Below are 42040 nucleotides of genomic sequence, written 5' to 3' on the forward strand. Positions count from 1 at the left end.
ATCTAATTATCGCTGTCTTATTTTAAGGGAAGCGGACAATAGCAAACTGCTCCACTTGATATTGCCCCTATGTTTCATATGGAAACTTTATGGTAACTATTTTCAATATTTGCGAAGTAGCTCTAAAAAATGACGCAAGTCACAGTTTTTATGTAAACTAGGTAACAGATATTATTGTTAAACCATTTAGAATAACTCGTTACTTGATGTGATGACGTCTTTACGCCATTCAAAAAAAGCAATCGATTAACTAAACGTAAGGAAGACGTTGTGGAACAGAAACAACACAGTGGTACTGCAACCATGAAAGATGTTGCTAATGCAGCGGGCGTATCAACGGCAACGGTCTCTAGAACATTAATGACACCTGAAAAAGTCTCTTTACAGACACGTCAGAAAGTAGAGCAAGCTGTGATGGATGTGGGCTACTATCCACATAACTTAGCAAGGAGCTACAAACGTAACGAATCAAAAACGATCTTGGCGATCGTTCCCGATATTAGTGATCCCTTTTTCAGTGATGTGATTTGTGGACTGGAAAAAGTTGCCGCGCAAGAAGGTTATTTTGTCTTAATTGGCGACTGCAAACATCAACAAAAACAAGAAAACGCCTTCATTAATCTGATTATTACGAAACAAATCGACGGGATGGTACTGTTAGGCTCGAATTTACCTTTCGATGTCTCTGCTGAAGAACAAAAAAATCTCCCCCCTATCGTGATGGCTAACGAGTTCTCTCCTGAACTTAAACTACCAACCGTACATATCGATAACCTAACATCTGCGTTTAATGCTACGCACTATTTACAGAAATTAGGTCATAAACGTATCGCTTGTATCGCGGGGCCTGAACATATGCCACACAGCCAGTATCGTTTAGAAGGGTATAAAAAAGCCATGCTGCGTACGGGTGAAAAATTACGCGAGCAATATATCGTTCGTGGTGATTTTACGCATGAAAGCGGTGCTGAGGCTGTCAAAACTTTACTTGCCCTACCTGAACCACCCACTGCGGTTTTTTGTCATAGTGATATCATGGCAATCGGTGCAATGTGGCAAGCAAAAAAATCAGGACTCATCCTTCCCGATGACCTATCTATTGTTGGGTTCGATAATCTAGAGCAGGCTCAGTATACATTGCCAGCCTTAACAACGATAAATCACCCTCGCGATGAAATTGGTCGCCATGCCATGTTATTACTGCTGGAACAACTACAAGGTAATAGTGTCACCCCTGGCTCTCGTCTCCTAGATTCTGATTTAATCATTAGAGAGAGTACAAAAGCGCCTAAAAGCTAGGCAAAGTCGTTCAGGTTAAGTAACATGTACCACCTAAATCATTCAAGCTGCAGTTTGTTGCTAAAACATCACCAACAATACTGCAACTTGAAATACGACGAGTATAAAACTGAATAATCACAGACACTCAATAACCTAGTGAATTAACAGCGTGGCACAAAAAGATTATGTAGCTCGCGGGCGGTCATCTGCCCGCCGTAAAACCAGTAAAGGCAAAGCCAAGAAAGCGCAAGGCCTACCGATGACAACATTAGTTGTTGCTGTCGGAATTGTTGTCTTGTTTGTGGGCGGCCTTTTCTATATCACTCAAAATAAGAAGGAATCCCCCCAAAGTACGGGAAGCCATTCATCATCAGCACCTGTCGATACTTTACCGCCTAAACCTGAAGAACGCTGGCGCTATATTAAAGAGCTAGAGCGTCGGGGTGTTGATACGCCAAACATTGAGCAGACGCAAAAGAGTACGGGTAGCAACATTATGCGCCCATCGGAGCTAACCCCTGAGCAGCGTCAACTACTAGAACAGATTGATTCGGATAGACGTGGCCCTGTGACGAATTTACCGGAAGTGCCTTATAATGGGCAACCGGTTCCTCGTTCACAAGTGATCATTAAAGAACCAACTCAACCCGTCAATCCACCAGTACAACGTAAACCTGTCACCTCGACCGAGGCAAAAACAGAAAATCGCCCTGTACAATCAACGCAGCCTGCACCCGTTGAAAGCAAACCCGCGAATAATTTACAAAATATGCTGGTTCAATGTGGTTCTTTCCGTACCGCGGAACAAGCAGAGTCCGTTCGTGCTACACTCGCTTTTGCAGGCATAGAAAGCCGAGTCACTGTTGGCGGCGGCTGGCATCGTATCGTACTTGGCCCTTATTCCAAGTCAACGGCAGAAAAAATGCGCGATCGTGCAAGCGGTGTTGGTGTCTCAGGTTGTATTCTTCGTGCCTCTGGGGGTTGAAAAATACAATCCCCTCCCCCATGTACTGTTTTAACGTACTATCAAGAGCGGCTATTACAGCATTTTGCTTGCTTCAAGTTACCCGTTTAAGAAGGCTGGTAACTTGAAAAATTGATACCCGCATTTTTTTCGTCATAAAACCAGGGGCTAACTCATGACAACAATCGTAAGTGTTCGCCGTAATGGCCAGGTCGTAATTGGTGGAGATGGGCAGGCGACGATGGGTAACACCGTCATGAAAGGCAATGTCCGCAAAGTTCGTCGCTTATATAACGACAAAGTTATTGCCGGATTTGCCGGTGGCACTGCCGACGCATTTACTCTTTTTGAACTGTTTGAGCGCAAGCTTGAACTACACCAAGGCCATTTAACGAAGGCCGCTGTTGAGCTAGCAAAAGATTGGCGTACTGACCGTATGTTACGCAAACTTGAAGCTCTGCTAGCCGTAGCCGACGAACACACCTCTCTTATCATCACAGGTAACGGTGATGTCGTTCAGCCAGAAAATGATTTAATTGCTATAGGTTCAGGTGGCCCATATGCGCAAGCTGCGGCACGCGCACTACTTGAAAACACAGAATTAAGTGCTCGTGAAATCGCTGAAAAAGCACTTTCTATTGCCGGCGATATCTGTATCTATACCAACCACAATGTCAACTTTGAAGAAATTTCTTCAAAATCATAAGGATTACAGTATGTCCGAAATGACTCCACGCGAAATAGTTAGCGAACTCGATAATTATATTATTGGTCAAAACAAAGCTAAACGCTCTGTTGCAATTGCCCTACGTAACCGCTGGCGCCGTATGCAGCTGAATGAAACGTTACGTCACGAAGTCACACCAAAAAATATTTTAATGATTGGTCCAACGGGTGTCGGTAAGACTGAAATTGCTCGCCGCCTTGCAAAACTCGCTAACGCGCCATTCATCAAAGTTGAAGCGACAAAATTTACAGAAGTGGGTTATGTCGGTAAAGAAGTTGACTCTATCATTCGCGACTTAGCTGATTCTGCTGTCAAAATGGTCCGTCAACAATCCATTGAGAAAAACCGTTACCGTGCTGAAGAACTGGCTGAAGAACGTATTCTTGATGTTCTGATCCCACCTGCAAAAAATAATTGGGGTCAATCCGAGCCTGTTGATGAACAATCACCTGCTCGCCAATCTTTCCGTAAGAAATTACGTGAAGGTCAATTAGACGACAAAGAAATCGAAATTGAAGTCGCTGCGGCACCAATGGGTGTTGAGATCATGGCTCCTCCTGGCATGGAAGAGATGACTAATCAGCTACAATCTATGTTCCAAAATCTTGCGGGCCAAAAACAAAAAGCACGTAAGATGAAGATCAAAGAAGCGTTTAAACTGCTAGTGGAAGAAGAAGCCGCTAAGCTGGTCAACCCTGAAGAGCTGAAAGAGCAAGCTATCGAAGCGGTTGAACAGCACGGTATCGTCTTTATCGACGAATTCGACAAAATTTGTAAGCGCGGTGGTCAAACCTCTGGCCCTGACGTTTCTCGTGAAGGCGTACAGCGTGACCTGCTGCCACTGATCGAAGGTTGTACCGTTTCGACTAAGCATGGCATGGTCAAAACCGACCATATCCTCTTTATCGCATCGGGTGCATTCCAAGTTTCTAGCCCATCAGACTTGATCCCTGAATTACAAGGCCGTTTGCCAATTCGTGTTGAGCTACAAGCGCTGACAACAGAAGACTTTGTGCGTATCCTCACTGAGCCAAGTGCCTCTTTAACTGAGCAGTACAAAGCTTTGATGGCAACAGAAGGTGTGACGATTGAGTTTACTGACGATGGCATTCGCCGTATTGCGGAAGCGGCATGGCAAGTCAATGAATCAACTGAAAACATCGGTGCACGCCGCTTACATACCGTGTTAGAACGCTTGATGGAAGATATTTCCTATGATGCTAGCGAACGTAACGGCCAAACCATTCAAATCGATGCCGAGTATGTCAGACAGCACCTTGATGAACTGGTTGCAGATGAAGATCTAAGCAGATTTATTTTATAAGCTTATTAATTATCAGGTTTTCATGTATCCTTAAGATACGTCTAATAAAGTACAACGGTGACCCATCGTTGTACTTTATAATTTTACGTTAGACGGTAAATATTTAGCCTGTCGCGCAGCCATTACATCGCTTTCCATATGCACGTTTTCATGGACAAGCCGTATACGGTTTTTCACGCGAGGGCTTTTAATGTATTGTACACAACAAACCTGTGAAATTATTGAATGAGCTCATCTACTTCTATTAGCCGTAAGCAGGCTTGGCTAGAAAGTTTACGTCCTAAGACCTTACCATTAGGAGTCATAGCCATTATTACTGGCTCCGCACTGACCTATTTAACGGGTAATTTTAAATGGCCTGTTGCCCTATTAGCCATTATTACCGCAGGCTTACTGCAAATACTCTCTAATCTTGCAAATGACTATGGTGATGCCGTAAAAGGCTCAGATACCGCTGAACGTATTGGCCCTTTGCGTGGTATGCAAAAAGGGGTGATTACCCAAGCAGACATGAAAAAAGCATTAAAAATTAATATTATTGCTGCCTGTATTTCAGGCTTGCTGCTGGTTGTTGTCGCTTGTGAAAAACCTGAAGATGCCATTGGCTTTTTAGTGTTAGGCTTAATCGCGATTGTCGCCGCTATCACCTATACCGTCGGGAAAAAACCTTACGGCTACTTAGGGTTAGGTGATATATCCGTCCTAATTTTCTTTGGCTGGCTGAGTGTGATGGGGACTTATTACCTACAAGCCAATACACTGAACATGATCACCTTTTTACCGGCTACAGCCTGTGGTTTACTCTCCGTTGCCGTACTGAATATTAATAATATGCGCGATATCGAAAATGACGTAAAAGCAGGTAAGAATACCCTTGCTGTGCGTTTAGGCCCATCAGGCGCGCGAATCTATCATGCTATTATTATTATTGTTGCTATACTCTGCTTAGCTTTCTTTAACTTACTTTATCTTCGTGGCTGGACGGGGTGGTTGTTCTTGCTTGCCGTTCCCATGTTAATGAACCATGTGCGTCGCGTACTCAGTGATCCAACCCCTGAAGGGATGCGCCCAATGTTAGAAAACATGGTAAAAGCTGCACTATTCACTAACGTTCTCTTTTCTATCGGTGTAATATTGAGTAAGTAATTGCTTATTTTTTGACTTAGCCCCCTTGTTTTTGGGAGGTGGATTTTGCCAATCACCTCTCAAAAGGGATATACTTTATCTCTCTTGCAGCAAATAAAGACCTATACACTATGAAATATGATACTTCCGAACTCTGTGATATCTACCAAGAAAGCGTCAATGTGGTAGAGCCTCTCTTTTCCAACTTTGGTGGACGTACTTCATTTGGCGGTCAAATCATTACGGTCAAGTGCTTTGAAGACAATGGCCTACTATATGATTTGCTGGAAGAAGACGGTCATGGTCGTATTCTCCTTGTCGATGGTGGCGGCTCTGTACGCAAAGCCCTCATTGATGCGGAACTTGCTCGCTTAGCCGTTGATAACCACTGGGAAGGTATTGTGGTTTATGGCGCTGTACGCCAAGTAGACGCATTGATGGAGTTAGATCTGGGTATTCAAGCAATTGCCGCCATACCGGCAGGCTGCCCAGATGAAGGTATTGGCGAAAGCGATATTCGCGTCAATTTTGGCGGCGTTACCTTCTTCTCGGGTGACTATCTCTATGCAGATAACACAGGCATCATCTTATCAGAAGAACCACTTTCAACTCAGGATGGTAGCGAGTTTGAAGTACTAGACGACGACCTCTAATCATCAATCGCATGATCATACGGTTTCAAAAAAGAAGGGCTGATAATGATATCAGCCCTTCTTTTTATGGTTCTGTGGTACAAAGTACAATTTGACTATTCCCCTATCACCAGGGATAGCAACGTAAAAATCCTAACGACTCATGCCAAGCTATTTCAACTTTTGATATCAATAGATAACCTACAATCATCAGCAACAGCTATAACTTATTGACCCTATGTACCCCTAGATAATTCGTGTTGCTGCTCGTCAGCGGTCATAGGTTATCGCGATGAGCATACATAAGTATGCCATTCAGGTAACCAAAAGAAGCCAACAACGCTGCTGCGCGAAATATAACCGGTATTTTAGACTTCTTCCATTTTACCCAGCAAACCACGCAGACGCTCTTGCCACGATTGTTGCTCTTGTTTCAGTTGTTCGTTTTCACGTACCAGTGATTCGGTGCCCGATTTCGCATTATCCAGTTCTTGAACAAGCGCACTATTTTTATCTTTTAGCTCATCGATTTCCATTTGTAACAGTGTGATGGTATCAATCGCTTGTTGGACTTTTGCTTCTAGTTTCTCAAATACTTCAAATGACATTCTTCTGACCTCCCATGTAAGCTTTAATATCGATTGTAAGTAGCATGATCCTCTGTGTCTAGTGGCTTGACTCTGATTCCCCAAATCCCTTATTTTAAAACACTGGTCTGATCACATCGTAAAGGTCGATTGCGTCACTATTTTTGGTCGTTTTCTTTCGTTTTGGTGATGTAACACACATATTTCAATTTCGATATTTCTCGTTTGCGCTCATTAACGATAAATTTACACTATAGGTTTTCACTTTGAAGATCTTAACCTGAAAAACATTACAATAATTTTAATTTTCGTAGGATAGAAGATATGAGCCAAACGACCACGACTACACTTACCGGTCAGTGCATCTCAGAATTTTTAGGTACTGCACTCATCGTATTCTTTGGTTTAGGCTGTGTTGCAGCAGTCCGAATCGCCGGAGCACAACTTGGCCTCTGGGAAATCAGTATCATATGGGGCTTTGGTGTTGCACTCGCTGTATACTTAACCGCTGGCATCTCTGGGGCTCACCTTAACCCTGCCGTAACCATTGCACTTTGGTTATTTGCTAGCTTCGAAAGACATAAAGTCGCACCTTACATCGTTGCACAAATGTTAGGAGGTTTCTTCGCTGCCGCCTTAGTTTATGCGATGTACTCACCTGTATTCATTGATTACGACCAAGTTCACCACATTATTCGTGGCACACAAGAAAGCCTCTTTACTGCTGGTGTATTCTCTACTTACCCAGCCCCACAAATTAGCGAAATGCACGCCTTCTTTATTGAGGTGGTTATCGCTGCCATCCTCCTGTGCCTAATTTTGGCTTTAACCGATGATGGTAACGGTATTCCACGTGGGCCTCTAGCACCGCTATTAATTGGTATTCTGATTGCCGTTATTGGTGGTTCATTCGGCCCACTAACAGGTTTCGCCTTAAACCCTGCTCGTGATTTCGGACCAAAAGTTGTTGCTTATCTCGCAGGCTGGGGGGATATTGCCCTGACAGGTGGACGTGAAATTCCTTATTTCTTAGTACCATTGATTGCTCCTATCGTTGGCGCTCTGATTGGTGCATTCGGTTACCGCATGCTGATCACTCGTCACTTACCAGGTTTCGTGCATACGAAAAAAGACGAGCCATCAAAAACATCTAGTAAAAACGCTTAATCATCACCGGAACAGGTTTAAATTATGACAACAGAAACAAATATCGAGAAAAAATATATTGTCGCTCTTGATCAGGGAACAACCAGTTCGCGGGCCGTTGTACTCGATCACGACGCCAATATCATCAGTATTTCACAGCGTGAGTTCACTCAAATCTATCCTAAGCCAGGCTGGGTAGAACATGATCCAATGGAAATTTGGGCAACACAAAGCTCAACGCTTATCGAAGTATTGGCAAAAGCAGATATTCGTACCGATGAAGTTGCAGGTATCGGGATCACTAACCAACGTGAAACCACCATTGTTTGGGAAAAAGCAACAGGTAAGCCAATTTATAATGCGATTGTTTGGCAGTGCCGTCGTACTGCGGATTTCTGTACTCATCTCAAGCAGAATGATAAAGAGCTAGAAGAGTATATTCGCCAAAATACTGGCCTCGTTGTTGACCCCTATTTCTCTGGTACTAAAGTGAAATGGATTTTAGACCATGTTGAAGGTGCTCGCGAACGCGCTGAAAAAGGGGAATTACTATTCGGTACAGTAGATACATGGCTCGTATGGAAAATGACCCAAGGCCGTGTTCATGTAACCGACTACACGAACGCTTCTCGTACCATGATGTTTAATATCCGCAATCTGGAATGGGATGATAAGATCCTTAAAGCGTTGAATATTCCGCGTGCAATGCTGCCAGAAGTTCGCCCATCGTCTGAAGTTTATGGCCAAACTAACATTGGTGGTAAAGGCGGTACTCGTATTCCTATCTCTGGTATTGCAGGTGACCAACAAGCCGCGCTCTATGGCCAGTTATGTGTGAAAGAAGGCATGGCAAAAAATACCTATGGTACAGGTTGCTTCTTGCTAATGAACACAGGTGAAACAGCGGTTCGTTCAAACCATGGCCTGCTGACAACTATTGCGTGTGGCCCAAGAGGCGAAGTGAACTATGCCCTTGAAGGTGCGGTATTCGTTGGCGGTGCATCTATTCAATGGCTACGTGATGAGCTGAAACTGATTGATGAATCCACCGACTCTGAATATTTCGCAACAAAAGTGAAAGACAGCAATGGCGTCTATGTGGTGCCAGCCTTCACCGGTTTAGGCGCACCATACTGGGATCCGTATGCGCGTGGTGCTATTTTCGGCCTAACACGTGGTGCTAACCGTAACCATATTATCCGTGCAACACTGGAATCTATTGCTTATCAAACTCGCGATGTGCTAGATGCGATGCAAGCCGATGCGGAAACGCGCCTTGCAGCACTCCGTGTAGATGGTGGTGCGGTTGCGAACAACTTCTTAATGCAGTTCCAAGCAGATATTTTAGGAACGTCTGTGGAACGCCCTGAAGTTCGCGAAAGCACAGCTTTAGGTGCAGCTTACCTTGCAGGCCTTGCGGTTGGTTTCTGGAAAAGCCTCGACGAGCTACAAAGCAAAGCAACAATTGAGCGTGTGTTCAAGCCAGGTATTGAAACAACCGAACGTAACTATAAATACGGTGGCTGGAAAAAAGCCGTGGCTCGCGCACAAGAGTGGGAAGACCGCGCGTAATCCCTCTTCACTCCTGATATAGATCCATAAGGCAGCACCTTACCGTGTTGCCTTATTTATTTCATATCATAGCTAATTAATTATTTATTAAATAGTTAGCTCATTAGTGTACAAATAATAAATTAGACATTCTCTATGCCTCATTGAAAAATGCAGAAATCCTAAATGGGATTAATGATATTTTTTAAGATGATGGAGAACGGCGATGGATAGCCAGAACAAATATCTAACGGATCTTAGTGATTTTTTACGCCATGAAATACACCAAGAACATATTAAATTCGGGTATTACCAATCTCGGGGCAGAGTGGCGGTGATCGCCCAAAGTACAGCACTACTTAACGCCCTAAAGCAGGATCCAGACCAATCACCCGACAGCCAAACCCTGTTTTTAGTGATGAGTTGGTTGATGGGTAAACCACGACAACCCGCCAGCCGCACAACTCACTATCTCTTAAGCAGTATCAGCCCCGATAAATTTTCAGGCAGTACCATCCACCCTAACCACAATCTGTTTGTTGATACTTTTGATTCACCTTATCAATGGCAGGAAGGTGAAACGCGGGCCGCTGAGCAACTGGCCGATGCCCTACTCCCAAGCGGGCAATGGCACCGCCACTACGATATCGTTGTACTGTCATCAAAGGCGACAGAGCAGCAAGTGTCTCTGATTTAACATTGGATGTTACTGACAGGGGGGAGCGTGTTAATCTATCAAGAGGAAGAAACCTCCTCCGCAATAAAAAAATTACTTGATACAATCATCCCTCCACATGACCGACATATCCGCCCATCGTCTACACAGATAGCATCAAACCAGCCCACACAAACAGGAATTGCCGTTTATAGCCAAAAGAAAACAGAGCCACAAGCAAATAGGCAGCCCACTCATATAATGACTCTTCCCCATTTGCAAAACTTAACATCGCCTCTCCCCCACCAGCAAATAGATACCGTCTGGATTTATGATGCTAAGATCATTATCCCAAAAGCAGGGAAATACACCTTTGCGCTTGATACATCAAGGATAGAGCAGGATATACAGCTAGAAATAGGAACTCAAAAAATAACAGTGACAAAAGGGGAGCAAACCCCAACACTCACTTTCAACCATTTAAAGGAAGGTGAGCGATGCACTATGCGGATCACCACCACAACCGATGGGCGACCTCCTGAGTTTCGTCTTGGTTGGGCACCACCAAATACCGACACATTAGCGTTGATCCCTCAAGATGCCTTTGTGCATGAGCCCATTTTGCAAAACTCAGCCCCCATAAAAAAAGCACCGCGATACCGTGACGAAATGCCACTTGCAGATGTGATGCGAATGGCGCCTTCTATTCATGGCGTCCAGCAGGTTATCTCACTCCCTTCAACAGCAATAAACCAACTGGCTTTAACCGACGAGCGACTGCGTGAAATTGAATATTTTTCTGTCACCTTAAAAAAAGGGAGCCAGCAACAAATCCTAAAATTAGATGATATTGCGCTCGCCTCACATGCATCATGGCAAACACTCGCTAAAGACATTGAACACAAAATTAATCAGCGATTAGCGCCATTAGCGGCTCCTATTACTGTTGATTACCGTGATCACACCTTAACCTTAAAAGGAAACGGATTAACTTTCACACAATTTCAACTGAAAAAAAGCCAGCAGATCCCTTATGTTGAGATCTTAAAGAACGTCACAACCGTTCAAGCGCCACAATCCGTCACTCACTCTATTCATTTTACGTTAGAGCAGCTCAATAGCCTGACACATATCACCCTATCGTTAACAGGCAAACATGGTCGTCAAATCAACTTGATACGTCGCGCCTTCAAATCTGCTAACGTGCAATTTGCCTCACCAGAAGAATTTGCAGGCTACTTACAGCGTGTCCTTCGCCACTATAGTCAAGATACTTCACTACAGGTTGTTTGGGATGATAAAGATGAGCGCTTAAAGGTGATTGACCACGTTAATCGAGTGCTTAAAGCGCTTAGCTTTGGTTACCAAGAGCAAAAACACCCCTTAATCATTGCTGAAAACACAACTGAGTTGCCTAACCACCTCACCGTCGGGGCCATCACAGGAAAGTTGCCTCAACATGCTAATATTAGCCACTATCAACAACTCGAAGGGGCTAAGTCAGGCTCAATCAGGCTAAATAGCCATACTGGGGAATGGTTCTATCTGCCTAATCGCCGTTCGCCTTTTACTGGTCATGACCAATTTGATTTTGTGGCGATATTCAAGGATGGTCGGCGATCGGCTCCTCTATCCATCCAAATACAAACAGAAAAAGCACCTATCCTATCGCGCCCAGGAATAAGGACCTTCAGTGTCCCCGACCCTATTTACAATCCACCAGCCGCACGTAACTACGCTGTACCTGAAGATATGCAAGTGCATGGCATTACCCTCACACAAACCCACCAACAGCATCCAGACTCCCCCTATTTAAGCTTAATCGCTCACCGCTGGGCGCTGGTTAAAGTCGATATTACAAGCCGAACCGCAGCGAATGCCCCCGATATTGTCGCTATTGTTAGCGATCAGCAAGGAAACGAACTAGGAAGGGTAAGATTGATGGGGCCGCGGCAACTTCCACAACAATTAGCCGATATGCCTGTCGCCCCGTCAGTCAGTCACAAAATTGCCGACCAGCTAAGCTACAGTGCCCCCTTAAAAGGAGCATGGATAAAACCCGATATTCGTATTCGTCTAATTGCGGATAATCAACCTATCACACTGCCTTACACCGATAGTGATGGCTACTTTTCCCCTAAGGTCACTGAGGTGCCCCCGCTGACCGCGCGAGTAGCAAGCCATCATCTCTATCAAACAGGAGAAGGGCTTTATGCATACTCTCCACTGAGTTGGGGAAAAGAGGCGGTTGCTAAGTTACCGGTCTCACAGCTTACGCTCCATAGTAGCCCGTCACATACACTTGCTCCTGTACTTTCGGGTTATATTCACCCTAATTTTTATGCCTCTACATTGACCATGCCGCAATACGATAAAAGAAACCCGTTCTTTGATCCTGCTAACTTGCAAATTGCATGGGCCTACCAACAAAGTGATTGGATAAAAAAGGCTAATGGTACGCACCATGAGTTATATTATACGGCGATACAGCCATCGATTTACGGTTCATTGCTGGGAATGGCGTCACCACTTTTTGGTGGCGGGATCGCCCAATCAGATGTGTTATGGCATGAAATATTTGGGCATGGCTTAGGATTATCGCATACGAATCACCCATATTATCCATTTTCCAAACAGAGTAATGGCCCTGAAATTGCTTATGACCAAGCACGTAGCGCCTATATTACCTATCGTTATACTCACCCCGAAAATAGAAGCACTCAAGAGATCCGGCCTGCCATGTACCCAACGGCGGGGGAAAACAATAAGGCACCCTATGATGCATTTATTCCCCATTCATCTCACTACAACCAGAAAATTCAGCGGTTTTTATCACGACCAATACCAACATCGAACAGACAGCAAAACCACCCTGTTTATTGGGTCAGTGGTTCGATAGTTACCTTACCCGATGGTAATAACCATCCTTATAGCCACCTTAATATTCAGCGTACTCTTGGGGATCTCCCTATCGTGGCACAACGAGACAAATTGCGTGATATACCCCATGTGTACTTATTAGTTGCCACTTATGCAACCCAAAATGGACTCATGACGACAGATAGCTGCCCGATTGAAGATATTAAATCCATTAGCTTAAATATGGCTGATCATGGCGAATTAGTGAAAATTCAAATAATGAAAGCCGATAATCAACAGCCGATTTACACCTATGCCAATCCGGACGCTTTAGCCAATCGGCTCTTTCACCAATATCAGGCCAATCAGCCATTACAATATGTCACTCTCGATAATTACTGGTGTGGTAGCCCGCTGTTCTGGTCTGCTACCGACCCCCATTTAATCGACTTTTCAACGGGTCGGGTCAACAATCAAAGGATAACCCCAAATAGCGCTCTGTGTGCTACTTGGATTAGCGATGGACAACGCCACCAACAATATTTCTCTTTGAGTGACCCTTGGGGTAAGAATGGGCAAATCAATACAAAGCAACCTTTTCTCCCCATCAACCACTTAACGTTGCAGGCTGACAGGCGAACAACACCCTTGGCGCATTACAATATCGAAGCGAATGCCCCACTGCTTGCCGATGTTTACATTAATCAAACTGTTGATATCACAACGCTACAACTCCCTAAAGAGCAACAGCATTATTGGGTAACCTTATTGGTCGAAGATCCATCAGGTGATATTCGTGAACAAACCCCATTAGCGCCGTGGCAGATCACTCGCCAAGGGGAGCTATTGTCGATTATTGGTACCACCGACAGCACACCAAACCTGAAAATAACGGCAATCCGAATTTATCTCGACAAACACCTGCAAGATGACACGCCCCCAAGTACGGTGACATTGACGCAAAACCACACCGCCACCATCACCGAAAATACACGCTTTTTGGATTATAACCAGCCAGTGATATTCAATCACATAGAGCAGCAACCGGAGCTAATCGCCATGATGGAGAAAACAGCAAATCAAACGATGACAATAAATGAAGGGAGATTACCGATCACGCCAAGGGTCATTTCAGCGCCCCTTACCGTATAAAACTAAGCAGGCGATGAGTGATCGCCTGCTATCACTGATTAAATCGTATGCTCTGTTCGATTCAAACGATGAGCCAACGGTAGCCAGCACAATAGCACTAACATAGACATCAGCAGCATCAATAAGCCCAAACTAAACTGCCCATTTTGCGGCAACAGTGCGGAAACCCATGTTGCCACCCCTGAACCCACATTCTGCATACCGCCGACTAATGCCCCAGCTGCTCCGGCCAAATAAGGGAAAGGCTCCATTGCCCCTGTTGTTGCTAAAGGGAATAGCATGCCCGCGCCGAAGAAAAACACCGAGGCGGGCACCAATAGCGTCCAGATATTCATCACCCCAAACCAGCCGGGGATCCACATTAGCAACCCTGCAATCAAGCAGCAGATCACGGACTGCCACATTAAATGGTAAAAACTTTTACCTTCTCGCCCTGCATACCAAGCGCCAAAAAATGCGGCAGGAATAGGAATAATAAATAAGATACTGACAGTAATACTATTCAAACCAAGTACACCGCCCATCAAAACACCGCTACTGGCTTCGAAAACCGCAATACCCGCCAGCGCACCGATCAACATAATTAAATAAGAAACAAAGGAGCCACTCGACAGTAACTGGTGATAAGAACTCAACATTCTGCGTTTTTCTGAAGACTCAGGGCGTGTTTCAGGTAGCCAGCGATACATGCTCACCAGCACAAAAGCGCCAAGAATAAACAAAAAGATATAACAGGCATGCCAACCCCAAAAATGAGCAAGCAATCCACCAAACATAGGCGCGAGCAGTGGGCTAACTAATACGCCCATGTTTAATAAGCTATTTGCATAGCGTAATGAGGTTCCTTTGTAGAGATCACGAGGCATCGTACGCACCATGACCCCAGCCACCCCTGTACCCAGCCCTTGCAAGCCACTGGCGAGCACTAAAATATCCAGCGTTGGGGCAAAAAGTGCCAGCGTTGTCGCGAGTAAAAAGATGCTCATCCCAACTAAAATAACCGGACGGCGGCCAACTTGGTCAGATAACGGTCCATATATCAGTTGAGAGAAACCATAAGTAAACAAGTAAGCCGCCATGACTCGCTGCACTGAGCCAGACGGTTCACCAAAGTACACAGCGATGTCTGCAATAACAGGTACATAGACAGTCTGTGTCATTTGCCCTACCGCTGCTAGGGCGATCAGCAAGATCAGTAAATTAAAATGTTCCAGTTTTCTCATTTTCTTCTCAAAACCAATTTATCAACCTGAATGCACAGCCTAGCCATGTTATTCAATACAAATAACATGAAGGTTTAATTTCAGAGTGAAACCACAAAGAGTTATTGATTGTTTTCTTTGATAAAACGGTTAATCGGCAGTACATCATGCCCATGTCACCGTTGCGTGACTAAGATAACAAAACTAATTTTTTTTTCGAGGTAGGACAGCATTTTAATTAATGGTGCAATGTCAGCGATATTCGCCGGATATGGCAATAAAACTGTACATTAAATTTGTTTGTGATCTCTTAAAAAGAATAATTCACTAGAACACATTATCGATAAGCGCAAATAGTAAACTGATTTAGTATGAAACTCTGATAAGCAGCAAAGTTAGAAAAAAATCCAGAGGTGAATATTTATGGCTAATTGGGTTACCGGAACCGTTATTGAAGCAAAATTTTGGACAGATTCTTTATTCAGCCTAGTAATCAACGCCCCTATCAAACCTTTTATCGCCGGCCAATTTGCAAAACTTGCTCTCGAAATTGAAGGTGAACGAGTGCAACGTGCTTACTCTTACGTTAACGCCCCGAGTGACGATCGCCTTGAATTCTACTTTGTGGTTGTACCAAATGGTAAACTTAGCCCTAAACTGGCTCAATTACGCCCTGGAGATACCTTACAAGTTACGGATGAAGCGTCAGGCTTCTTTGTATTAGACGAAATTCCCGACTGCCAAAACCTTTGGATGCTATCCACTGGCACCGCGATAGGCCCTTTTCTATCGATATTACAAGAAGGCAAAGACCTTGAACGATTTGAAAAAATCGTACTTTTGCACGCGGTTCGCTACCAGAAAGATCTCAGCTATCTCCCCTTAATGGAGCAATTAGCCAAACGCTACCCAGAAAAGCTGCATTTAGTTACCGTTGTTAGCCGTGAACATTGCGGCGATGCGTTATATGGACGTGTGCCAGCATTGATTGAAAACAATACGCTCGAAGAAGCCACTGGCGTTTCGCTTGATGCCACCAGCAGCCATGTGATGTTATGTGGTAACCCTGAAATGGTCAGAGATACTCGCGAGCTATTGGTAAAAACCCGAGGAATGAGCAAACACCTACGCCGTAAACCGGGTCATATCAGCAGTGAACAATATTGGTAACCATTTTAATCCCCCCTCTTTCACCCGTAGAGAGGGGGTCAAGACAGGTAATCAACAGATTGTGTTTTTTCACCATACTGATTTTCAGAATCCATCCCTACAAAAACACCACAGTCTAGTAACATAATCATAGCGATTAACAGCGGTAAAAAGCGCCCAATTCCCCACTGCCAAACAGGGGCTAATTGGCTAACATCCATTGAAAATAGGGCGAAAGCGAGGATCACCAGTGCAAACCAGCCACCGGGTTTCCCTCTGTCATGCAAACGCTTAGTAAATATTGCAGCTAGCGGATAAAGCAATAAAACCAGTAATACAATCACAACCGTTTCAGATAATGCAAATGCATTTTGCAGTAACACAATGATTGTCATTAAAATAAAATACGATGCGATACCTACCCAAAATGGTCGACGACCAATACGACCTTTGAAGGAGAAAGCCCATTGTTGTAATGTCATTACACCGGATCCTGATACAATATTAAAAACCATAAAATGAGTGGCAAAAACAAATGAAACAACACGCACTCCATTCAATTCACGTCATGATAACCGTTTTTGTACTTGGTTTGCCACAAATGACATTTGCGCAAAAAGTACCCACGCTACCGAATAGTGATTTTGAAGTCGCTTATTTAGCGCCGGATGCGCCTTCGTTTGACCTTACCATCCCACAGTTTCGTAACCAATTTAATCAAACAAACCCCAATTTACCACTACATGAATATAAAGTGATTGCAAGCCAAGACATTTCAGCTCCCTATATACGAGCGGCTTCTCGGATCAATGCCTATATCTATTCATCCGCCGTATTGGAGCGTGGAAGCGAGAAAATTAAAAGCTTACAGATCACGCTACTGCCAACCCGCGATAACAATGAGGCTCAAGCCAATCGACAATTGATGGAACGCTATGCGGTGGCTGTTATTCAACAATTTGATCCAACCGTTGCAATAGATAAAACCCCTGAATTGACAAAAGCACTAAAGGCATTCATCGCGAATAAAGAGCCAACCTATGCAGACGAAGTACGTTTAGGTGCGCTGCGCTACATTTTAGTAAAAAGTGAAAATAATGTGCTTACTTTTGCTGTTGAACCGATTAAGCTAAAGACAGAAGCACCTTAACCGGATAATGATCACAGCAATCGTCATCAGCGTGATAAAAAGCAAAGCTATTGTTATGTATTCTCTTTATACTTAACACCTAAATTTTTAAGGTCCATAACAGAAAAATTTTTCTCGTTGCACCCCGTGTTACACAGCAGCGAGTCACTTATTGATAAATCAAACTCTCTGGTTGGAGGAAACAACATGCGACATCCATTGGTAATGGGTAACTGGAAACTGAACGGCAGCACTCACATGGTTAATGACCTGATTGCTGGCCTACGCAACGAGCTGAGCAGTGTTGATGGCTGTGACGTAGCAATTGCGCCACCGGCTATTTATCTGACTCAAGCAAAACATGCGCTTGCAGGTAGCCGTATCGCCCTAGGTGCACAGAACGTTGACGTCAATCTTTCCGGCGCATTTACTGGTGAAACATCTGCCGAAATGCTCAAAGATATCGGCGCAAAATACATTATTATCGGTCACTCAGAGCGTCGCACCTACCACAAAGAAAGCGATGAGTTTATTGCTAAAAAATTTGCTGTACTGAAAGAGCAAGGCTTGGTTCCTGTTCTTTGTATCGGTGAAAGCGAAGCAGAAAATGAAGCAGGTAAAACAGAAGAAGTGTGCGCTCGCCAAATCGACGCTGTACTCAATACACTAGGCGCCCAAGCATTCCAAGATGCGGTCATCGCTTATGAACCAATTTGGGCTATCGGTACAGGTAAATCAGCGACGCCAGCTCAGGCTCAAGCTGTTCATAAATTTATCCGTGACCATATTGCGAAAAAAGATGCTGCGGTTGCTGCGCAAGTCATCATCCAATACGGTGGTTCAGTCAATGCAGGCAATGCAGCAGAGCTATTCACTCAACCGGATATCGATGGTGCACTTGTTGGTGGCGCATCACTTAAAGCAGATGCGTTTGCTGTTATCGTTAAAGCAGCCGCTGAAGCTAAAAAAGCCAAATAATTTATATTTCATTGATAATAACCGCCAATATTTATTGGCGGTTTTTTTATTTAATGCCATAATTAAAAACATAATCCCCCTATTAAGGAATAATAAATAATTATATTTGAAACGATTATATTAACTTAATGCGATCACAAAAACATAAATTCCTTAATGCAAATTATTCTTTCAATATTTTATTTATTCCCAATAGAAAAAAACTTCAAATCATCAATATAAAAAACCACACATCTCACTAATAAACTTGATTATTCCTGTTATACCTCCGTTTGAGAATACTGGACACCTCTTATCTCCCAACATTATATTGACCTCGTTTGTGATTATTATTTTATCTATTTATCTTTATGAGAAAGATATTTAAATAAATAGATTAATCATCTCATTAATATCAACAAACAATGGTCGCCACCTATTTAAGAAATATTGTCATCGGCGTTTATAAAATAAAACATTCGCTATAAGGATGATTATGGAATATTTAAAAGGTTTAATTCTAAGCACTGCAATAATACTACCTGCAACTGCGGTATCTCAAACAAATAATGATTATTGGCATGTTGATACTGATGTTTATATGGAACTTGAAGAGTACCGCGGTCAACGGGATAGTTTTGATAACAAAGTTTTCGATAAAACCAGTATGGTCGGTAAACTTAGCCTCACTAACCCATCTTCACTTTGGAGCTTCCATTTAGAACATCGAGAATCCTTACGCAACTATGGGCGTAATTTTTCAACGTCTCGTGATTCCTATATTCGCAATCAAACTCAAATTGGGGCCACACGCCAACTTTATCGTAGTACAGACGCCGTATTGAGCCTAAACGGCACCTACCGTAAAGAATCCAATGATTCTGCACCCAACACCCTATCACGCTCATCCAACAGCTTATATTGGTTAATGCCAGCAGGTAGCTTTGCTTTTAATAAGAAATGGTCATTCGATTTCTGGGATGCTTTTTACTATTACAGTAACTTTTTAAAGTCAAACAACTATGAATGGGAAGCTGAACATGGTGTCACCTATAAATACTCTGACACGATTACGGCAAAACTGACGTTATACAGTGATAGAGTTTGGGATAAAGATTTCAAGAACATTTTCTCGCAAGATCAGATCAGGGTGTACCTACCCATTAAGCTGAGTGATCAATGGGAAATTTCCCCCTATTTCCGCTACTTCCTGAATGAAAGCAGTTATGATCAGCGCAAACACTTAACTCAGAAAGTAAAAAATGGTTATCGTATTGGTACGCAGGTAGCCTACAAGCTAACGCCAAAACTGACTTTATGGGGGGGTGCTGCTATTGAACCCACACAGTGGAAGTACCCAAAAGATGATGATATGACTTCTGGAACCAATAACAGGCAAACCTTTTATTTAGGACAGATTGGCTTCAAATATAGCTGGCAGTGATAAAACAGCGTACCACCTTCTTATTTTATAACTTTAAAAAAGTCGCCAGAAATTTTCTGCGACTTTTTTATTAAACCCTCTATTTCACGTTAATAAAAACAATAAAATTACACTTAACATATTAATCAGAATAAAATTAGAGCGTAAGATAACCATTTAGATGATTAATTTATTTCGTCGACTTTATCGTCAAGATCACATAAAGAAATAATTCCAAAACGGAATTATTCTACAATTTCGCTGATTATTCCAGATAATTTACCCATTTAAAATCAACAAGATAATTGCAGGCTTCTCAATTATTAAATAATCGACTATTCTTATTTAATAACGGATAAGAATAGTCTTAACTGTGATTAATCTCACTTTACAATTAATTTACGATACTTATTATTCATCGAAAAATAACCAAGGACTGATTCGATGAAAAATCTGACTCTACTTTCTCTGTGCTTACTCAGTGCAATGTCGTTAGCCGACCCCCTTTCGCAAACACAACTCAACGAATTGTGGAAAGATAAACAAAAATCGGCTGATGAAATTGTGAAAAACATGTCTGAAGCTGAAAAAATCGGCCAACTTTTTATGTTGGATTTCCGTTATTGGAATAAAGACAGCAAAGGCGAGCCTGCACCATTTCTAGCGATGAATGACGAAGTCGCTAAGGTCATTAATCAATACCATTTAGGCTCTGTCATTTTATTCCGTGAAAACCTTATTGATACCCCACAAACCGTTGAATTAATTAATCAACTACAAGCCTCACGGAGTAATTTGCCACTCTTTATTGGTACTGACCAAGAAGGCGGCTATGTGACTCGCCTCCGTGTCGGCACCGAAATGCCTGGCAATATGGCATTAGGGGCAACACGTAACCCAGCTCTAGCGGAATTGACGGGTATGATCCATGGCTATGAATTATCTAGCCTTGGCTTTAATATCAATTTTGGCCCCGTTGTTGATGTCAATAACAACCAAAACAACCCTGTCATTGGTGTCCGCTCTTACTCCGACAACAAAGAGCTTGTTGAAGCGCTATCAACCAATTACATCAAAGGGATCCACAAATATAATTTATTGACCTCACTGAAACACTTCCCCGGACACGGTAATGTTTCCTCTGACTCTCATGTCGACTTACCCGTAGTGAATTCCGATGCTAAAGCTTGGCGCTCCACAGAATTACCGCCGTTCCAATATGCGCTGAGTCATGGTGCTGATGCGGTAATGACAGCACACATTATTGTGCCTGCATTAGATAACAACAAAATCAAAACATTATCAGGAAAAGAGGTTGGCACTCCTGCCACGCTTTCCAAGCCGATCCTGCACGGTGTTTTACGTGATGAACTCAAATACAACGGTCTTATCATCACCGATGCTATGGATATGGGAGCAATCGCTGATAACTTTGATATGAACTGGGCTGTGGAAACGTCACTGTTAGCAGGCTCCGATATTATCCTTATGCCAATCAAAATGTGGGATAGCGAAGCGGTAACACGCTTAGACAATATGTATCGCCACCTTGAGAGCGAAGCCAAGAAAAATCCTGAGTTAAGGAAACGGATTGATGAGTCGGCAAAACGTGTCGTGCTGAAAAAGTTACAGCAGGAGATCACCGCACAGCCTGTTGATTTAAACAATGCTCAACTTGTTGTCGCCTCAAAGAGCCATAAAGACTTAGAAAATATGGTTTCCGAGCAAGCTATCACACTGATTAAAAACGATAATATTCTACCTTATGTTCTCAAACCACAAAATCGCATTCTGGTGATTTCTGATGAAAACCCACGTAACACATTAATTCAAAAGCACTTAAATGATATTGCTAATGAAACGGGTGTCGCGATTGAGAGCCAAACTGCAATGATCAAACTGGCTGAAAATACGCTTAGTGCAAAAGAGGTTCAATCGCTCTTAAAAGGCCAAGATCTCGTATTACTGACGACGTATAACCTAAAAGATAACCCTGCTAATGCACAATTGGTGATTGATGAAGCTAACAAAGCGAATATTCCGGTTGTCGTTATTTCATCACGTAACCCATATGACATCGCTTACCTAAAAGGCGTCAAAGCGAATATCGCTATCTACGGTATTACAGGGTTTGATATCACCAATAACAACCGTAATTCACTGGAAACCAACATTCGTAGTGGATTACGTACGCTATTTGCAAATCCACAGGCACAACCTCTAAATCCACCAAAAGGGCTATTACCCGTTAACATCAAAAATCCACAAGGTAACAAAATTCTGTTCCCTTATGGTCACGGTGAAACCTACAACACGACTCACTAATTTATTTTCTAAACAAGGTTCTTCCCAGCCTTGATATCCAAAGCGATATCAAGGGCTGGTTGCTACACCCTAAATAAACTGACACTGCTATTTCATAAACAATAATTAAAAATTAAAGGATCATCATGAAAACATCTTTGAATGGTTTACTCTTTCTCGCCACCACAACACTAACAACGTCTGCATTAGCTGTTGAGACGGTGAATAATGACTACTGGCGCATTACCTCCAATGTCTATATGGAGCTGGAGAAATTTGAAGGCCACCATAATACCAGCGGCGGTAAGGTCTACGACAAAACCACCATGATCGGCCAACTGTTTCTGTCAAACCCTGAATCTAAATGGAGCTTTTTTCTTGAGCACAAAGAGTCATTAAGAAGCTACAACCACAATTTTTCAACCTCAAAAGACTCATTTATTCGTAACCGTACTCAAATCGGTGCGACACGAAAAATGTATTCTAGCGATGTAGGCCAATTCAACTTAAACGTAACCTATCGTAAAGAGTCTAATGATTCCGCACCAGGTACTATGGCTCGCCCATCGAATACACTCTTTTGGTTGATGCCTAGTGGTACTTATCACTTTAACGACAAATGGGCATTTAATTTCTGGGATGCCTTTTATCATTATGACAATTTCCATGCGCCCAATAGTTATGAATGGGAATCTGAACACGGTATTGTTTATAAGATCAATGATTCCGCCACCGCCAAACTGTACATGTATACCGACTGGACGTGGGATAAAGACTTCAATAAAACATGGGAACAAAATCAGATCCGCGGCTACTTCCCAGTGACCTTGAATCAGGATTGGAGCATCATGCCGTACTTCCGCTATTACCTGAACGAGCACAACTATGATAGTAACCAGCGCACGACCCAGAAAGTGAAAGATGGCTATCGTGTCGGCACCCAAGTTTTCTATAATTTGACCCCAAAACTGACGCTATGGGGCGGATTTGCCGTTGAGCCAAGTACATGGGAAAACCCAAAAGGGGCGGGGATCACCTCTGGCAGCAACAACCGCCAGACATTCTACCTAGGCCAACTGGGTGTCAAATACGTATGGCAATAAGCTAAAAAAAGGTGACTGACTTCTCCCTCACAAGTCAGTCACTCTCACTATAAAAAGCTTTTTTGGGTATCCGCGACGAGTATTGTTCAACAGATATAAGTTTCGCTTAAAATCCTCAATGCTATGAATGCTCGTCAGGATATAGCGCTAAGAGTATGCGATTTTTTTATTTTGAAGAAAACGCCCCATAAATTAGAGCGATTATTTTTCTGAGTATACTCAGCACGCAATCTGTCATGATTGCAGGTACAGTCATGACAATCGACAGGCCTTGTATGTAACAAAAAAATATAATGTGCTCAACGAATGCAAGTGATAACTCTGGGGAGTTATATGATTTAGGCGATAGAGAGTACAAACGAAAATACCAAATAACAGAAGTTATAAAACACGGTAATATAAAATACAGTAACACGCGATAAAAAAAATGAATTCGCGTTTTAAGGTAATAGTAATATACCGGCGCCAGTATAATTACATAGGCGAGCAAGGCAAAATTCACGACTTTAAAAAACGCGTATGTGACTTCATAAAAGCCGTTCTGTTCAGTGTATAGCGTCCTAAAAACTTGAAGAATGACTGTCAGATAATAAAAAATCACCCCCACACAAAGAGAGATGTAAGAAATAAGCGCGGAATACTGATTATTTTTCAGAAATAATTGGCGTAGTAATGTCAGCATAGTTTTTCGACATGGGTAATATTTTGCCTAAGTAAGATCGAATATCCGGTTAGATAGACACAAATTCAGCAGTGCGATCTTTTTGATATTGATTATCTTGTGAATGATAAAATGGACAACAGGCGGAGATCAGCCCTTGTTTATTCCCATTTAGGGGAAGTCGATGATGCCCGCCGTGATGACACGTTCTTGGTTTTCCATTAATTTGCCTTAAGTTAATTAACGCATTTTATTTCACTTAAGGCAATGGATTTATTTACAATAACTCAGCTTAAAACCTAACCAACTAATCGCGACGGCTTATTTCATCAAATACGCCGCCGTTAGAGAAATGCGTTGTTTGAGCTTTTTCCCAACCGCCAAACAAATCGTCCACTGTAAATAATTTCAACTTCGGAAAGCGCTGCTGATATTTCTGAGCCACTTCCTCATTACGTGGTCGATAGTAATTTTTCGCGGCAATCTCTTGCCCTTCAGGCGAATATAAATATTCTAAATAGGCTTGAGCCACTTCCCTACGCCCGCGCTTATCAACGGTTTTATCAACGACGGCCACTGTTGGCTCTGCTAAAATTGAGATACTTGGCGTCACCATTTCAAATTGGCCATTTTCACCAAGCTCATTAATCGCTAATAACGCTTCGTTTTCCCATGCAATCAACACATCCCCAATTCCCCGCTCAACAAAGCTATTTGTCGCCCCGCGAGCACCTGAATCTAGTACCTCAACATTTTGATAAAGCTGTTTAACAAATTGCTTGGCTTTCTCTGGGTCATGATGATTTTTTTCTAATGCATACCCCCAAGCACCGAGGTAATTCCAGCGTGCACCACCTGACGTTTTAGGATTTGGCGTGACAATCGCAACATCTTTACGGATCAAATCATCCCAATCTTGGATATTTTTAGGGTTTCCTTTACGCACAAGAAAAACAATCGTTGAGGTATAAGGTGCGGAATTATCGGGTAAACGAGTGATCCAATTCTTATCAATACGTCCACTCTTCGCTATCGCATCCACATCGTAGGCTAAAGCCAGCGTCACAACATCCGCTTCTAAGCCATTAATAACAGAAGTGGCCTGCTTTCCTGACCCGCCATGAGACTGACGGATAGTTACCGTATCCCCGGTTTTTTCTTTCCAATACTGACTAAAGGCTTGGTTATATTGCTGATAGAATTCTCGAGTGGGATCATAAGAAACGTTTAATAATTGGATGTCTTTTGCCCATGCGCTTGCTGTGAGCGCTAATAATAATGTGGTTGTTACCTGCCATTTACTCGCCATTCTTCCATTCCTCATCAATCAATTGTTAAGGAAGGCTGACAGATCTCATCAATAACATGAAATAATTAAAAATGACAAATTATGCAACAAAAGAATATAAGGCAGAAAAATCAGGCAGAGAGATCAAACCTGCACGGCACTGAAACGGCACCGCACAGGTGAGATTTGCAATCGTAGAGGTAGAGATTAATACAGTTTTTTCGCTGTGTCGTACCACTCTTTCTTAAATACACGCTTCATATTCATTACAGCATCAATGATATCGTGGTGAACCAGTTTTTCATTTTGAATACCGACACAACGACCGCCGTAACCTTCTAATAATAGCTGAATAGAGTAGGCTCCCATGCGCGATGCGAGAATACGGTCATAAGCCACTGGCGAGCCACCACGCTGAATATGCCCCAATACCGTTGCGCGTGTTTCATGATGCGTTTCCGCTTCAATATATTTCGCTAGCTCATCAACATCGCAAACATGCTCAGTGATTGCCACAATGGCATGGCGTTTACCTTTCTCAATGCCTTGTTTTATCTCAGATAACAGCTCTTCACGGTCAAATGACATTTCATTTTCAGGCAGAACGATAAACTCACAACCCCCCGCAATCGCAGCCGAAAGCGTCAGATCGCCACAATAGCGCCCCATAACTTCAACAATCGAAATACGTTTATGAGACGTCGAGGTGTCACGCAGACGGTCAATCGCTTCCACTACCGTTTCAAGTGCGGTGAAATAACCAATGGTATAGTCCGTTCCCGCCACATCATTATCGATGGTTCCCGGCAAACCAATACAGGGGAAACCTGCCTCTGTCAGTGATTTCGCCCCTAGATAAGAGCCATCACCACCAATCACCACCAGCGCATCAATATGATTTTTTTTCAGATTATCAATGGCAACAGCACGAACTTTTTCATCGCGGAATTGAGGGAAACGAGCCGAGCCAAGGAAGGTGCCACCGCGGTTAATCATGTCAGAAACACTATAGCGATCTAGCTGTTTCATACGGTTTTCATATAAGCCTAGATACCCATCATAAATACCCATGACTTCTAAACCTTCGCTCAATGCAGCACGTACAACACCACGGATTGCAGCGTTCATACCCGGTGCATCACCACCACTTGTTAGTACCCCAATTCTTTTAATCTGTTTGACCATGATGACCTCTGATTAATGAATATAAATTGCAAATCGATGAAAAACACAATGATATCGTACTTTTCTAACGTACATTCTGTTATAAACAACTCATTCTGAATTGATTCACCTAGCGTTATAATAAGACAAAGGAACCTATCTATACCTGCTTTCTATCAAGCTTTGCTTGTTTATTGTGATCCAGCTTACACAATTTTAGTCTATAAAACGGATTGCCGCAGAAGCAGAGGCTCACTATAGCGGGTGTTGTCTTACTTCGAAACAAAAATTAAGTGCATATCATAGCATTTATGTAACATAGAAGCTTAACCTTGCGAGTTAAAAGTAAACAGAGGCGCCTACTACCCACACGATAAAAAATAAATGTTCACTGGCTTTCTCAAAACCAAAGCAAAACTACGCAGCTGAGCCGTTTTGGCTCAAGCGTTTATTGATTGATTGAGTGAGAAACAAAAAAGCCCCGTTAGCGGTTATGGGTTAACCAACGGGGCTCCATTTTCAAAGGCTAATACTTGGAGTCATCAGGCACAGGCCTCAGATTAAGTATAAAAATAGCGTGTTAGATGGAAGAAGATTGGCGCGGCAAAGCATAAAGAGTCGATACGATCTAGCATCCCGCCGTGCCCTTCGATTATGGCGCCAAAATCTTTGATGCCGCTATCGCGTTTGATAGCAGACATACATAATCCTCCCACAAAGCCCATTAGGGTAATCGCCAGTGACATTAGCCCTGCTGCCCACCAACTAAATGGGGTTACCCAATACAAGCAGATACCAATTAGCACGGAAGATAAAATGCCACCAACAAAGCCTTCAATGGTTTTGTTCGGGCTTAATTTTGGCACAATAGGATGTTTACCAAACAATTTTCCAAACACATATTGCAGCACATCAGAAAGTTGCGTAACCACAATCAAGAACAGCAGCAGTTTGACGTTTTCCCCCTCATAACCTTGAATATCCAACATCAACAAGGCTGGCACATGGCTTAAACAGAATACCGCGACTAACATCCCCCACTGAATTTTTGAGGTACGCTCGAGGAAATGATACGTATCTCCCGCTAAGGCAATGCGAGTAGGTAAGAAAAGGAACACAAACACCGGCACAAAGACTGAGAACATGCCATACCACTGAATGCCGACTAAAACATATTGCAGAGGGAGGAAAATAAAAAAGCACCAAAATAGGGCTTCATGGTCACTACGCCGAGTCGGTGTTAAGGTAATAAACTCCCGCAATGCAAAAAATGAGATCAGTGCAAATAAAATCACGACACCGATATTGCCAATCACAACGGCGAGTACACAGACAATACACATTAACCACCAAGCTCGGATCCGAGCATTCAAGTTATCAATGGTTGGATTGCTGTTATCCCCTGAATAACGGTAAGCGAGGATCCCGCCAATAATACTAGCAACCACAAGTATGCTAAAGACACCTGATAGCAATAACACGATTTCGCTATCCCAAATACTACTCATGGCATCAACTCCTCTAGTGCGAGTTTCGCACGCTCTAAGAATACGGCTTTTGGTTCATCCTCGCCTAATGGGGCTAATGGCTTACCCACAACCGCAGAGCAGATCACCGGCACAACCAACTTCGACCCCTTTGGTAGTACGCGATTTAAATTCTCAAGGTACACAGGCACCACTTCAACATGAGGGTGTTTTTTGGCTAAGTGATAGATACCGCTTTTAAAATGACTTAATTCTTCGCCATCCCCGCGCGTACCTTCTGGGAACAAAATCAATGATTCTTGTTTTTCCAATATCGCCTCAAGTGGCTCTAAGACATTCTCTTTCGCCGTTCCATCACCTTTACGGTCGATTAAAACAGCGCGAAAAACGTTATTGACTAGATAGCGTCGAAAGGGCGTTTTATCCCAATAATCTCTTGCGGCGACAGGGTGAACAGCATGGCGCATTAAAGGAGGTAATCCAGCCCAAATAACTAAACCATCAAGATGGCTGGAATGGTTAGCATAATAGATACGTGGTGTCATTGCCGGTTGGCAACCAACCCAACGGGTACGTACGCCCGTTAATAAACGACAAGTAAATGACAGCAACATTCCCATGCCTTTTGCTAGCAAAGAAATCCTCTGAGCTTTTTCCATTTTTATTCCTTGCGAATCGTTATTTTATTTTTGCTACCCAGCCACGACAAAAAATAGGGTAGCTATTTTTTAGCGAATACACCCAAAAAGAAATTCAAGCATCAAAATAGGCGGAGTTATTTTAGAGTGCAAGCAGCAAGGTCTGATTTCGTTTTTTTTGAGACAACATTCGCAGATAAACAGCAAAGAATAGATTATTAGCAAAAAGTTAATGGCATGATCACAAGATCAACACAAATGAAGATACAAAAAAAGCAGTAAAGGCGGCACCTCTACTGCTTTTCAATATTATTCTAACTGAATAAATAATTATTTTTTGTCAGCCGCGATACGGTCACGGATATGTTGTGCACGCTCTGCTGACGGTGGGTGAGAATCGAACATGCTGCTTTCTTTGCTACCCATTTGAGCTAATTTCTCAAAACCAGTGACTAAGCCGTCAGTTTTAACACCGCGTTTTTTCAGCAAGTCATAAGAGAAATCATCCGCTTGGCTCTCTTGATGTTGAGAGAACTGAGAGTTAATCAGTTTTTCACCCAGCGCAGCTAATTGTGAAGAGCTGAGTTGCTCAACAACGCCACCCGCTGAAGCTGCTGCGGTACGCGCGGCAACCGCGGCATAAGCAACTTGCATTGCTTTACGTGTATGGCCGAGTGCAACGTGGCCCATTTCATGACCTAATACACCTTCGACTTCGTTATCATTCATGATATCCATCAGGCCGCTATAGACACGAACGCAACCATTCGCCATTGCCCAAGCATTCACATCATCAGTCATATAAACTTTGTAGTTAACTGGTGTGCCATCAATTTCATTGCCTAATGATTTAGCAATTTTATCTAAGCGTTTAGAGTACTTGCTTGAAGCGGGTGCAATTTTATTTTGTGCGTCCATTTCTTTACAAGATTGGTCGCTTAATTGCTTAACGTCACCATCCGTTAAAGTAGCGGCTTGGAATAATTGCATACCAGAGTTAGTTAGCATGCCTTGGTCTAAGTTTTTACATCCCGTCAAAATGACAGCAGAGACAGCGACTGCAACAAGAGCCTTCATTTTCATAATATTATTTTCCTTTGCAATACACACAACAATTTTACGGCATAAAGACTATGAATTTTGAGCAAAATAACAATAGGAATAGAGTGAGATCATCTTCATAAAATGAATTTAACCCGTTTTTTGTCTTAATAGCAAAATCACTGGAATAATAATTCGCTTTATCCAAAATAATTAACTAAATAATCAGTTTCTGTAGAGTCGAGTCTGAACAATTCACCACAAAGCGGCGATCGACCAAACGCACAACACTAAGATAGGATAAAATTCGCAGGGCTTTGTCTACTTGATGATTAAAAATAGAAGCACTAAAGAGCGCCTTTGCCGTTGTTTCAGAACCTATATTATTTGCTCAGCATGTTTATATTATCGATAAAAACCTTCATCAACCGGGTGATCAAAAGGGAAGCATAGAGAGGGATCCATTTTTTATTTTAAAAGCTAAGCGCAAAAAAAAAGCCCCTAAAAGGGGCTGTAAAAGACAGGGATGGTGTCTATGGCAAGGAAAAAACTTCACTTATTGCTACTTCACTACTACGATCAAGAGAATTCGGTACTCAATAAATTTCATTCAATGAGTTATTGCAAAGCCTGATATTGAGACATTTTTTGTTGATGGATCTGCTCAAGTTGGGCTTTCTGCTCAGGTGTTAATAACTGATACAATTCATGATGAATTCGCGCCATTTCAACACGCTGAGTTAATTCTTTTTGCAAACTTTTTTCTAATTGGGCACGTACTGCCTGCTCATCAAAGTCGTCTGCGGTAATTAAACTGTGCAATGCTTCACGCTCTTGCACTGAAACTGGGTTATCAAATTGATAACGGCGTTGTGTTGCCATTAAATCACGTAATTGCTGGCGCTGTTTTTCATTTAACGTGATACCATTAAACATAAATGTACTCGTGCGTTCTTCACTACCAAACAGCTCATAATGCTGAAGTTTAGCCAACGCTGATGAGGTAGGCTCATTTTGCATTTGCAACATTAGGGGAGTCGAACCATCACCAGTTTGTGCCACATTTTCTGGTGTATCCCCAAAAGCCGTCACTGAGCCGAAAATGAATGCAGAGGCTAACGTCAACATTACTGTTGTTTGTGCTGTTCTTTGCATTTCTGACTCCTTGTTCTCGGACAGTGCTCGTGATTCAATGTGGACAACTATACGCCGGTGGCTGCAAACTAGCGTCAGAGCATGTAAAAGAACGTAAAGTCATGGAATCATGAAGATTGTTATCGTATTTTGGCAGTTGGAGGACTTAAACACATGCATAAAATCCTATTAGTTGATGACGACCGTGAACTCACGTCGCTCTTAAAAGAACTGCTCGAAATGGAAGGTTTCAACGTTGTCATCGCCTATGATGGTGAACAGGCTTTACAACAACTGGACTCGTCCATTGATCTGTTATTACTTGATGTCATGATGCCAAAGAAAAATGGTATTGAGACATTAAAAGAGTTGCGTCAAATCCACCAAACTCCTGTCATTATGTTAACCGCTCGCGGTAGTGAGCTAGACAAAGTGTTAGGCCTTGAGTTAGGTGCAGATGACTATCTTCCTAAACCTTTCAATGACCGCGAACTCGTTGCCCGTATCCGTGCACTATTGCGCCGTTCTAATTGGAGCGAACAGAATCAGGGCGACAATAGCAATACGCCTGTTCTGCAAGTTGATAAGCTACAATTAAACCCTGGTCGCCAAGAGGCCAGCTTTGATAACGAAATTCTAGACCTAACAGGTACTGAGTTCACGCTACTCTATTTATTAGCTCAGCACCTCGGTCAAGTCGTTTCAAGAGAGCATCTAAGCCAAGAAGTTCTTGGGAAACGCTTAACGCCATTTGACCGTGCTATTGATATGCACATTTCTAACTTACGCCGTAAATTGCCAGAGCGTACAGATGGTCAACCGTGGTTTAAAACTTTACGTGGTCGTGGATACTTGATGGTTTCAGCAACATGATAAATAGCTTAACCGCAAGAATATTTGCAATTTTCTGGTTTACCCTCGCACTAGTGTTAATGCTAGTGCTGATGGTACCCAAGCTAGACTCTCGGCAGCTCACTTCCCTTCTGGAAAGTGAGCAGCGCCAAGGGGAAATGCTTGAACAACACATCGAAGCCGAACTTGCACAGGCGCCGATGAATGACCTTCTTTGGTGGAGGCGGATTTCTAATTCCATCAAAAAATGGGCGCCTCCGGGGCAACGTCTGATCATTGTGACCAGTGAAGGACGTGTTATCGGGGCGATGCCCAGTGAAATGCAAGTGATCCGTAACTTTATCGGGCAATCCGACAATGCCGATCACCCGAAAAAGAAAAAATATGGTCGCGCGGAAATTCTTGGGCCTTTTTCCATTCGCGACGGTGAAGACCATTACCAACTCTATTTAGTTCGCCCAGCCAATAGCCCACAATCAGACTTTATTAACTTATTGTTTGACCGGCCATTCTTGTTATTAATTGCCACTATGCTGATTAGCGCCCCATTATTACTTTGGTTATCATGGAGCTTGGCACGCCCTGCCCGTAAATTAAAAATGGCAGCAGACGATGTCGCAAAAGGCAATTTACGACCACACCCTGAACTTGAATCGGGGCCGCAAGAGTTTCTTTCTGCCGGTAACAGTTTTAACCAGATGATTAGCGCGCTTGATGGCATGGTCACTGCCCAACAACGACTGATTTCTGATATCTCGCACGAACTACGGACGCCACTCACACGCTTACAACTGGCAACGGCACTCTTACGCCGCCGCCATGGTGAAAGTAAAGAGCTAGAACGTATCGAAACCGAAACGCATCGCCTAGATAGTATGATCAATGACTTACTCGTGCTATCACGTAGCCAGCACAAAAATGAGATCTTAAGGGAGAATATTAAAGCCGATGAATTATGGGGCGATATTCTAGAAGATGCTCGCTTTGAAGCAGAGCAGATGAATAAAACGTTAGATGTCACCGCCCCGCCAGGCCCATGGCCGATTTATTGTAATCCATCGGCGATAGGCAGTGCATTTGAAAATATCGTTCGCAATGCCCTTCGCTACTCAAATACCCACATTGCGGTCAATTTTAAAGAGGAAAACAACGGCATCTTAATCACTGTCGATGATGATGGCCCAGGAGTTAGCCCCGCTGATCGCGAACACATTTTCCGCCCTTTCTACCGTACAGATGAAGCACGCGATAGGGAGACTGGCGGAACTGGCCTAGGCCTTGCGATTGTTGAAACCGCAATCTCACAGCATAAAGGCTGGGTAAAAGCAGACGATAGCCCACTTGGTGGCCTCCGTTTGCAAATTTGGTTACCCGAGCATGGTCGATAATCCCAATTAACTCTCGGCGCCTTAATATTCATTTGATTAAGGCGCCAATTTTATTCCCGCGCCAACATAAGTAATTCCACTTAATTGAAATCCGTTTAATCAATTTGCTATTCAATCATTTTAAGACAGTCAGTATCACCAAATAAGACAAATAGTTCCTCTAGCCTACTGTTTTAATTATGTTGTGATATATCATCATAAAAAGGCAATTTACCGCATGCGCCTATAATCTGCTTTTTATTTATTCAGAGTTTGCCTATTATATAAAAAAAACACCGCACACATGCCTAACTAATACGTCAAATAGAACAGTAAGATAATTGTGGGCGATATCGTACTTTACTCGTGTTCGGAATTTACTTATTACTTTTGCGCCTATTTTCGCGCTAAAACACAAAAAATTAGACGACTCAACTCAACGGATTCATCAATGAAAAAAATCAAGCTTACCAAGTTGGCCATTTTAACGGTATTGGGCGTAATGAGTGGCAATACTCTTGCTGGGGGTCTCGTTCTACCGGATAATAACTTACGAAACGACCTTGCATGGTTATCAGAACGTAATGTTATTCAAATCAGCCTTTCTACATGGCCCCTATCTTCAGAAGAAATTACCCGCTCACTTAATAATGCAAATATCACCAATAGTGAACAAGAAGCGATTGTGCAGCGTATTAAGCAACAACTCAGCCGCACTAAAAATAACCTCCAATTACAAACCTACCTGTCAACGAGTAAGCCATCCATGCCACAGGGGTTCGCGCAAAGCGAATACAGTGATTTCCGTTATACCGTTGAAGGTAATTACAGCACCGATGATGTCGATTTAAATTTAAAAGCGAATGCTGAACGAGCGTTACGTGTTGAAAATGGCTCTGACTATAACCTTAATGGTTCTTACGGCGGCGTGAAAATTTGGAACCAATGGGTTAGCTTTGGTGAGATCCCTCAATGGTGGGGACCAGGCCATGATGGTAGCTTGATCCGTACTGATGCAGCACGTCCTGTCACAGGTTTCCTGATACAGCGTGCAGACCAAAGTCCTTTTGAAACCCCTTGGTTATCATGGATTGGCTCATGGCAATATCAGCTTACAGCAGGTCAAATTAAGCAGTACTCCTCACAACCCCATACCAAGCTCATTGGTTTACGTATGACCATGAACCCAACGGATTTCTTTGAGTTAGGGGGTTCACGCGTAGTCATGTGGGGAGGTGAAGGTCGCCCTAACAACTGGAATTCTTTCTGGAATGCGATGGCCGGTAAAGATAACACGGGTGATCAAAATGATGACCCCGGTAACCAGCTTGCAGGGCTTGACGCTAAAATCAAACTCTACCCGCTGATTGGTTTACCTGTCAGTGTTTACGGCCAAATGATCGGTGAAGATGAAGCCGGTATGTTCCCATCGAAAAATGCTTTTATGGGGGGTATTGAAGGCTACCATACTGCATGGGGTCAGCCTTTAAGCTGGTATATTGAAGGTTCTAATACCCATACCGAATGGAACAAAAACGGCGTGATGTATCGTCACTTTATCTATAAAGATGGCTATTACCAACAAGGTGCACCTTTGGGTCATGCCATGGGTGGTGATGGGCGTATGTTATCAGCCAAAGTGGAATATACCCTTGACGATGATAACCGTGTTAGTACACGTTTAGTCTATGCCAAGGTCAATAAAGAAAGTTATCCACAAAACAAAATCTACCCTAAATCAGAAACAATCAAGGGTGTCGATTTAGGTTGGTGGCATAACTTTGATAACATGGTCAGCACCGATGCAAAAGTCTGGGTATCGAAAACAGATTACGACACCAGTGATGATATTGGTGCTTCCGTCATGGTAACCGTACCGTTCGAATGGTAATCAATCGCCATTAATAAAAGTGTTATATCCATGATAAAACTAGCCGCTGAATTATTCGCGGCTAGTTTTTTATTTCCAGTCGAAATTCGACTTATTTAGAAATCACACTATAATTATCAGAAAGGTTTATTTCTGATGCTTTTTTATTCATTTAATAAAATAATAAAATTAATTATTGCTCTTTATTAATTTAACGTCACTAAGGCGTATTTAGCATAACCAAAAAATAAAAATGATATATTTCTAAATTATTTCACTTATCTTAACTCGATATTCGGGTATAGAAATATATCTCAATCGAATGAATAAAATACATCCATAAAAAATAAGGTTATTTCCTAAGATAGCAGATAAAATATTGCCTACGGTCAGCAAAGGAATCCCAAAGAATATAAATCTATTCTTTACAATAGGTTCGAGAGTTAGCAAAATAATAAGACTATTCTCTAAGACAATCACACCGATAGTCAGCAACTATATTTAGTGATATTATTAGGCGCTTTCGCTTGACCGAGTCAGCGAAAATGCATGCCCTTTTGAGGGCGATGAATGATAAGACGTGCTTATCAATTGAGCGACCACGTAAAAACGTAATGTTTTCAATTAATAAGCACGAATGTAGAATTCGATGGTGCTCTGGGACCCGACAACCCAGTGCGGTAGCTATGTCAAAGACTTTTCAATCGAACTAAATTCACACTAATTAAAATACAGGTTATATAGGGTAATAGATGAATATTAGCATTCTCGGAGCTGGAAATGCAGGTTGCGCACACGCTGCAATGTTTACCTTGCGTGGTCACGATGTAACACTAATAAAAACCTCAAACTCTTTACATGATGAAAATTATAATGTAATAAAAAAAAATAATGGAATTTTTCTTTCTCATAAAAACATAACTAATCAGTTTATTCCATTAAAAAGTATTACTAGAAATATAAAAAATGGTATACAAGATGCAGATTTAATAATAATTATGACTCAAACATTGTATCACCATGAAATATCTAAAAAAATAAAAGAGTATATTACAGATAGAACCAAATATATAATGTCTATACCTGGATATTTAGGTAGTTTACATTACATAGATTTAGAAAATGTAATATTAATAGAGGGTGAGTCAACTCCATATGACGCAAGAATCACATCTCCTGGTCATATTCAAATATTATTTGAAAATATACGAAATGCTATTGGAGTATATCCAGAAAAATATAAAGAAGACGCGCTAAAACTATGTAAAGAGCTAACACCGGCATATCATAAAACAAGAAGTAATATTATTGAATCTGCACTCCATAACCCTAACCTTGTTGTACATACAATCGGAGCAATTATGTCTGCTTCTAGAATTGAATACAGTAAGGGAGAATTTTGGATGTATAAGGAGGCCTTTACTCCAGCAATTTGGAATCTAATTGAAGAACTGGATAACGAAAAAAATAAAGTCATCTCACATTACCACGGTATACCATCACCATATGTAGAAGAATGTAAATATAGAAATGAAGTTGATCTAACTCAAGATGCAAAACAAGTTTTTGAAATGTATGCAGCAACCGGGGGCCCTAAGGGCCCAGAGGATGTAAACTCAAGATATATCTATGAAGATGTTCCTAAAGGTTTAGTTTTATTAGAAACTTTAGCTAAAGTTGCTAATATACCTACTCCTCTAGCGACATCATTAATTGAAATTTCATCCTTTTTATTATCTAGAAACTTTAGAAAAGATAATCAAGAAGAACTTAGTAGTTTTATCAATAGCATTTCTAATAAGAATATTTTTAATAAATTAGTTGGATAAATAATGAAACTTGGCATACTTGATGGATTTAACAAAGAGTGCACAAATAATTATATTAACGCTTGCACTGAACTTAATATAGATTTTGTGTTAATCGACTTATATGCAAATGACTGGCTACAGCAAATACAAAATAGTGATGCAGATGGTTTTCTCTGTAGGCCACCTTGTTCTATCCAAGAGAGAAAAACGATATATGATGAAAGGCTTTATTTTATTTCTCATTTTTTAAATAAAAAAATATATCCATCATATGATGAAAATTTTATATATGAAAACAAACGCAATATGTATTCCTGGTTATCTTTATATAATTTTCCTCATGTAAAAACAAATATTTTTGTAAGAAAAAATGATGCATTAAAATTCATTGAACAAAGTAGATTTCCTTTAATAATTAAATCAAACATTGGAGCTAGTGGTTCTGGAGTTTTTAAGCTTAAGAATAAAAGTCAGGCAAATAAATTTATTAGAAAATCTTTTGGATATTTTAACGGTGCTTTCGCTTTAGGGATTTTACCGAAGAAAAAAAAGTTTGCTATGAATATTCCTCTTTTAGGCCATGCCCAAAAACATTTTTTAATATTTCAAGACTGGATTGAATGCAAATGGGAATGGAGAATAATAAAAATAGGTAATTCTTATTTTGGATATAAGAAATTAATAGGAAAGACTGGTTTTGCAAGTGGTAGCCTTTTAGACGGTTGGGGAGAACCACCTTTAGAGCTATTAAAACTAGCAACTAAAGTATGTGAAACTGGAAACTTCAATTCAATGGCCATTGATATTCTTGAATCATTAGATGGTAAATTTTATATTAATGAACTACAATGTATCTTTGGTGCATATAATCCATCACAAATGTATATTGATGAAAAGCCATGCCGCTATATATATGATGGTAAAGATTATAAATTAGAGTTTGGATATTTTTGCCAAAATGGCTGTGCAAATCTACGTGTAGAACATTTTCTTGATTTACTATCTAAGTAAAATAAACATGAGCAGCAAAAAAATAATAATAAATAATATTTTCAGTCTTGGTTCTATAGAGATAATAGGCTTATTGATACCCATAATCTCTATGCCATTGCTAACTAGTGCTTTAGGGGCTGATATGTATGGTCAATATTTATTAATAATGACCATATTAACCTTCGGAAATACCATTGTGGATTATGGAGTTCAATATTCAGGAGTTAGAGATGTATCTAAAAATATAAACAATAAGAAAGCTAGAGATTTTTTATTCTCAAATTATCAGGCAATCAGACTTTTTCTTTCTTTTATATATATCATTATAATATCCTTTTATTTTATTTTATTTAAAAGTGAATTCATGATGTATATATGGTCATCCTTAATTCCATATATTTTTGGCTATTTTTTATCTAGCCCGTGGTTTTTTTTATCAATAAATAAAACAAAGATTCTTTTAATAAGTGCTCTTGCCACAAAAATAACCACTCTTCTTTTTATAATTTTCTTTTTAAAAGAACCTGGTGATTTTCTTTTTCTATTATATTTTACCAGTTACCCTAGTTTAATATCAGGTATAATACTAAGCTTTTACTTGATTAAGATTTATAAAGTAAAAGTAATAAAGCCTAAATATTTTAACAGCTATATAAAAAGAGGTTGGAATATCTTTATTGGTATACTAGCTCCTAATTTCTATAATTCAATTCCAGTTATTATTTTAGGAAGCTACGCAAGTACATTGCAGTTTGCTAAATTTGCAATTGCATCAAGAATATGTAGTATAATAATGACTTTTCAAGATGTATTTGCAAAAGCAATATATCCAGTAATAATTCAAGATTCTGGAAGTCAATTGAAAAATATATTATTTATTAATATTATATTTAGCACTTTATCAATGACATTCATTTTTACATTAGGCGAGTTTTTTTTAAAGTATTTAATTGGTGATGAACTTGCAATTAATAATTTATATCTTTATATCATTTCTTTTGGGATTTTTTTCAATGGTGTAACTAATGCTCTAAGTAAAGGGTATTTTTTACCTAATTCGCATGATTTAATTTATAAAAAAATCTCTATGCGAGTTTCTATATTATCAGCTATACTCTCATACCTGCTAATATATAAATTTGGTGTCTTAGGTGGTGCCATAGCAATTACTATTGCTAGGTTTCTCTTTTCTTTAGACTATTCTATCACATATATAAAAATGAAAAAAAACATTATATGAATATGAAAAAGGTATTTATAATATTACCGTCTTTAGGAGGCGGTGGTGCTGAAAAAAACATCATTGCATTAGCAAATTTTTTATCAAGAATATACTCTGTACATATAATATGTTGCTACTCTAAAGATGAAAATAAAAACATAAGTAATTTAAATGATAATATACAATTAAGCTTTTTAGAGAAGAAAAAAGTCATTCATTCCTTACCTAGATTAATAAATATTATTAGGACTGAGAAGCCAGAAAATATTATAACTACTGTTGCTTATTTTTCACTATTATTTAGTTTGTTAATCCCTTTTCTCCCCAAAAAAATAAATATAATTTGTAGAGAAACAAATATTCCTGAAATATATGGTAAAGGTAAAGGTAAAATTTATTTTATACTCTCATCTTTAATATATAGATTTTTCTATAAAAAATATGACTATATTGTTTGTCAATCTAATGATATGTTAAAATCCATACAAAACGTAACAAGAATGACAAAAAAAAATCAAATAGTAAAAATTAATAATCCGGCTATTCCATCCACTGAACTAAAGGAGATAAGATATGAGGACTCATTACCATTTAAAAAATATATCCTATCTGCTGGAAGATTAACATATCAAAAAGGGTTCGATTTATTAATAACCGAATACAAAAGTTCAATATTTTTTCAGAAAAATATTCCTCTTTTAATTGCTGGCACAGGACCAATGGAGAGTGACTTAGCTAGAATAATTAAAGATAACAATCTAGGCAATCATATTTTTTTAATTGGTTTTAGAAATGATATTAATTTTTTGTTAAAAAATGCTCTTTGTTTTATTCTATCTTCTAGATATGAGGGTTTCCCTAATATTGTATTAGAATCTTTATACTTGGGCTGCCCAGTTATTTCTAGAAATATTTCGGGAGGAATAAACGAAATTATAAAATCTGGTTTTAATGGTTTTATCTATGAAAATGATTTAGAAAAGCCGTCAAATTTGTTTTTTAAAACTTCTTTTAATAAAAAAGAGATTTCTTATGATATAATGAGTAGATTTAGTCCAGAAAATACTCTTTCTAAATATTTGGAGATCCTAAAATAATGATAGCAATATTGATCTCAACGACCTATAAGAGACTATCTAATATTCAATCCCATCAGTTTCCTGTTAGTGATAAACTTAATTACATAATATCATGCCAAGGTGAAAAAGAACATAATGATGATTTCTATATATCACATTTAGATAAAGTCTTCAGTAGCAATTCATACGTTTTATTACATTTGAAAAAAAGTGGATTATCAAATAATAGAAATAATTGCCTAAGCTATTTTATTAAAAATGATACTAATTCTACGCATTGCTACATAGCTGATGATGATATTTCAATTATTAAGGAAAATTTATTTACTCTTAAAGATATTGCAAGTAAAAATAATATAGACCTTGCAATTGGGAAAGTAATCACTGATAATGAAAGTAAAATAGAATACAAAAATTATCCTGATAAACAATTCTTTTTTTCTTTAATTTCCGCTTCAAAAATTAGTAGTGTTGAGATGCTAATATCAAAATCAATTTTACTGAAAACTAAAGTTGAATTTGATAAAAATTTCGGCTTGGGAACGACATTCCCATCAGGTGAAGAATATATTTTTTCTACCGATATTATAAAGAAAAAAGGTAAAGTATGTTTCTTTCCTATAAATATTTGTATTCACCCAATGGAAAGTTCTGGAAAAGATTTTTTTTCATCACGAGATAAAATTCAAGCTAAAGGTGCTATGCTATGTCGTATTTTTGGTTCGAAAAAAGCTAAACTTTTGGCTTTAATTTGGGCTATAAAAAAGCACACAGTATATAAAAAATATATTAGCTTCTTCTCTTTTAAAAAAACATTATTTTCTGGAATAGAAAATTTCTCCTCACTTAATAAGTAAATAAAATAGACATGACCTTTCTATTTCTACTTCTTTTCTGTACTTTTTATTTCTATATAATAAAAAATTACACTCCTAGCTTTATATTATACCTTCCTGCTTTTATTGTTTATTTCTTGATTGCTGGGTTGCAATATAATGTTGGTTCTGATTACCCATCATATATATACATATATGAAAACCCTTGGGTTTTGGAGAGATATTTTAACTCAGGAGAGTTTTTCTTTTATTATTCAAATATTATTTTGAATAACTTGGAATTACCATCTCAGTTTATATTCATACTATTTTCCTTTGTTCAATCCCTTTTTATATTCCTTTACCTAAAAAAACTTAAGCATTATCATATTACACTTTGGATTTTTTTTGCTCTATTTATTACTGTAACAAACATATATAACAATCAATTAAATGGAATACGTCAATATGCAGCTTTAACTCTATTGCCATTGTTAACTATAACTCTTTATGAAAAAAAATATAAAACTTATATTATTGGCTGCTTGTTTTCAATGACTTTCCATTTTACAGCTATTATTTTTATAGCTTTGTTATTTGTTAGGCCTTTATTAAAATTTGTATTACGCTATCCTTTTTTGTTATTTTCATTAAGCTTACCATTCTATATATTTCTATCCCAATCTGTACCATTTATTCTTGAACTAACAAATATGAAATATAGTTCGTATATGGAAAGTAAGTACTTTCAACCTAGAGATATATCAGTTATAATAACAAAATTATATTATCTTCCTTTGATTTTATATTTCTTTTTTATATTCAATAATAAAAAAGAAACTCACTTTAACTATATGAATTTTTGTCTCGCTATATTTGTAATAACTTTCTGGTCATTTATTATGGGGCTAGACATTGGGCTACTTTCAAGATTGGCAAACTATTTTTGGTTTTTCGTCATCTTTCCTTTGCTATATTTATTAAATAATGCATTGCAACGAAAAAAAACTTTCGAGTTTTTATTTATTTTTGTTTATTGCATTTTACCGTATTTAGCCAAAGTCACTTTTTTAGCCAAAGGTGAGTTTTTATATCAAAGTTATATATTCAATTAACTTTATGGAATTAATATGAAATATTTAGTTACTGGTAGTGCAGGTTTTATCGGTTTTAGACTATGTCAGCGTTTATTAGATAGTGGTCATGAGGTTGTTGGGATCGACAACATGAATGCTTATTACGATCAGGGTCTGAAACAGTCTCGTCTACATATTCTTGAGCAATACTCTCATTTTCGTTTTATCCCACTTGATATTACTGACCGTGAAAAAGTTGTGGCGCTGTGTAT

Annotated in this window: 35 protein-coding genes; 26 read left to right on the plus strand and 9 right to left on the minus strand. The window is 40.3% G+C overall.

Going from position 1 to position 42040, the window contains the following annotated elements:
* Window positions 1-270: 270 nt before the first annotated feature.
* From cytR to rraA, 6 genes are all read left to right on the plus strand, one after another.
* Window positions 271-1299: a DNA-binding transcriptional regulator CytR gene (gene cytR / locus PR833_RS18820; RefSeq protein ID WP_004924634.1), complete on the plus strand. Its 1029-nt coding sequence runs from the start codon at window positions 271-273 to the stop codon at window positions 1297-1299.
* 151 nt (window positions 1300-1450) lie between these two features.
* Window positions 1451-2266, plus strand: a complete 816-nt coding sequence (gene ftsN / locus PR833_RS18825; RefSeq protein ID WP_036942552.1) for a cell division protein FtsN — start codon at window positions 1451-1453, stop codon at window positions 2264-2266.
* A 154-nt stretch (window positions 2267-2420) separates the two neighbouring features.
* Entirely contained in the window at window positions 2421-2951 is a 531-nt protein-coding gene (gene hslV, locus PR833_RS18830; protein ID WP_004924640.1) for an ATP-dependent protease subunit HslV, read from the plus strand.
* Window positions 2952-2961: 10 nt separating this feature from the next.
* Entirely contained in the window at window positions 2962-4296 is a 1335-nt protein-coding gene (gene hslU, locus PR833_RS18835; RefSeq protein ID WP_014657242.1) for an HslU--HslV peptidase ATPase subunit, read from the plus strand.
* A gap of 225 nt (window positions 4297-4521) precedes the next feature.
* The gene (locus tag PR833_RS18840) at window positions 4522-5442 is read left to right on the plus strand and encodes a 1,4-dihydroxy-2-naphthoate polyprenyltransferase (protein WP_004924644.1); all 921 of its coding nucleotides are present in this window, start codon (window positions 4522-4524) and stop codon (window positions 5440-5442) included.
* Window positions 5443-5552: 110 nt separating this feature from the next.
* Window positions 5553-6074, plus strand: a complete 522-nt coding sequence (gene rraA, locus PR833_RS18845) for a ribonuclease E activity regulator RraA (RefSeq protein ID WP_014657241.1) — start codon at window positions 5553-5555, stop codon at window positions 6072-6074.
* Window positions 6075-6421: 347 nt separating this feature from the next.
* Here rraA and zapB read toward each other — a convergent pair whose 3' ends face one another.
* On the minus strand, window positions 6422-6661 hold the full coding sequence (gene zapB / locus PR833_RS18850; protein WP_004924650.1) for a cell division protein ZapB: 240 nt from the start codon (window positions 6659-6661) through the stop codon (window positions 6422-6424).
* Window positions 6662-6964: 303 nt separating this feature from the next.
* Between zapB and PR833_RS18855 the strand changes: the two genes are divergently transcribed.
* The 4 genes from PR833_RS18855 (at window position 6965) to PR833_RS18870 (ending at window position 14003) form a co-directional block, all read left to right on the plus strand.
* On the plus strand, window positions 6965-7807 hold the full coding sequence (locus PR833_RS18855) for an MIP/aquaporin family protein (RefSeq protein ID WP_004924651.1): 843 nt from the start codon (window positions 6965-6967) through the stop codon (window positions 7805-7807).
* Window positions 7808-7831: 24 nt separating this feature from the next.
* Entirely contained in the window at window positions 7832-9358 is a 1527-nt protein-coding gene (gene glpK / locus PR833_RS18860; RefSeq protein WP_004924654.1) for a glycerol kinase GlpK, read from the plus strand.
* Between the two features lie 205 nt (window positions 9359-9563).
* Window positions 9564-10034 (plus strand): hypothetical protein, encoded by a 471-nt coding sequence (locus PR833_RS18865; RefSeq protein ID WP_272526419.1) that lies wholly within the window; start codon window positions 9564-9566, stop codon window positions 10032-10034.
* 27 nt (window positions 10035-10061) lie between these two features.
* The gene (locus tag PR833_RS18870; protein WP_272526420.1) at window positions 10062-14003 is read left to right on the plus strand and encodes a hypothetical protein; all 3942 of its coding nucleotides are present in this window, start codon (window positions 10062-10064) and stop codon (window positions 14001-14003) included.
* A gap of 38 nt (window positions 14004-14041) precedes the next feature.
* Here PR833_RS18870 and emrD read toward each other — a convergent pair whose 3' ends face one another.
* A complete protein-coding gene (gene emrD / locus PR833_RS18875) occupies window positions 14042-15226 on the minus strand; it encodes a multidrug efflux MFS transporter EmrD (RefSeq protein ID WP_014657239.1) in 1185 nt (394 codons plus the stop codon).
* Window positions 15227-15628: 402 nt separating this feature from the next.
* Here emrD and fpr point away from each other — a divergent pair, with 402 nt between their 5' ends.
* Window positions 15629-16375 carry a ferredoxin--NADP(+) reductase gene (gene fpr / locus PR833_RS18880; protein WP_249890565.1) on the plus strand — a complete coding sequence of 249 codons (747 nt, stop codon included), beginning with the start codon at window positions 15629-15631 and terminating at the stop codon, window positions 16373-16375.
* Between the two features lie 38 nt (window positions 16376-16413).
* Here fpr and PR833_RS18885 read toward each other — a convergent pair whose 3' ends face one another.
* Window positions 16414-16836 (minus strand): DUF805 domain-containing protein, encoded by a 423-nt coding sequence (locus tag PR833_RS18885; RefSeq protein ID WP_272526421.1) that lies wholly within the window; start codon window positions 16834-16836, stop codon window positions 16414-16416.
* 53 nt (window positions 16837-16889) lie between these two features.
* Between PR833_RS18885 and PR833_RS18890 the strand changes: the two genes are divergently transcribed.
* The 5 genes from PR833_RS18890 (at window position 16890) to PR833_RS18910 (ending at window position 23270) form a co-directional block, all read left to right on the plus strand.
* On the plus strand, window positions 16890-17504 hold the full coding sequence (locus PR833_RS18890) for a DUF1454 family protein (protein ID WP_272526422.1): 615 nt from the start codon (window positions 16890-16892) through the stop codon (window positions 17502-17504).
* A gap of 186 nt (window positions 17505-17690) precedes the next feature.
* Complete coding sequence (gene tpiA, locus PR833_RS18895; protein WP_040132578.1) at window positions 17691-18461, plus strand: triose-phosphate isomerase; 771 nt, start codon at window positions 17691-17693, stop codon at window positions 18459-18461.
* Window positions 18462-18936: 475 nt separating this feature from the next.
* Window positions 18937-19884, plus strand: a complete 948-nt coding sequence (locus PR833_RS18900) for an OmpG family monomeric porin (protein ID WP_336298700.1) — start codon at window positions 18937-18939, stop codon at window positions 19882-19884.
* A 423-nt stretch (window positions 19885-20307) separates the two neighbouring features.
* The gene (locus PR833_RS18905; RefSeq protein WP_036942545.1) at window positions 20308-22188 is read left to right on the plus strand and encodes a glycoside hydrolase family 3 N-terminal domain-containing protein; all 1881 of its coding nucleotides are present in this window, start codon (window positions 20308-20310) and stop codon (window positions 22186-22188) included.
* Window positions 22189-22313: 125 nt separating this feature from the next.
* Entirely contained in the window at window positions 22314-23270 is a 957-nt protein-coding gene (locus PR833_RS18910) for an OmpG family monomeric porin (protein WP_004924417.1), read from the plus strand.
* A gap of 968 nt (window positions 23271-24238) precedes the next feature.
* Here PR833_RS18910 and PR833_RS18915 read toward each other — a convergent pair.
* From PR833_RS18915 to PR833_RS18940, 6 genes are all read right to left on the minus strand, one after another.
* Complete coding sequence (locus PR833_RS18915) at window positions 24239-25240, minus strand: sulfate ABC transporter substrate-binding protein (protein ID WP_272526424.1); 1002 nt, start codon at window positions 25238-25240, stop codon at window positions 24239-24241.
* A gap of 186 nt (window positions 25241-25426) precedes the next feature.
* Window positions 25427-26404: a 6-phosphofructokinase gene (pfkA, locus tag PR833_RS18920; RefSeq protein ID WP_004924408.1), complete on the minus strand. Its 978-nt coding sequence runs from the start codon at window positions 26402-26404 to the stop codon at window positions 25427-25429.
* 539 nt (window positions 26405-26943) lie between these two features.
* Window positions 26944-27891, minus strand: a complete 948-nt coding sequence (locus PR833_RS18925; protein ID WP_004924405.1) for a phosphatidate cytidylyltransferase — start codon at window positions 27889-27891, stop codon at window positions 26944-26946.
* A complete protein-coding gene (locus tag PR833_RS18930) occupies window positions 27888-28529 on the minus strand; it encodes a lysophospholipid acyltransferase family protein (RefSeq protein WP_004924402.1) in 642 nt (213 codons plus the stop codon). The genes PR833_RS18925 and PR833_RS18930 overlap by 4 nt, the downstream gene beginning before the upstream one ends.
* A 309-nt stretch (window positions 28530-28838) precedes the next feature.
* Window positions 28839-29591 carry a M48 family metallopeptidase gene (locus PR833_RS18935; RefSeq protein ID WP_004924398.1) on the minus strand — a complete coding sequence of 251 codons (753 nt, stop codon included), beginning with the start codon at window positions 29589-29591 and terminating at the stop codon, window positions 28839-28841.
* Window positions 29592-30167: 576 nt separating this feature from the next.
* Window positions 30168-30704 (minus strand): Spy/CpxP family protein refolding chaperone, encoded by a 537-nt coding sequence (locus PR833_RS18940; protein ID WP_014657231.1) that lies wholly within the window; start codon window positions 30702-30704, stop codon window positions 30168-30170.
* Window positions 30705-30857: 153 nt separating this feature from the next.
* On the opposite strand from PR833_RS18940, the gene cpxR reads away from it, so the two are divergent.
* The 10 genes from cpxR to PR833_RS18985 form a co-directional block, all read left to right on the plus strand.
* The gene (cpxR, locus tag PR833_RS18945; RefSeq protein ID WP_004924392.1) at window positions 30858-31556 is read left to right on the plus strand and encodes an envelope stress response regulator transcription factor CpxR; all 699 of its coding nucleotides are present in this window, start codon (window positions 30858-30860) and stop codon (window positions 31554-31556) included.
* A complete protein-coding gene (gene cpxA, locus PR833_RS18950) occupies window positions 31553-32923 on the plus strand; it encodes an envelope stress sensor histidine kinase CpxA (RefSeq protein WP_004924389.1) in 1371 nt (456 codons plus the stop codon). Before cpxR ends, cpxA begins: the two co-directional genes overlap by 4 nt.
* Before the next feature lie 481 nt (window positions 32924-33404).
* Window positions 33405-34793, plus strand: coding sequence for a capsule assembly Wzi family protein (locus PR833_RS18955; RefSeq protein ID WP_404936028.1), 1389 nt, complete (start codon window positions 33405-33407; stop codon window positions 34791-34793).
* 731 nt (window positions 34794-35524) lie between these two features.
* Complete coding sequence (locus PR833_RS18960) at window positions 35525-36601, plus strand: NAD/NADP octopine/nopaline dehydrogenase family protein (RefSeq protein WP_272526425.1); 1077 nt, start codon at window positions 35525-35527, stop codon at window positions 36599-36601.
* A 3-nt stretch (window positions 36602-36604) separates the two neighbouring features.
* Window positions 36605-37594, plus strand: a complete 990-nt coding sequence (locus PR833_RS18965) for an ATP-grasp domain-containing protein (protein ID WP_272526426.1) — start codon at window positions 36605-36607, stop codon at window positions 37592-37594.
* 7 nt (window positions 37595-37601) lie between these two features.
* Entirely contained in the window at window positions 37602-38816 is a 1215-nt protein-coding gene (locus tag PR833_RS18970; protein WP_272526427.1) for an oligosaccharide flippase family protein, read from the plus strand.
* Window positions 38813-39895 carry a glycosyltransferase gene (locus PR833_RS18975; RefSeq protein ID WP_036942527.1) on the plus strand — a complete coding sequence of 361 codons (1083 nt, stop codon included), beginning with the start codon at window positions 38813-38815 and terminating at the stop codon, window positions 39893-39895. Before PR833_RS18970 ends, PR833_RS18975 begins: the two co-directional genes overlap by 4 nt.
* On the plus strand, window positions 39895-40734 hold the full coding sequence (locus PR833_RS18980) for a hypothetical protein (protein ID WP_036942526.1): 840 nt from the start codon (window positions 39895-39897) through the stop codon (window positions 40732-40734). The genes PR833_RS18975 and PR833_RS18980 overlap by 1 nt, the downstream gene beginning before the upstream one ends.
* A gap of 11 nt (window positions 40735-40745) precedes the next feature.
* On the plus strand, window positions 40746-41807 hold the full coding sequence (locus PR833_RS20485; protein WP_036942525.1) for an EpsG family protein: 1062 nt from the start codon (window positions 40746-40748) through the stop codon (window positions 41805-41807).
* Between the two features lie 15 nt (window positions 41808-41822).
* The coding region (locus PR833_RS18985) for an SDR family NAD(P)-dependent oxidoreductase (protein ID WP_196712851.1) at window positions 41823-42040 on the plus strand (218 nt) is incomplete at its 3' end.

It is taken from the genome of Providencia sp. PROV189 (assembly GCF_028480065.1).
In the GTDB taxonomy this organism is placed as follows: domain Bacteria; phylum Pseudomonadota; class Gammaproteobacteria; order Enterobacterales; family Enterobacteriaceae; genus Providencia; species Providencia stuartii.

Coding starts and splice junctions, on each gene's coding strand:
- hslV (WP_004924640.1), top strand. CDS start 2,421: ATGACAACAATCGTAAGTGTTCGCCGTAATGGCCAGGTCGTAATTGGT.
- hslU (WP_014657242.1), top strand. CDS start 2,962: ATGTCCGAAATGACTCCACGCGAAATAGTTAGCGAACTCGATAATTAT.
- PR833_RS18840 (WP_004924644.1), top strand. CDS start 4,522: ATGAGCTCATCTACTTCTATTAGCCGTAAGCAGGCTTGGCTAGAAAGT.
- rraA (WP_014657241.1), top strand. CDS start 5,553: ATGAAATATGATACTTCCGAACTCTGTGATATCTACCAAGAAAGCGTC.
- zapB (WP_004924650.1), bottom strand. CDS start 6,661: ATGTCATTTGAAGTATTTGAGAAACTAGAAGCAAAAGTCCAACAAGCG.
- PR833_RS18855 (WP_004924651.1), top strand. CDS start 6,965: ATGAGCCAAACGACCACGACTACACTTACCGGTCAGTGCATCTCAGAA.
- glpK (WP_004924654.1), top strand. CDS start 7,832: ATGACAACAGAAACAAATATCGAGAAAAAATATATTGTCGCTCTTGAT.
- PR833_RS18865 (WP_272526419.1), top strand. CDS start 9,564: ATGGATAGCCAGAACAAATATCTAACGGATCTTAGTGATTTTTTACGC.
- emrD (WP_014657239.1), bottom strand. CDS start 15,226: ATGAGAAAACTGGAACATTTTAATTTACTGATCTTGCTGATCGCCCTA.
- fpr (WP_249890565.1), top strand. CDS start 15,629: ATGGCTAATTGGGTTACCGGAACCGTTATTGAAGCAAAATTTTGGACA.
- PR833_RS18885 (WP_272526421.1), bottom strand. CDS start 16,836: ATGACATTACAACAATGGGCTTTCTCCTTCAAAGGTCGTATTGGTCGT.
- PR833_RS18890 (WP_272526422.1), top strand. CDS start 16,890: ATGAAACAACACGCACTCCATTCAATTCACGTCATGATAACCGTTTTT.
- tpiA (WP_040132578.1), top strand. CDS start 17,691: ATGCGACATCCATTGGTAATGGGTAACTGGAAACTGAACGGCAGCACT.
- PR833_RS18900 (WP_336298700.1), top strand. CDS start 18,937: ATGGAATATTTAAAAGGTTTAATTCTAAGCACTGCAATAATACTACCT.
- PR833_RS18905 (WP_036942545.1), top strand. CDS start 20,308: ATGAAAAATCTGACTCTACTTTCTCTGTGCTTACTCAGTGCAATGTCG.
- PR833_RS18910 (WP_004924417.1), top strand. CDS start 22,314: ATGAAAACATCTTTGAATGGTTTACTCTTTCTCGCCACCACAACACTA.
- PR833_RS18915 (WP_272526424.1), bottom strand. CDS start 25,240: ATGGCGAGTAAATGGCAGGTAACAACCACATTATTATTAGCGCTCACA.
- pfkA (WP_004924408.1), bottom strand. CDS start 26,404: ATGGTCAAACAGATTAAAAGAATTGGGGTACTAACAAGTGGTGGTGAT.
- PR833_RS18925 (WP_004924405.1), bottom strand. CDS start 27,891: ATGAGTAGTATTTGGGATAGCGAAATCGTGTTATTGCTATCAGGTGTC.
- PR833_RS18930 (WP_004924402.1), bottom strand. CDS start 28,529: ATGGAAAAAGCTCAGAGGATTTCTTTGCTAGCAAAAGGCATGGGAATG.
- PR833_RS18935 (WP_004924398.1), bottom strand. CDS start 29,591: ATGAAAATGAAGGCTCTTGTTGCAGTCGCTGTCTCTGCTGTCATTTTG.
- PR833_RS18940 (WP_014657231.1), bottom strand. CDS start 30,704: ATGCAAAGAACAGCACAAACAACAGTAATGTTGACGTTAGCCTCTGCA.
- cpxR (WP_004924392.1), top strand. CDS start 30,858: ATGCATAAAATCCTATTAGTTGATGACGACCGTGAACTCACGTCGCTC.
- cpxA (WP_004924389.1), top strand. CDS start 31,553: ATGATAAATAGCTTAACCGCAAGAATATTTGCAATTTTCTGGTTTACC.
- PR833_RS18955 (WP_404936028.1), top strand. CDS start 33,405: ATGAGTGGCAATACTCTTGCTGGGGGTCTCGTTCTACCGGATAATAAC.
- PR833_RS18960 (WP_272526425.1), top strand. CDS start 35,525: ATGAATATTAGCATTCTCGGAGCTGGAAATGCAGGTTGCGCACACGCT.
- PR833_RS18965 (WP_272526426.1), top strand. CDS start 36,605: ATGAAACTTGGCATACTTGATGGATTTAACAAAGAGTGCACAAATAAT.
- PR833_RS18970 (WP_272526427.1), top strand. CDS start 37,602: ATGAGCAGCAAAAAAATAATAATAAATAATATTTTCAGTCTTGGTTCT.
- PR833_RS18975 (WP_036942527.1), top strand. CDS start 38,813: ATGAATATGAAAAAGGTATTTATAATATTACCGTCTTTAGGAGGCGGT.
- PR833_RS18980 (WP_036942526.1), top strand. CDS start 39,895: ATGATAGCAATATTGATCTCAACGACCTATAAGAGACTATCTAATATT.
- PR833_RS20485 (WP_036942525.1), top strand. CDS start 40,746: ATGACCTTTCTATTTCTACTTCTTTTCTGTACTTTTTATTTCTATATA.